Source organism: Citrobacter sp. Colony219 (assembly GCF_019382635.1).
GTDB classification, from domain to species: domain Bacteria; phylum Pseudomonadota; class Gammaproteobacteria; order Enterobacterales; family Enterobacteriaceae; genus Citrobacter; species Citrobacter youngae.
This window is the reverse complement of sequence record NZ_CP080033.1, coordinates 2,828,694-2,886,364: the sequence shown is the minus strand read 5'-3', so window position 1 is coordinate 2,886,364 and position 57,671 is coordinate 2,828,694. Positions and strand designations below refer to the sequence as shown.

The following is a 57,671-nucleotide window of genomic DNA, read 5'->3' as shown; positions in this document are numbered from 1 at the left end:
TTTACATCGTTTTGGGTTTTATTGCGCTCGATTACCGTCGGGCGCGCAGTCAGCAGGCGCGATTAATCGCATTTCCGCTGGCGCTGGTGGTGCTGTACATCATCATTAAACTCGCCACCACAAAAATACCGTTACTGGGGTAAGTCATGAGGTCGTTAGCTGATTTCGAATTTAATAAAGCGCCGTTGTGTGATGGGATGATCCTGGCGTCGGAGTCTATCCGTCTGGATTTTCCAACACAAACTGTCTATGACGAACTGGAACGTCTGGTTGGTCTGGCGCAAGAAGAAATTAGCCAGCTCCTGTCTCAGGATGAGCAACTGGATAAACTGCTGGCACTTTTTTACGGCGAATGGGGTTTTACGGACACCCACGGCGTCTATCGTCTTTCTGATGCACTATGGCTCGACCAGGTTCTGAAAAATCGTCAGGGCAGTGCGGTTTCACTCGGTGCCATCTTATTGTGGATTGCTAACCGACTGGATCTGCCGTTGGTACCGGTGATTTTCCCGACACAACTCATCCTGCGTATTGAATCGCTCGATGGTGAAATGTGGCTAATCAATCCGTTCAATGGCGAAACGTTAAATGAACACACGTTGGAAGTGTGGCTGAAGGGTAACATTAGCCCGGTTGCCGAACTGTTCAACGAGGATCTTGACGAAGCGGATAACGCGGAAGTGATCCGCAAACTGCTCGACACGCTGAAATCATCGCTAATGGAAGAGCGACAAATGGAACTGGCGCTGCGAGCCAGCGAAGCATTACTGCAGTTTAATCCTGAGGATCCGTATGAAATACGCGATCGCGGATTAATCTACGCGCAGCTGGAATGTGAACATGTTGCGCTGACTGATTTAAGTTATTTCGTTGAGCAGTGTCCGGAAGACCCGATCAGCGAAATGATCCGTGCGCAGATTAATACTATTTCGCACAAGCAAATTGTATTGCATTGATTAATAACACTTTACCTACCGTTTAAGGCGATCCTATGAAACAAAAAGTGGTTAGCATTGGCGACATCAACGTGGCAAATGACCTGCCGTTCGTGCTGTTTGGCGGAATGAACGTGCTGGAATCCCGCGATCTGGCGATGCGCATTTGTGAGCACTACGTAACCGTTACTCAAAAGCTGGGTATCCCTTACGTGTTCAAAGCCTCCTTTGATAAAGCCAACCGTTCTTCCATCCACTCTTACCGTGGGCCAGGTCTTGAAGAAGGGATGAAAATCTTCCAGGAACTGAAGCAGACGTTTGGCGTAAAAGTGATCACCGACGTTCATGAAGCCAGCCAGGCACAGCCTGTTGCCGATGTGGTGGATGTGATTCAGCTGCCGGCATTCCTTGCTCGTCAGACCGACCTGGTAGAAGCGATGGCGAAAACGGGCGCTGTTATTAACGTGAAAAAACCGCAATTCGTAAGCCCGGGTCAGATGGGCAACATCGTGGATAAATTCCATGAAGGCGGTAACGACAAGGTTATCCTGTGCGACCGTGGTGCGAACTTTGGTTATGACAACCTGGTTGTCGATATGCTGGGCTTTAGCGTGATGAAGAAAGTTTCCGGTAACTCTCCGGTGATTTTTGACGTCACCCACGCGCTGCAGTGCCGCGACCCGTTTGGCGCAGCAAGCGGCGGTCGCCGTGCACAGGTCACCGAACTGGCTCGCGCCGGTATGGCGGTAGGCCTGGCGGGTCTGTTCATTGAAGCGCACCCGGATCCAGCCCATGCTAAATGCGACGGTCCATCCGCGCTGCCGCTGGCGAAACTGGAACAGTTCCTGACGCAGATTAAAGCCATTGATGACCTGGTGAAAAGCTTCGACGAGCTGGATACTGAAAACTAAGAGCGTTCAACAGGCCAGGGGATATTCCTCCGGCCTGATATTTCCGTCAGGCGCCAAACGCGCCGTCAATAGTATGCATTGCGCCTGTCACAAACCCTGCTTCAGGTCCAGCAAGCCAGGCAACCATTCCGGCAACTTCTTCCGGTCGCCCATGTCGTTTTAGTGCCATAAAGCTGTGCATCAGCTCTTTCAACGGGCCTTCTGCCGGATTGGCATCGGTATCAATCGGGCCAGGTTGCACAACGTTCACCGTAATACCACGCGGACCAAAATCACGAGCCAACCCTCTTGCCATCCCTTGTAGTGCCGACTTGCTCAACGCATAAGAGGCCATACCGGCGATGGGCATACGGTCACCATTTACTGAACCGATAATAATGATTCGTCCTCCATCAGGCATCTGGCGTGCAGCCTCCACCGCGGCGTAGTAGGGGGCGTGAATATTAATGCGGAAAAGACGTTCAACTTCATCAGGATCCTGCTCCAACGCGTCGCCGAACAGGATAATCCCAGCGTTAACGACCAGCACATCTAACGGGCCACTTTCCCGCACCCGTGCGATAACGTCCTCGCGTCTGGCGCTGTCGGTTTGCGCCGTATGGGTGCCAGTCTCATCGGCCAGCGCTTTGGCGGCGTCAGGAGAGCCGGAATACGTGAAGGTGACGGATGCGCCCTCCGCGGCAAAGCGGCGTACAATTGCCGCACCGATCCCACGACTACCACCAAGAACCAGCACCGATTTACCCTTGAATGAAGACATCAGATACTCCTTGAATAATTATGTAGTGATCGATATATAATGGGCGCATGGTTTTCTGTCAATGGATTTATAATGGTCACTACAAAATACTCACGCGCGCCGGGTCGACCACGTAATTTTGACCCAGAGCAGGCGGTTGCGACGGTACAACGTTTATTTCACGCTCACGGCTACGATACCGTTAGCGTGGCGGATGTCACTCAGGTACTGGGTATCAAACCCCCCAGTTTCTACGCTGCTTTTGGGAATAAGCTCGGCCTTTATCAACGAGTATTGAGCCGTTACGTACAAACCGATGCGATCCCTTTTGACGATATTTTATGTGCCGACAGACCCGTTGCTGACTGTCTGGCAACGCTGCTTGAGAAGGCGGCACGTCATTACGCAGCCGATCCCGATGCGGCAGGATGTTTAGTGCTGGAAGGAACACATTGCAATGACCCTGAGGCACGCAATGCCGCCCGTGCGTTCTACTCGGTAGCTGAAAATAAGATCCATAACTTTATTGCCCAGCGTTACCCCGAAGAGGCGAAAAGTATGACCGATTACGTCTGTACCACGATGTTGGGTTTGTCGGGAAAAGCGCGTTGCGGGCACTCGCTTGAACAACTGGTATCCAGCGCGCAACTTGCCAGCCTTGCGTTTCGGCACAGGTTTCCTGATTAGCTTTGCACAAGAAAGGAAGATAAACATGATGAGTAAAATGGGCCTTTGCTTCAAAACACCTCCTCCTGCGATGCGTAATATGGCGTTGGCTGTAATGCTGATGGGGACATCCTTTTTGGCTTCTGCACAGTATAAAGCTGATGTTGTTTTGTATAACGGCCAGCTTATTACCATGGACGAACAACAGCCAAACGCGCAGGCTCTGGCGGTAAAAGGGCAACACATTATTGCTGTCGGAAATAATGAAGAGATTAAAAAATGGTCAGGGCAGAATACGCGAGAAATTAATCTTGCGGGTAAAACGGTGATCCCCGGATTAATTGATACGCATCTGCATGGTATTCGCGGAGGAAGGACGTTCTTATTCGAAACCTACTGGTTTGATGCCAAAACTATACCTGATGCTCTGCGCAAACTGTCGCAATCGGCAGAAGAGAAAAACGCAGCGCAGTGGGTGGCCGTAGTGGGATCATGGATACCTGAACAATTTGCTGAAAAGCGAGATCCCACCCTACAGGAACTGAATCAGGCGCTGCCTGCAAACCCTGCAAACGCATGATATTACCCAGCTTCGCTGGTCAATAGCCCATTTAAATACCGGTACGGCAGAGACGATAGCCCGGATGAAGCAATTAGGTTTAGCCTATTCCGTGCAGATGGGGCCGTATTTTGAATCTCCCGCTATTGAACGCGCTAATGGTAAAACCGTTGCAGCACAGTCATCCCCCATTCAACCCGCACTAGAGCAAGGCGTGATCGTTGCAGGGGGAACGGATGCGACAAGAATTGGCGTTGCGGGTGTGTGGCATGCCATTGAATACCATGTGACGGGGAAAGCGCTCGACGGCTCTGTACGTGATGAGGAACGTCGGATCAGCCGGGAAGATGCGTTAAAAATGTATACGCTAAATGCCGCCTGGCTGGCATTTGCCGAACAGCAGAGAGGGAGTTTGCGCGCTGGCAAGCTCGCTGATTTTGCCGTTCTGGATCAGGATGTTCTGGCAGTTACTGCAGATAAACTGCACCAGACACAAGCGCTATTAACGTTTGTGGATGGCCAACAGGTCTACCCGGAGAATAAACCAGGATAAAAAACGGCCCTGCAAAGGGCCGTGGGTTGCACCTGAGTTGATTATCAGGCGAATATCGTCATCAGGTAGGCGATAAACAGTGCCAGATGCGCTGCACCGTTGAGCACATTGGTGCGTCCGGTGGAGAAGGAGATATGGCACAGCACCAGCGAAGAAACCATGACAATCATCTCTGGTGCGCCCAGCGCGAACACCAGGTCATTCCCTGTTGCCCAGGCAATCAGTGTGACGACGGGTACGGTCAGTGAGATGGTGGCAAGTACTGAGCCGAAGAATAAATTCATCGCTCGCTGCACCTGATTGTTCAGTACTGCTTTCAACGCACCTAAACCCTCAGGGGAGAGAATAAGCAACGCCACCAGGAAACCGGTAAATGCCACTGGTGCATTCAGCTCAGTGAGTAATGTTTCCAGCGGATTGGCATTCATTTTGGTGACGGCAATAACGGCAATCAAATGGATGACAAGCCAGGCTGCGTGCCACAGATTGCTGTGCGCTGAAGGTTTACCGTGATGTGGGTCATCGCCGTCCCCCTCATCTTCATGTTCGTAAATGAACAGGCTCTGGTGTGTTTTAGTCTGGATCAGCAAAAATACGCCGTACATTGCTGCTGAAATTAAGGCTACCAGCAGTGCCTGTGCGGTGGTGAAATTCGCTCCCGGTAATGCCATCGGGAATACCAGCACGATAATGGCCAGCGGAAATAGAGCAATTAAATACTGCTTAATACCGAACAGGTTCATATACTGGGTGGCAAATTTGCGGCCACCCAACAGTAATGAAAACCCGACCAGCCCACCGGTTACGATCATAATGATTGAATAGAGCGTATCGCGCATTAGCGTGGGTGCGGCGTCACCAGTTGCCATTAATGCGGAAATTAAACTGACTTCGAGAATAACCACCGAAAGGCTGAGAATCAGCGAGCCATAGGGTTCACCAAGTCGGTGAGCTAATACGTCTGCATGACGGACAACGCTGAATGCGCTACTTAATATACCAATAAGGGCTAGTGCGTTAATGCCGATGACCACTGGTAGTGACTGACTGCTCCCCCAAAAGAACAGTACTACCAGCGCCAAAATCGGAAAGGCGAGTGAGGTCTCCTTGTGGCGGGTTTTTACCGCCTCATGTGCATGTGTCATGTAATTAATTCTCCATCTCTGCAGGTGCTTATAATTATAAATGTATTAAAGAATGTAAAAAATAACAGATCTTTCGGTATTTCCGATCTGATTTTACGTAATTTTACGGCATGGACCATTTTTTGCATCAAAGTGAGCAAAATGGTGTGTCTTGTTTAGAGAGCATTTAAATAACAAGATGTTAGATTTCTAAATCAATCAAAATATCACACGATGAGATGCTGACGGTCGCGCCAGACCGGGACATAAAAAGAGGATATAAAGTGCCGTTGAGCCTTTGTTGCCTTGCATGCAGTCGATGAATTGCCTATTGTCCTGGTATTGGTTTCAAAATGAGCAGTAAAAAAGCCTGGAAGGCGTCAAAAAAGTTGTCGCAGGGAAGTCGCAGTGGCGGAGGTGTAAGGTGTTAACGCGTGATTTTTTATTGAATGCTGACTGTAAGACGGCATTTGGTGATATTGAAGAATCACTACTCTGGTCGGCGGAACAACGGGCAGCCTCACTGGCCGCCACGCTTGCCTGCCGTCCAGATGATGGACCGGTGTGGATCTTTGGTTATGGATCGTTGATGTGGAACCCGGCGTTAGAGTTTGAAGAGTCCTGTTCCGGGACGTTAGTCGGATGGCATCGCGCATTTTGTTTGCGCCTGACGGCAGGGCGAGGAACGGCGTGTCAGCCGGGACGGATGTTGGCCCTGAAAGAGGGGGGGCGCACTACGGGTGTGGCATACCGTTTACCGGATGCATCGCTGGAGCAAGAGCTGTCCCTGCTGTGGAAGCGTGAAATGATCACGGGTTGCTACCTGCCAACGTGGTGTCAGCTCACGCTGGATGATGGCCGAACGGTGAGTGCGCTGGTCTTTATTATGGATCCGCGGCATCCATTGTTTGAGTCCGATACCCGTGCTCAGGTTATCGCGCCGCTTATTGCTTCTGCCAGTGGGCCATTGGGAACTAACGCGCAATATCTGTTCTCGCTGGAACAGGAATTGGTGAAGTTGGGGATGCAGGATGACTGTCTTAACGATCTGGTGATTACGGTCAAAAGATTGTTGGGAGAGAACCTGCCGGAAGGCGTCATGCGACCCGGATTTGCCTAGGCGTTGCCAGGTTATCTGTTGTGTGCCCGATAAGCGTAGATGCTTTCGGGCAGTACATCATCAGGCTGCAATATAACTGATTGAATGCTCCAGAGACTGGCTGTGGCTGTCGATCAGCACGTTCCAGACGCCGGTATACGGTACAGTCAGCCATGCGTTATCACGATTCTGCACGCTTAAAATGTCGGTCTGCGTGTCTTTGACGTGATTTTTCTCGCTCATCAGATGGATGTGACAACGCTCCGAACAGCGTACCACCACCGTATCTCCACCAAATAATTTCAAACTTGCCTTCACTAATGCCATTTTTCACCCCGTTCTTGAAAACAACGTACTTTCTGTCGAAAGTGCTGCGTGATGTTGTTCACATTTCACTCATTGCATAACACCAAAGGGGAGGGGGCAGGATGCTGATTTTGATCAAAAAATGGCATAACGATTAAACAAAAATGACAAAATCCCTTAAAAGGGTTGAAAGGGCGAGCTTACGTTTAACGAAACCGCGCCCATCTGAGATTAAATCGGGAAATTACCGGCACTTTCAGTACGCTTGCCTGAAAGTGTTGGCATCAGAAGGTCAAAACCTTATCTGCTGCCAGCGTCCACTGAGCCAGTTCCACCAGCGTACCGACTTCAACGCCATCAATTAACGGCAGAGCGGTGATCCCGCGGCCATCGGTACAGGTTTTGCAGAGTTTTACCGGAACGTTTTGTGCTGTCAGGATTTCCAGCATTTGCTGAATATTATAACCCTCCCCCGGTTTCTGCCCGCGCAGCCCTGCAGTGACGGCATCCGACATTAAAAACAGACGCAGGTCGAGGCTGCCCTCCTGCTCGCGCAGAGCGATGGCCAGACGCAGACTGTTGAATAACGACTCGCTTCCATAGGCTGCACCGTTCGCGATGATCACTATCTTTTGCATTTTTACTCCTGTTGCTGCATGTGAACGTTAATAACTGACACGTATGTTACACCTATTTCCCGATGCCAGGATAATGCCGAAAAAGGAAGGAAGGGCTGAAAATCAATGCTGAAGACGTTATGGTTTAAGATAAGTATGCCGCTGTGGCTAATTGATGTAAGAAACCACTAACGATTTGAGCCGTAATATTTATTTATCTCTCGCAGTATTCTCACTCTTGCCGTTTGCAGGCGGTACTGCCAGCGCGCAATCGTCTTTTATTCACCAGGCGGAAAACCCTTTCGATAACAATAGTGATGGCTTGCCCGATCTCGGTATGGCGCCGGAGTCGCGGGCAGGCGAAAAGCACTTTGCCGAAATGGTTAAAGCGTTTGGGGAAGCCAGCATGACCGATAACGGCCTTGATACTGGCGAGCAAGCGAAGCAGTTCGCGTTTGGCCAGGTGCGTGACACAGTCAGTGAGCAGGTGAATCAACAGCTTGAATCCTGGCTTTCTCCGTGGGGGAATGCCAGCGTTGGGCTGCAGGTGGATAATGAAGGTAGCTTTGCCGGCAGTCGAGGAAGCTGGTTTATCCCGTGGCAGGACAATCAACGCTATCTCACCTGGAGCCAGCTGGGACTGACGCAGCAGGACGAAGGCCTGGTCAGTAATGCGGGGATTGGGCAGCGCTGGGTACGTGACGGTTGGTTAGTGGGTTACAACACCTTTTATGACAACCTGCTGGATGATAATCTGCCGCGTGGCGGGTTCGGCGCCGAGGCGTGGGGAGAGTATCTGCGGCTATCCGCCAACTACTACCAGCCGTTTTCCTCGTGGCAGAATCGTTCTTCGACACAGGAGCAAAGGATGGCGCGGGGCTACGACCTTACTGCGTTGATGCGGTTACCCTTTTATGAGCATCTCAATACCAGCGTCAGCGTCGAGCAATATTTTGGCGATCGGGTAGACCTTTTCCATTCGGGAACGGGCTACCGCAATCCGGTGGCGGTAAACCTGGGACTGAGCTATACGCCAGTGCCGCTGATTACGGTGACCGCGCAGCATAAACAGGGCGAAAGCGGGGTAAGCCAAAATAATCTGGGATTGACCCTCAATTATCGTTTTGGCGTTCCGTTAAAAAAACAGTTAATGGTGAGTGAAGTCGCAAACAGCCGATCGCTGCGCGGGAGTCGTTATGACGATCCTCAGCGTAACAGCGTGCCAACGCTGGAGTATCGCCAGCGTAAAACCTTATCTGTATTTCTGACAACACCGCCGTGGGATCTGAAACCCGGCGAGACGGTAGCGTTGAAATTACAGGTGCGTAGTCAGTATGGCATCCGTCATCTGACATGGCAGGGAGACACGAAAGCATTGAGTTTAACGGCCGGAAGCCATCCTCGTAGTGCGCAAGGCTGGACGGTTATTATGCCGAAGTGGGATAGCAGTGAAGGAGCAACCAACCGTTGGCGGCTGTCGGTCGTCGTGGAAGACGAGCAGGGCCAGCGTGTCTCTTCCAATGAGATCACGCTATCACTGCCCGAACCGTTTAATGCCGTTTCGGGAAATGATCCTCGTTAATACTCGCGTTATCAGAAGATGCGTTCCTGGTGCACCCATACCGCGGCTTCAACGCGTGATTTAAGCTTCATTTTCTTCAGCATATGCTTTACATGCACTTTTACCGTGCTTTCGGTGATATCGAGGCGGCGAGCAATCATCTTGTTAGGCAGACCCTGGGCGATGAGCTTAAGAATATCGCGTTCACGTGGCGTCAACTGAGTTACATCACGATCGGAGGTCGCACGGTTAGCGCGCAGGCTGGCGGCCAGAACCGGGGTTAAGGCTTCGCTCAGTACCATTTCACCGGCGGCAGCCTGTTGCAACGCCTTCAGTAGATCTTCTGGCTCCATGTCTTTCAACAGATAGCCGTCAGCACCGCGTTTCAGGGCAGTCACGACGTCTTCTTCATGGTTGGAAACACTGAAAACGACGATGCGTCCGGACAGAGATTTCTCTCGTAGCTTATCAAGCGTTTCCAGACCGTTCATTCCCGGCATGTTGAGATCAAGAAGGATCAGATCGGGATCAAGTGATTCAGCCAGCTCGATACCCTGCTCGCCATTACTGGCTTCGCCGACCACGGTGATATCGGACGCCATGCTGACAAGCTGTTTTACACCGGTGCGCAGCATCGGATGATCGTCGATCAACAGGATGGTTGCCGGTTCCAGATTACTCATGGGTATCTCCTTGGACTTCTGTGAAGTTTGTTTCGGGAATAAAAGTGACAGCAACTTCAGTACCGCCCGTCTCGCGACGGCGTACACGGCAATCGCCGCGCAAGCTCTGCGCACGGTCGCGCATTATAATCATGCCGTAGTGGTTACTGCGTTCGGCGTTTTCTGGTACGCCGCAGCCGTTATCTTGAACTGTCAGTTTGACCTGTTTGCCATTTTGCACCACCGTCACGATGACTTCATTGGCCTGAGAGTGTTTAAGCGCATTACTCAGGGCCTCACGGGCAATCTGCAGCAGGTGGATTGCCTGATGTGAAGGGACCAGGCGCGGCGGCAACTGATAATCCAGCTTCACCGTAAAACCAAAGCGAGCGCTGTATTCCTGGCAGCTGGCTTCCAGCGCGGGCCGCAACCCAGGCTCAGTCAACTGCAAACGGAAGGTCGTCAACAATTCACGTAGCTGTGCCCAGGAGGCGTTCAGCTCGTTACGAATCTGACTTAGCAACTCACGACTGTTTTCCGGGAGCGCGTCGCCCTGCATCTGCAAACAACTGACCTGCATCTTCATACAGGAGAGCGATTGTGCAATAGAATCATGGAGTTCGCGAGCAATGGTGGCACGCTCTTCCATCACGATCAACTGCTGCTGACGTTCCTGGTGTCTGTCCAGCGCCAGTGTTGCGGTGAGTTGTTCAACCAGAGTATCGACCAGTTGCTGCTGATCGTGACTGAGATGACGCCCGTACGGCAAGGTGGCGAGCAGAATACCGTACTGGGTATGCGCATCGGTCAGCCGCCATTTCAGCGTAGTACCACCATCAATGGCGGGCAGTGTGCCTCGTGGACACAGATGACAACCTTTTTCATCGCAACTGGCACTCGACTGGCAGGTAAATTCCTGATGATTATCTTCATCTTCCAGGTCATAAACCCGCAACTCAATATCGTGCAGCAGCGTTAAATTTTGCAACCCGTTGAGTACCGGTGAAAGCCGCTCACACAACGGTATCTGTGAGTGCAGACGGCGGTTGGCTTGCCACAGGAAAGAGAGGATCTGGTTTTTATGTTCCAGACCCGCGGTTTTTTCCTGCACCCGCTGTTCCAGTACGGCATAACTTTCGGCCAGTTCTTCGGACATATTGTTCAGCGCCGAACCCAGTGCCGCCATCTCATTACGTCCGCTGATATGCGCACGTTGCGTAAAATCACGCTGGCTGACGGCGCGGGCCATCGCCAGCAGTTGTTTCCACGGCTGCAGCAGACGTACGCGCAGCCAGATAATCGTAAAGACCAGCAGCAGAGCCATAAATACTGCCATCAGGCGATGCAGCATAACAACGCGTTCAATACGCAACTCCGTGGTATGGTCAAAGGCGGTAACCAACTTATCCAGTCCGGTCACAAAGCGTGAAACGTCGTCGGCGACCGCATCCCCCGTTTGTGCATGTTTAAGCCCAGGTGCCAGTTCGGTGTGCCAGTAATCCTGCAATGCCTTTAACTGGGTCTGCTGGCCGTCGCGCTGCGCGGCACGAGTCAGTTCAGGGCTAAACGCCGTTTGTTCCATTTCATCCAGCAGCGGTTGATCGCTGGCGTCCAGCGGTACGGCAGCCAGCAAACGGTAGCTCTGCATACGTAGCGAGCCGGCTTTATTGATCGCGTGAGCGCTACCCTGAATGCCTTGAACCAGCCAGCCGGAGACAGCCATACCCGCCACGCCAAGCGCGGTAGACAGCAAAACAATCAGCGCCACCTGGTTAACCAGCGTAAGCGGGGAAAGACAACGTTTAAACATGTGACTTCTTCCTTCGGGTTCTCAGTGAGCAGAAAACCTTATTGAATGACGATTCTGCTGCAGGCAGTGCCGCTATTCTCAGCGATACACTGGAGTATACCCATACCTCAAACGGGCTACCCCTTAATTGCCGGCAGGGGGAGAGATCCCGGACGTCGGGGAGTAGGGTGCGACAGAAGCGTGAAAAACCACATCTTTTTTACCGAAGTTATGTACTCATTTAGGGTAATGATAAATTTTAGGCGTTAATAATGACACCTTTTCCTTTGATTTATATCAACTTACCCCCGGCTGTAAACCCTAATGTTGCAGGCATCGAAACAAGTATCAGAGGTGTCTATGAGTCACTCATCTGCCCCGGAAAGGGCATCTGGAGCTGTAATCACGGAATGGCGGCCGGAAGATCCCGCCTTCTGGGAACAGCGTGGTCAACGAGTTGCCAGCCGTAACCTGTGGATTTCAGTCCCTTGTCTGCTGCTGGCGTTTTGCGTATGGATGTTATTTAGCGCAGTGGCGGTGAACTTACCGAAAGTGGGATTCAATTTCACCACTGAGCAGCTGTTTATGCTGACGGCATTGCCTTCAGTTTCCGGCGCGCTGCTGCGCGTACCGTACTCCTTTATGGTTCCCCTGTTTGGTGGACGACGCTGGACAGCGTTCAGCACAGGTATCCTGATAATCCCCTGCGTGTGGTTAGGCTTTGCTGTGCAGGATACCACCACGCCGTTCAGTACCTTTATTATTATCTCCCTGCTGTGCGGTTTTGCCGGTGCGAACTTTGCTTCCAGCATGGCAAATATCAGCTTCTTCTTTCCAAAACAGAAACAGGGCGGCGCGCTGGGGTTGAACGGCGGCCTGGGCAACATGGGCGTCAGCGTGATGCAGTTGGTTGCGCCGCTGGTGGTCTCACTGTCCATCTTCGCCGCTTTTGGCAGCCATGGTGTTGAACAACCGGATGGCACGCAGTTGTATCTGGCAAACGCCGCATGGATTTGGGTGCCGTTCCTCGCTATTTTCACGCTGGCCGCATGGTTCGGTATGAACGAACTGGCAACGTCGAAAGCGTCGTTAAAAGAGCAATTGCCGGTGCTGAAACGCGGGCATTTGTGGATTATGAGCCTGCTGTATCTGGCGACTTTCGGTTCCTTTATCGGTTTCTCAGCGGGGTTTGCGATGCTGTCAAAAACGCAGTTCCCTGAGGTGCAGATCCTGCATTACGCCTTCTTTGGTCCGTTCATTGGCGCTTTGGCGCGTTCTGCGGGCGGCGCAATCTCTGACCGTCTGGGCGGGACCCGCGTCACGCTGGTGAACTTCGTGCTGATGGCTATTTTCAGTGCCTTATTGTTCCTGACGCTGCCATCAAACGGTGTCGGCGGCAACTTCATTGCCTTCTTCGCCGTGTTCCTGGCGCTGTTCCTGACGGCCGGGCTGGGGAGTGGTTCAACCTTCCAGATGATCTCTGTCATCTTCCGTAAGCTGACGATGGACAGAGTGAAAGCTGAAGGCGGTTCAGAAGAGAAAGCGATGCGCGAGGCGGCAACCGACACTGCGGCAGCGTTGGGCTTTATCTCTGCTATTGGTGCGATCGGCGGCTTCTTTATCCCGAAAGCATTTGGTACGTCCCTGGCATTAACCGGTTCTCCGGTCGGTGCGATGAAAGTATTTCTGATCTTCTATGTCGCCTGCGTGGTCATCACCTGGGTGGTATACGGACGTCATTCTAAAAAGTAAAAAAGAGGTATACACAAAATCATTCTAACTGCATCAAGGCGGCAAGTGAGAAATCCCCAGGAGCTTACTGAAGTAAGCTCCTGGGGAGAACGAGCGCAGCCAACGCAGAAGCAGTTTGAAGGATGAAGTGTAGGTTGATTATCCATTGCGCGGTGTTAGACCGCGCTTTTTTTTGCCTGTAATTAGTTACAACATACTTTTGTATTGTGGCATGACAACAGCCTGTGAGAACGGCGTACTCAATATGCTAAGCAGGGGGGATACCCCTTAATACCCACTTATAAAGAATTTAACATTTGCATGATAAGTGAATTATTTAAAATCCTTTAAATTCAATTCATTACGTTAAATATCAATATCCCACTTTGGGGGTATGTAAAAACCAACCCTCATTTTTCATCCCTGTCTGCCTTGATCGTTATCAATTATCACGCCCTTTCAGAGCGTTACCTTCACTCCCAATCAAGCAATGTCGATTTATCAGAGAGCCGTCAGGCTCCTACAGGAGAAAACCGATGAGTAAATTCCTGGACCGGTTTCGCTACTTCAAACAGAAGGGCGAAACCTTTGCCGATGGGCACGGCCAGCTTCTCAACACCAACAGGGACTGGGAGGATGGATACCGCCAGCGTTGGCAGCATGACAAAGTCGTGCGTTCAACCCACGGCGTAAACTGTACCGGCTCATGCAGCTGGAAAATCTACGTGAAAAATGGTCTGGTAACCTGGGAAACCCAGCAAACTGACTACCCGCGTACTCGTCCTGATCTGCCAAACCACGAACCTCGCGGCTGCCCGCGTGGCGCGAGCTATTCCTGGTATCTCTACAGCGCAAATCGCCTCAAATATCCGCTGATGCGCAAACGTCTGATGAAGATGTGGCGTGAAGCGAAAAGACTGCACAGCGATCCCGTTGACGCCTGGGCCTCCATCATCGAAGACGCCGATAAAGCAAAAAGCTTCAAACAAGCGCGTGGCCGTGGCGGGTTTGTCCGTTCTTCCTGGCAGGAAGTAAACGAACTGATTGCGGCATCTAACGTCTATACCGTGAAAACCTATGGTCCTGACCGCGTTGCTGGTTTCTCACCGATCCCGGCAATGTCGATGGTTTCTTATGCTTCTGGCGCGCGCTACCTGTCGCTGATCGGCGGTACTTGCCTGAGCTTCTACGACTGGTATTGCGACTTACCGCCTGCGTCTCCGCAGACCTGGGGTGAGCAGACAGACGTACCTGAATCTGCTGACTGGTACAACTCCAGTTACATCATCGCCTGGGGTTCTAACGTACCGCAGACCCGTACCCCGGATGCGCACTTCTTCACAGAAGTTCGCTACAAAGGTACCAAAACTGTTGCGATTACGCCGGACTACGCAGAAATCGCCAAGCTTTGCGACCTGTGGCTGGCACCGAAGCAGGGGACCGATGCGGCGATGGCGCTGGCGATGGGCCACGTTATGCTGCGTGAGTTCCATCTCGACAACCCAAGCCAGTACTTTACCGATTACGTGCGCCGTTACACCGACATGCCAATGTTGGTCATGCTTGAAGAGCGTGACGGTTACTATGCCGCTGGGCGTATGCTGCGTGCGGCAGATTTGGTCGATTCTCTGGGCCAGGAAAACAACCCGGAATGGAAAACTGTCGCGATTAACAGCAACGGCGAAATGGTTGCGCCAAACGGTTCAATTGGTTTCCGCTGGGGTGAAAAAGGTAAATGGAACCTTGAGCAGCGTGACGGTACGTCTGGTGCCGAAACCGAACTGCAACTGAGCCTGCTGGGTAGTCAGGATGACATCGCTGAAGTCGGTTTCCCGTACTTCGGTGGCGAAGGAACTGAACACTTCAATAAAGTCGAACTGGAAAACGTTCTGCTGCATAAACTGCCGGTGAAACGACTGCAACTGGCCGATGGCTCTACGGCTCTGGTGACCACCGTTTACGATCTGACCATGGCTAACTACGGCCTTGAGCGTGGTCTGAATGATGAAAACTGCGCGACCAGCTACGATGACGTAAAAGCGTATACCCCGGCGTGGGCAGAAAAAATCACCGGTGTTTCACGTTCTCAAATCGTGCGCATCGCCCGTGAATTTGCAGATAATGCCGATAAGACGCACGGTCGTTCGATGATTATCGTCGGTGCGGGTCTGAACCACTGGTACCACCTCGATATGAACTATCGTGGCCTTATCAACATGCTGATTTTCTGCGGCTGCGTTGGTCAGAGCGGTGGCGGCTGGGCCCACTATGTGGGCCAGGAAAAACTGCGTCCGCAGACAGGCTGGCAGCCGCTAGCGTTTGCCCTTGACTGGCAGCGTCCGGCGCGTCACATGAACAGTACGTCCTATTTCTATAACCACTCCAGCCAGTGGCGCTATGAGACGGTCACCGCGCAGGAACTGCTGTCTCCGCTGGCGGATAAATCCCGCTACAGCGGTCATTTGATTGACTTTAACGTACGCGCCGAGCGTATGGGCTGGTTGCCGTCCGCACCGCAGTTGGGTACTAACCCGCTGTACATTGCGCGTGAGGCGGAAAAAGCTGGGATGACACCCGTCGATTACACCGTTAAATCTCTGAAAGAAGGTTCTATTCGCTTTGCGGCAGAACAACCAGAAAACGGTAAAAACCATCCGCGTAACCTGTTTATTTGGCGTTCTAACCTGCTCGGTTCTTCCGGTAAAGGTCATGAATACATGCTGAAGTACCTGCTGGGTACCGAGCACGGTATTCAGGGGCTGGATTTGGGTAAACAGGGCGGCGTGAAGCCAGAAGAAGTGGAATGGCAGGACAACGGGCTGGACGGCAAACTGGATCTGGTGGTGACGCTGGACTTCCGTCTGTCGAGCACCTGTCTGTACTCCGACATCGTGCTGCCTACCGCAACCTGGTACGAGAAAGACGATATGAATACTTCGGATATGCATCCGTTTATTCATCCGCTGTCTGCCGCTGTTGATCCAGCCTGGGAGTCGAAAAGCGACTGGGAAATCTACAAAGGCATCGCGAAGAAATTCTCTGAAGTCTGCGTAGGCCACCTCGGGAAAGAAACCGACGTGGTGACGCTGCCAATCCAGCACGACTCTGCCGCCGAACTGGCGCAGCCGTTAGACGTGAAGGACTGGAAAAAAGGCGAATGCGACCTGATTCCGGGTGTTACCGCGCCGCACATCATGACCGTTGAGCGTGATTACCCGGCAACTTACGAGCGCTTCACCTCTATCGGTCCGTTGATGGAAAAAATCGGTAACGGTGGTAAAGGGATTGCCTGGAACACCCAGAGTGAAATGGACTTGCTGCGTAAGCTCAATTACACCAAGGCGGAAGGCCCGGCGAAAGGACAGCCTTGTCTAAACACGGCTATTGATGCCGCTGAGATGATCCTCACCCTGGCACCGGAAACAAATGGTCAGGTTGCCGTGAAAGCCTGGGAAGCGCTGAGTGAATTTACCGGACGTGACCATACGCATCTGGCGCTGAACAAAGAAGATGAGAAGATTCGCTTCCGTGATATTCAGGCGCAGCCGCGCAAAATTATCTCCAGCCCGACCTGGTCAGGTCTGGAAGATGAACATGTGTCTTATAACGCCGGTTATACCAACGTTCACGAGCTGATCCCTTGGCGCACGCTTTCTGGTCGCCAGCAGTTGTATCAGGATCATCAGTGGATGCGCGACTTCGGTGAAAGCCTGCTGGTTTATCGTCCGCCAATCGACACCCGTTCGGTGAAAGAGGTGATGGGCGAGAAGTCTAACGGTAATCCGGAAAAAGCACTTAACTTCCTGACGCCGCACCAGAAATGGGGTATCCACTCCACCTACAGCGACAACTTGCTGATGCTGACGCTGGGACGCGGTGGTCCGATCGTGTGGATGAGTGAAGTTGATGCGAAAGAACTGGGTATCGAAGATAACGACTGGATCGAAGTTTTCAACAGCAACGGTGCCTTAACCGCCCGTGCCGTTGTCAGCCAGCGTGTGCCGGCCGGGATGACCATGATGTACCACGCGCAGGAACGTATTGTGAACCTGCCAGGTTCAGAAATTACCCAGCAGCGTGGCGGGATCCATAACTCGGTAACGCGTATTACGCCGAAACCGACCCACATGATCGGCGGCTATGCACATCTGGCCTACGGCTTTAACTACTACGGCACCGTAGGGTCGAACCGTGATGAGTTCGTTGTGGTACGTAAGATGAAGAACATTGACTGGTTGGATGGTGAAGGCAATGACCAGGTACAGGAGAGCGTAAAATGAAAATTCGTTCACAAGTCGGCATGGTGCTGAATCTTGATAAGTGCATCGGTTGCCACACCTGTTCAGTAACCTGCAAAAACGTCTGGACCAGCCGTGAAGGTGCCGAATATGCCTGGTTCAATAACGTTGAAACGAAGCCCGGTACGGGGTTCCCGACTGACTGGGAAAACCAGGAAAAATGGAAGGGCGGTTGGATCCGTAAAATCAACGGCAAGCTGGTGCCGCGCATGGGTAACAAAGCGCTGCTGCTGGGTAAAATCTTTGCTAACCCGCATCTGCCGGGCATTGATGATTACTACGAGCCGTTTGATTTCGACTACCAGACGCTGCACAACGCACCTGCTGATAGCAAGGCGCAGCCGATCGCCCGTCCGCGCTCGCTGATTACCGGTAAGCGTATGGACAAAATCACCAAAGGTCCGAACTGGGAAGATGACCTGGGCGGCGAGTTCGAGAAACTGGCGAAAGACCAGAACTTCGAAAATATACAGAAGGCGATGTACGGCCAGTTCGAAAACACCTTCATGATGTATCTGCCCCGTCTGTGCGAGCACTGCCTGAACCCGGCGTGCGTGGCGACCTGCCCAAGTGGCGCCATCTACAAACGTGAAGAAGATGGCATCGTGCTGATTGACCAGGACAAGTGCCGTGGCTGGCGTATGTGTATCACCGGTTGCCCGTATAAGAAGATCTACTTCAACTGGAAGAGCGGGAAATCTGAGAAGTGCATTTTCTGCTATCCGCGTATCGAAGCCGGTCAGCCGACCGTTTGCTCTGAAACCTGCGTAGGTCGTATTCGTTATCTCGGCGTGCTGCTGTATGACGCAGATGCGATTGAAAGCGCGGCAAGCACCGAGAACGAGAAAGATCTGTATCAGAGTCAGTTGGACGTATTCCTCGATCCAAACGATCCAGCGGTGATTGAACAGGCACTGAAAGATGGCATTCCGCTGAGTGTAATCGACGCGGCCCAGCAGTCTCCGGTATACAAAATGGCGATGGACTGGAAGCTTGCGCTGCCGCTGCATCCGGAATACCGCACGTTGCCGATGGTCTGGTATGTGCCACCTTTATCTCCGATTCAGTCCGCTGCTGACGCGGGTGAACTGGGTAGCAACGGTATTCTGCCAGACGTGGACAGCCTGCGTATCCCGGTTCAGTACCTGGCGAACCTGCTGACTGCGGGTGATACCCAGCCAGTACTGCGGGCATTGAAACGTATGCTGGCGATGCGTCACTACAAACGCGCAGAAACCGTAGACGGTAAAGTTGATACCCGCGCGCTGGAAGAAGTCGGGCTGACCGAAGCTCAGGCACAAGAGATGTATCGTTACCTGGCGATTGCTAACTATGAAGATCGTTTTGTGATCCCGAGCAGCCATCGCGAACTGGCGCGTGAAGCATTCCCGGAGAAGAGCGGTTGTGGTTTCACCTTTGGTGATGGTTGCCACGGTTCTGATACTAAATTCAATCTGTTCAACAGTCGCCGCATCGATGCTGTCGATGTGACCAGCAAAACGGAGCCGCACCAATGATTGAACTCGTCATTGTTTCGCGTCTGCTCGAGTACCCGGATGCTGCCTTGTGGCAGCATCAGCAGGAACTTTTCGATGCACTCGCGTCATCTGAAAACCTGGACAAAGAGGATGCCCAGACTCTGGGCGTTTTCCTGCGCGATTTAACTGCGCAGGACATGCTGGATGCACAGGCAAGCTATAGCGAACTGTTCGACCGTGGTCGTGCGACTTCGCTACTGCTGTTTGAACATGTTCACGGTGAATCCCGCGATCGTGGACAGGCGATGGTTGACCTGATGGCGCAGTATGAGCAGCACGGGCTACAACTCGATAGCCGCGAATTGCCAGATCACTTGCCGCTGTATCTGGAGTACCTCGCACAGTTGCCAAAAAGCGAAGCGTTAGGTGGCTTGCAGGATATCGCCCCGATTCTGGCGCTGCTCAGTGCGCGTCTGCAACAGCGCGAAAGCCGTTACGCGGTGCTGTTCGATCTGCTGTTAAAACTGGCGAATACCGCTATCGACGGTGACAAAGTGGCCGAAAAAATTGCGGATGAAGTTCGTGACGACACGCCGCAGGCACTGGATGCTGTTTGGGAAGAAGAGCAGGTGAAATTCTTTGCCGACCAGGGATGTGGTGAGTCTGAAATTTCTGCTCACCAGCGTCGTTTTGCAGGGGCCGTTGCGCCGCAGTACCTGAACATCACCACCGGAGGACAGAACTAATGCACTTCCTGAATACGTTCTTCTTTGACATCTATCCGTATATTGCGGGTTCTGTCTTTCTGATTGGCAGCTGGTTACGTTACGACTACGGTCAGTATACCTGGCGTGCGGCTTCCAGCCAGATGCTGGATCGCAAAGGGATGAACCTTGCGTCAAACCTGTTTCACATTGGGATCCTTGGCATCTTCGCGGGCCATTTCCTGGGGATGCTGACGCCACACTGGATGTACGAAGCGTGGTTACCGCTTGAAGTGAAGCAAAAGATGGCAATGTTTGCCGGTGGTGCCAGTGGTGTGATGTGCCTGGTGGGGGGCGTGCTGCTGCTGAAACGTCGTCTGTTTAGTCCACGCGTGCGTGCAACGACCACGGGAGCCGACATTCTGGTGTTGTCTGTTCTGGTTATCCAGTGTGCACTGGGCCTGCTGACCATTCCGTTCTCGGCTCAGCATATGGACGGTAGCGAAATGATGAAGCTGGTGAACTGGGCACAATCAGTGGTGACCTTCCACGGCGGGGCGTCTCAGTATCTGGATGGCGTGGCATTTATTTTCCGTGTGCACCTTGTGCTGGGTATGACGCTGTTCCTGTTGTTCCCATTCTCGCGTCTGGTACATATCTGGAGCGTGCCAGTCGAGTATCTGACACGTAAATATCAGATTGTGCGCGCCCGTCATTAATTTCGCGTTGTAACGCACCAAACCCCGCTACGGCGGGGTTTTTTGTATTCTGCACGCCGGATGGCGGCGTAACCGCCTTATCCAGCCTACGCAGACGTCAGTTCTCTGTAGGCCTGATAAGCGTAGCGCCTCAGGCAAATTGCTGGCACGTATTGAGGGCAGAATATGGGGGATTGCAGATGGACTTGGTGTTGGTGCTATATAAGGTGATGGTGGTGTGGGAAGGATGACTCAGCGCCGCGCGTTTCGCCCTTCGGGTCGTTGCCTGCGACAACGCTTTCTCGCTACGCTCGAATCGAACCTTAGTCGAAGCTTCTCATCCTTCCCGACTGGGTAGAATATAAGGCATTGAGATATGATTTAGTAAAGTCTTACAAGAGAAGATGGTGGTGGGGGAAGGATGACTCAGCGCTGTGCGCTTCGCCCTTCGGGTCGTTGCCTGCGGCAACGCTTTCTCGCTACGCTCGAATCGAACCTTAGTCGAAGCTTCTCATCCTTCCCGACTGGGTAGAATATAAGGCATTGAGATATGATTTAGTAAAGTCTTACAAGAGAAGATGGTGGTGGGGGAAGGATTCGAACCTTCGAAGTCGATGACGGCAGATTTACAGTCTGCTCCCTTTGGCCGCTCGGGAACCCCACCAAGGGTAATTCAAATTGTAGGTAAAGCTTGAGGATGGTGGTGGGGGAAGGATTATTCGTCGCTTCGCTCCTCACCCTTCGGGCCGTTGCCGCTGGCAACGTTCTCTCGCTTTCGCTCGAGTCGAACCTTAATCGAAGATTCTCACCCTTCCCAGTAAGTGCAAACTTCAGCATAGCTTATTGGGGTTACTACATCACTGTAGTGAATAATGGTGGTGGGGGAAGGATTCGAACCTTCGAAGTCGATGACGGCAGATTTACAGTCTGCTCCCTTTGGCCGCTCGGGAACCCCACCACGGGGTAATGCTATGTTACTGGCCTGCTTCCTTTGTAAGCGGGGCGCATCATATCAAATGATGCGCCCCTGTAAAGTATTCCGTTGATAAAAAAGAACTGGTTGCCTGATTTTTACGCGTAAAGATGTAAAGGTAACCAATTAAATTATCAATCGATTACAGAATAATCGTTCGGTTACCGTAAACAAAGACGCGTTGAGCCAGAACCTGATACAGCGCGCGGCTTAATACGTTTTTTTCAACGTCACGACCGGCACGCATCATATCCTCTGCGGTATAGGTATGATCTACATGAATCACGTCCTGCATGATGATCGGACCTTCATCGAGGTTATCATTCACATAATGCGCCGTCGCACCGATGATCTTCACACCGCGGTCATAGGCCTGATGGTACGGGCGAGCACCAATAAACGCTGGCAGGAATGAGTGGTGGATATTGATAATCTTATTCGGGAAACGAGAAACAAATGTCGGCGTCAGGACACGCATATATTTTGCCAGCACGACATAGTCTGGCTGATGTGCGTCGATAGCATCGGCCATTTTCTGGTCATGTTCGTCACGCGTTAATCCTTCGTGGCTGACCAGCTCAAAAGGAATATCAAAACGCTCAACCAGGGAACGTAGCGTGTCGTGGTTGCCGATAACCGCGGCAATTTCAACATCCAGTCCGCCGTAATTGGCCTTCATTAACAGATCGCCCAAACAGTGGGCTTCTTTGGTGACTAAAATAACGATGCGGCGCCGTCCAGCAGGCGTAAGCTCGCGAATGGAACCTTCTGGTAGCGCGCTGTCCAGATCGGTCAGCAGTGTGACATCGTTAAAAATGCCTTCCAGCTCGGTGCGCATGAAAAAACGCCCGGTACGGTGGTCCACGAACTCATTGTTTTGCACGATGTTCAGTTCGTGCTTGTAACAGATGTTAGTAATGCGCGCGATCAGACCTTTTTGGTCCGGGCAAATTGTACGCAGCACTTTTCGTTGTAATGAATGCATTTGCAGCGGAGATCCTGTTGAGAATGTTTGCATAATTGATACTGTCGGGCGTTGATTAGCCGCAGCACTTTTTAAATTTTTTACCGGAGCCACAAGGGCAGGTATCGTTTCGTCCAATTTGCGGGCGTGTACCATCGATATAGTACCACTGACCGTTTTCTTTTAAAAAACGAGAGCGTTCAATAATTGCGCCTGTTTTTCCCTGTTCAGAAAACCGTGCGACAAAACTGACATAGCCGATATTGTCGGTTTCTGCCGTCTGCTGTTCAAAAACGGTCAGTCCCAGCCATTCGGTATGGGTAAATCCTGCAATAATGTCATCCCGGAAATCGGCGGCATGGCAATCTGGATGCCAGGTTTTGATGAGGTAATCTGCGTCTTTCATCACAAAAGCACAGTAACGAGAACGCATGAGATGTGACGGCGTAGGTGCTACTTGTGCACCGGACACATAACGGTAGCAACATAGGCTATACTCGACAGCGCTACCACAGGGACAAAGCTGAGACACAAAGTACTCCCTGGAATAAAAAAACGGCGTAAAAACGCCAGGGTGGCACTATGTTAACTGAGCCGTGGCGATGTTGCTACGTCTGCAAGCCAGGGGAAGTCTGTAGGTATAATGAGAAAAATAAAAATTGGGCTGGCGCTAGGTTCCGGCGCAGCACGCGGCTGGTCGCATATTGGTGTGATCAAAGCCCTGAAACACATGGGCATTGATATTGATATTGTGGCAGGGTGTTCCATTGGCTCACTGGTCGGAGCCGCCTACGCATGTAACAAACTCCCCGCGCTTGAACAGTGGGTTTGCTCCTTCAGTTACTGGGATGTTTTACGCCTGATGGATCTCTCGTGGCGCAGGGGCGGATTATTGCGCGGCGAACGGGTATTCAATCAGTATCGGAATGTCATGCCGGTAGAATCTATCGAACAATGCTCACGTCGTTTTGCTACTGTCGCAACCAATCTAAGTACGGGCCGTGAACTCTGGTTTACCGAAGGTGATTTGCATCTTGCCGTCCGTGCCTCCTGCAGTATTCCTGGCCTGATGTCACCTGTGGCGCATAATGGTTATTGGCTGGTTGATGGCGCGGTGGTGAACCCTGTACCCGTCTCCCTGACGCGTGCGTTGGGGGCCGATATCGTTATTGCAGTCGACCTGCAACATGATGCGCACCTGATGCAACAGGATCTGCTCTCCTTCAACGTCAATAGTGAAATCGAATCGAACGATGATGATGAGCTGTCATGGCATGCCCGCCTGAAAGAACGTTTGAGCAACATTACGGCCCGGCGTGCAGTCACGGCACCTACGGCGATGGAGATCATGACGACCTCGATTCAGGTTCTGGAAAACCGTCTCAAGCGCAACCGTATGGCTGGAGATCCACCTGATATTCTGATTCAGCCGTTTTGTCCGCAAATATCTACGCTGGATTTCCATCGCGCCAGTGCTGCTATTGCTGCCGGGCAGTTAGCGGTCGAGAAGAAAATGGATGAGCTTCTGCCCCTGGTAAAAACCAACGTTTAACGCATTTTTCATCAACACTTAAGCAAATTCTGACAGGCGTGAGTTGCAATAGCATGCCACTATTTACTAAAGCCAGTCAGGGGGGAGAATATGACGCAGCCATTGGTCGGAAAACAGATTCTTATCGTTGAAGATGAGCCGGTATTTCGCTCGCTTCTGGATTCATGGTTTTCCTCTTTGGGAGCGACAACAGCAGTAGCGGGAGACGGGCTTGATGCGCTGGAGTTACTGGGGCGCTTCACCCCCGACCTGATGATTTGCGATCTCGCTATGCCGAGAATGAACGGCCTTAAACTGGTTGAGTATCTGCGTAATCGTGGCGATCAGACGCCGATTCTGGTGATCTCCGCAACGGAAAATATGGCCGATATTGCCAAAGCATTACGACTCGGTGTGGATGATGTTCTTTTAAAGCCCGTGAAGGACCTTAACCGCCTGCGAGAAACCGTTTTTGCGTGTCTTTATCCCAATATGTTTAATTCTCGTGTGGAAGAAGAAGAGCGGCTGTTTCGCGACTGGGATGCGATGGTGGGCGATCCTGCAGCTGCTGCAAAACTGTTGCAAGAATTGCAGCCCCCAGTGTCGCAGGTCATCTCGCATTGTCGGGTTAACTACCGCCAGTTGGTTGCCGCCGATCAGCCAGGGCTGGTACTGGATATTGCGCCGCTCTCAGACCATGATCTCGCGTTTTATTGTCTGGATGTGACAAGGGCCGGGGATAATGGCGTCCTGGCGGCATTACTACTGCGTGCGCTATTTAACGGTTTGCTACAGGAACAGTTGGCACATCAAAATCAACGATTGCCGGAGTTGGGTGCGTTATTGAAGCAGGTGAATTATTTACTGCGTCAGGCTAATTTACCAGGACAGTTTCCTTTGCTGGTGGGCTATTATCACAGCGGATTAAAAAACCTGATTTTGGTATCAGCAGGGCTGAATGCGACATTAAATACAGGTTCACATAATGTACAAATCAGTAATGGTGTTCCGCTGGGCACCTTAGGTAATGCGTATCTTAATCAACTGAGCCAGCGTAGTGAGTCCTGGCAATGCCAAATCTGGGGGGCAGGCGGTCGTTTGCGCCTGATGTTGTCTGCGGAATGAACAATTGACAGGTAGGGGAATCAAATTGGCTCACCTACTCACGCGGCGAGTGCTACTATCAGCGCCAGATTTATACGTATTTATCTTAATTATACCGACGCGCGTCCTTTTCAGACCTGAAGCTTACTGCGGTACTGATATACTCGGATGCGAAACAGATTGATGAACATGTTCAATACATGAACAGTCCAGGAGAGTTTTAAATGGCTGCCCTTAATTCAAAAGTCAAAAAGGCCGTTATCCCGGTTGCGGGATTAGGAACCAGGATGTTACCGGCTACGAAGGCAATCCCGAAAGAGATGCTACCGTTGGTTGATAAGCCATTAATTCAGTACGTCGTGAACGAATGTATTGCTGCGGGCATCACTGAAATTGTACTCGTGACTCACTCGTCTAAAAATTCAATTGAAAACCACTTTGATACCAGCTTTGAACTTGAAGCGATGCTTGAAAAGCGCGTAAAACGTCAGCTTCTGGAAGAAGTGCAATCTATTTGCCCTCCGCATGTCACTATTATGCAGGTGCGTCAGGGGTTGGCAAAAGGTCTGGGGCACGCGGTATTGTGTGCCCATCCGGTTGTTGGCGATGAACCCGTTGCGGTCATCCTGCCGGACGTTATTCTTGACGAATACGAATCTGATTTATCCCGTGACAACCTTGCTGAAATGATCCACCGTTTTGATGAAACAGGCAGCAGTCAGATTATGGTGGAGCCTGTAGCAGACGTAACGGCTTATGGCGTTGTTGATTGCAAGGGCGTTGAATTAACGCCTGGTGAAAGCGTACCGATGGTTGGCGTGGTAGAAAAACCGAAAGCAGACGTTGCGCCATCTAATCTGGCCGTTGTGGGGCGTTATGTTCTCAGTGCGGATATCTGGCCTCTGCTGGCAAAAACACCTCCGGGAGCAGGTGATGAAATTCAGCTGACTGACGCTATCGATATGCTGATCGAAAAAGAAACGGTAGAAGCCTATCACATGAAGGGTAAAAGCCATGACTGTGGTAATAAGCTGGGCTATATGCAGGCGTTTGTTGAATATGGTATTCGCCATAATACGCTTGGCACTGAATTTAAAGCGTGGCTTGAAGATGAGATGGGTATTAAGAAGTAACCTCGCGGTATTATAAGGACAGAACGGCGCTGCTAATCCAGCGCCGTTTTTTTATACCTAATTTGGGTAGGGCGATGTGCGAAGTACGGGTAAAAAAATCCCGCCAGTGGCGGGATTTTAAGCAAACTATTTCTGAATTATTCCTTGATCAGGAAATCGTCCAGTTGTTTACCTTGTTCTTCCATTGCTTTTTTGATCACGGCCGGTGTACGACCCTGGCCAGTCCAGGTTTTAGTTTCACCGTTTTCGTCAACGTAGCTATATTTAGCCGGACGCGCTGCGCGTTTAGCTTTGGTACCGGACTTAACCGCTGCCATGCTATTCAGCAGTTCGTTCGGATCGATACCATCAGCAATCAGCATTTCACGATATTGTTGCAGTTTACGAGTACGCTCTTCAACTTCAGCAGCCGCAGCGCTTTCTTCTTCGCGACGCTCGCTAACTACAACTTCTAATTTTTCCAGCATTTCTTCAAGCGTTTCCAGAGTACATTCTCTCGCCTGCGCACGAAGAGTACGGATGTTGTTCAGAATTTTAAGTGCTTCGCTCATTGTAGTAATCTCAAACTTATATTGGGGGTGGTTTGTTGAGCTAATAATAGAGCGATAAATTCAGTTGTGCAATAGCCAGGAATGTAAGGAATTCAAAATTGCTCTTTATTTAGTGTCTGTATTAATTGTTCTGTCTTAATTTTACGACGATGTCGGGCATAAAAAAGGCTTATTGGTATGCGGGCTTCATGGCAGCAGAGAGTAAAAATTCAAGATTCAGGTCACATTTCATGGTGTACAAATAGTATCTCTTTGCAGTGATTTCAACCTTTTGTATTAGTTTTGCTTACGGGAATCCCCTATTACAAGGTGGCTATCGTTAGATGCAATAACAATAAGGGCAGGGTTTCTTTATTGCGCGGTGATGATAAGTGACGTTGATGAATTTCAGGAGCACTATTTGTGAAAGAGTGTGTATATACTCATCATACTTCAGGTTGTTTGTGCTTTGGCAGCGGACTTTCACTCTATCGTACACTTGAGAAAGTACTCAAGGACACTTCCGCGCAGCGGGGTATTTAGACGAAACAGGGCGATGTTCGCACGTTCTTTTATACATCCCGGATGTCACGCTGCACCGACATGTTTGTGAAATATGATACAATCCTGCCCATATTTATTTTCCCCGGTGAGGGCCGATACACAATGGCACAGCTTTATTTTTACTATTCTGCAATGAATGCAGGCAAGTCGACGGCATTGCTGCAATCTTCATACAATTATCAGGAACGTGGGATGCGTGCCGTTGTATATACAGCGGAAATTGATGACCGTTTTGGCGCGGGAAAAGTAAGTTCACGTATAGGCCTGTCGTCACCTGCAAAATTGTTTAACCAAAATTCATCATTGTTCGAGGAGATTCGTGCGGAGAATGCGCAGCAACGAATTCACTGCGTGCTGGTTGATGAGTCTCAGTTTCTGACGCGACAGCAGGTTTATGAATTATCAGAGGTTGTTGATCAACTGGATATTCCCGTGTTGTGTTATGGCTTACGCACTGATTTTCGTGGTGAACTCTTCGGTGGTAGCGAATACCTGCTTGCATGGTCAGATAAGCTGGTTGAATTAAAAACTATTTGTTTCTGTGGCCGTAAGGCCAGCATGGTATTACGCCTTGATCAGGCCGGAAGGCCTTATAACGAAGGAGAGCAGGTCGTTATAGGCGGAAATGAACGCTATGTATCGGTGTGCCGCAAGCATTATAAGGAAGCACAGTCTGAAGGCTCTCTGACGGCCATTCAGGAACGTCACAGCCACGATTAACCCTCCTCTGTTCTCCTGCTGAGTTAAAATCGCAGGGTAGGCCTCTGTTTTAGCCAGAAGCGATACCCTGCGTATTGCCTTCTGGTGCCACTTTCACACCTATTTCCCTTACGCCTTTTCACCTCGGTGGCTGGCGTCTGCATAGTCTGATTTTCGCTGAGTATGGCAAAAAAAAACGGCCCCAAAGGGCCGTTTATGAAGATACTAAAACTTATGTGAGTGCATTAAGCGGATTTTTTCGCTTTTTTCTCAGCTTTAGGCGCTGCTGCTGGCTCAGTTTTAGCAGCAGGTTCACCTTCACTATACTCACGACCGTAGTACGTATCCAGCAGGATCTGTTTGAGTTCAGAAATCAGCGGGTAACGCGGGTTAGCACCGGTGCACTGGTCGTCAAACGCATCCTCAGACAGTTTGTCGACGTGTGCCAGGAAGTCAGCTTCCTGAACGCCAGCTTCACGGATAGATTTAGGAATACCCAGTTCAGCTTTGATTTCTTCCAGCCATGCCAGCAGTTTCTGGATTTTAGCCGCAGTACGGTCGCCCGGTGCGCTTAAACCCAGATGGTCTGCGATTTCGGCGTAGCGACGACGAGCTTGCGGACGATCATACTGGCTGAAAGCAGTCTGTTTAGTCGGGTTGTCGTTCGCGTTATAACGAATGACGTTGCTGATCAGCAGGGCGTTCGCCAGACCGTGAGGAATGTGGAACTGAGAACCCAGCTTGTGCGCCATTGAGTGACATACACCCAGGAAGGCGTTAGCAAACGCAATACCGGCGATGGTCGCTGCACTGTGAACACGCTCACGCGCTACCGGGTTCTTAGAACCTTCATGGTAGGACGCAGGCAGGTTTTCTTTCAGCAGTTTCAGCGCTTGCAGAGCCTGACCGTCAGAGAATTCAGATGCCAGTACGGAAACGTAAGCTTCCAGAGCGTGAGTCACCGCATCCAGACCACCGAATGCACACAGTGATTTCGGCATATCCATAACCAGGTTGGCATCGACAATTGCCATGTCTGGGGTCAATGCGTAGTCAGCCAGCGGGTATTTCTGACCCGTTGCATCGTCGGTAACAACCGCAAACGGAGTCACTTCAGAACCAGTACCGGAAGTGGTGGTGACGGCGATCATTTTCGCTTTCACGCCCATTTTCGGGAACTTATAGATACGTTTACGGATGTCCATAAAGCGCAGCGCCAGCTCTTCGAAATGGGTTTCCGGATGTTCGTACATCACCCACATGATTTTCGCGGCGTCCATCGGGGAACCACCGCCCAGTGCGATGATAACGTCAGGCTTGAAGGAGTTAGCCAGCTCAGCACCTTTACGAACAACGGTCAGAGTCGGGTCAGCTTCAACTTCAAAGAACACTTCGGTTTCAACGCCGGCTGCTTTCAGAACGGAGGTGATCTGGTCTGCATAACCGTTGTTAAACAGGAAGCGGTCGGTAACGATCAGCGCACGTTTGTGACCATCGGTAATCACTTCATCCAGTGCGATTGGCAGTGAGCCACGACGGAAGTAGATAGATTTCGGAAGTTTGTGCCACAACATGTTTTCAGCTCGCTTAGCAACGGTTTTCTTGTTGATCAGGTGCTTAGGACCAACGTTTTCAGAGATGGAGTTACCACCCCAGGAACCACAACCCAGAGTCAGGGAAGGTGCGAGCTTAAAGTTGTACAGGTCGCCGATACCACCCTGTGAAGCCGGGGTGTTAATCAGGATACGCGCAGTTTTCATCATCTGACCGAAGTAAGCAACGCGTTCTGGTTGGTTGTCCTGGTCAGTGTACAGGCAAGAAGTGTGGCCGATACCACCCATCGCAACCAGTTTCTCTGCTTTGTCTACCGCATCTTCGAAATCTTTCGCACGGTACATCGCCAGCGTCGGGGACAGTTTTTCGTGAGCAAACGGCTCGCTTTCATCAACAACTTTCACTTCACCGATCAGGATCTTAGTTGTTTCCGGAACCGAGAAGCCTGCCAGTTCAGCAATTTTATATGCCGGCTGACCAACGATAGCGGCGTTCAGTGCGCCATTTTTCAGGATAACGTCCTGAACAGCTTTCAGCTCTTTACCCTGCAGCATGTAGCCGCCGTGGCTAGCGAAACGTTCACGAACTGCATCGTATACAGAGTCAACAACAACAACGGACTGTTCAGAAGCACAGATTACGCCGTTATCGAAGGTTTTAGACATCAGAACAGAAGCAACTGCGCGCTTAATATCCGCAGTTTCGTCAATAACAACCGGGGTGTTACCTGCACCTACACCGATTGCTGGTTTACCGGAGCTGTATGCTGCTTTAACCATGCCTGGACCGCCGGTCGCAAGGATTAGGTTGATGTCCGGGTGATGCATCAGAGCATTAGACAGTTCAACGGAAGGTTGATCGATCCAGCCGATCAGATCTTTCGGTGCGCCAGCAGCGATAGCAGCCTGCAGAACGATGTCAGCCGCTTTGTTAGTGGCATCTTTAGCACGCGGATGTGGAGAGAAGATGATGGCGTTACGCGTCTTCAGGCTGATCAGCGATTTGAAGATAGCAGTAGATGTCGGGTTAGTGGTCGGAACGATACCGCAGATTATACCAATCGGTTCAGCGATGGTGATAGTACCGAAAGTGTCGTCTTCAGACAGAACACCACAGGTCTTTTCATCTTTATAAGCGTTGTAAATGTATTCGGAAGCAAAGTGGTTTTTGATCACTTTGTCTTCGACGATGCCCATGCCGGATTCGGCAACGGCCATTTTCGCGAGAGGGATTCGAGCGTCTGCGGCTGCCAGAGCGGCGGCGCGGAAGATTTTGTCAACCTGTTCTTGAGTGAAACTGGCATATTCACGCTGGGCTTTTTTTACGCGCTCTACAAGTGCGTTAAGTTCAGCGACATTAGTAACAGCCATAATGCTCTCCTGATAATGTTAAACTTTTTTAGTAAATCATCTGCTCGATACGAGAGTATAGACAGACCGACGAAAAATTGTATAACGTTTTGAAAATCAAACGGTTAATTAACGTCCACTTTACTTTGATTTACTAAAAGAGCTTATGCGTTAGCGTCATTTAACTCTAACGCGTTACCTCCAGGTGGCGTAAGCAAGATTACTCACTTCTGAGTAGTAATTGCGTGATCTGGATCAAATTTCCGCAAAGCTGACACCTTTCAGCAGGCCCTTTTAGCGTTTCTTGGTAAGTGTTAAAAAATTGATGTAATGAATGAGGTTAACATTAGCATATTTAATACATATTAATAACACTGAGTAATGGTAGCGTATTTACGTAGATATACGCAGATAGCAGGTGAAGTATGCTGACAAAAGGCGTATCTTCAGCGCGGATTTCATCAATTTTATGACTCATTTTATCCGGCTAACGCTTCGGAGCTAACCGTGATCCATACGCTATTCGATTTTCCTGTTTATTTTAAATTTTTCATTGGGTTATTTGCATTGGTCAACCCGGTAGGGATCATCCCTGTCTTTATCAGCATGACCAGCTACCAGACCGCTGCCGCACGCAATAAAACCAACCTTACGGCAAACCTGTCGGTTGCTATCATTCTGTGGATCTCTCTGTTTCTGGGGGATGGAATTCTGCAATTGTTTGGTATCTCAATTGATTCGTTCAGGATTGCCGGTGGTATCCTGGTCGTGACTATCGCGATGTCGATGATCAGCGGAAAACTTGGGGAAGATAAGCAAAACAAGCAGGAAAAGTCGGAGACGGCGATACGCGAGAGCATTGGCGTTGTCCCGTTAGCGCTGCCGTTAATGGCGGGACCGGGGGCAATAAGCTCAACGATCGTCTGGGGCACGCGTTACCATAGTGCTATTAATCTGTTCGGCTTTTTCGTGGCGATTGCGCTGTTTGCGCTGTGCTGTTGGGGATTGTTTCGTATGGCGCCGTGGTTAGTTCGCCTGCTGGGCCAAACGGGCATCAACGTCATTACGCGTATTATGGGGTTGTTACTCATGGCGTTGGGCATTGAGTTCATTGTGACCGGGATCAAATCCATTTTCCCGGGTTTACTTGCCTGAATCCACCGAATCAATATAAACGGAGCTGCTCCCGGGCTCCGTTTCCCGCCATTATCAGTAATACTTCTCACTAAAGTTGAAACGCGCCATAGCAGTAATAAAAGATGCTGATAGCCACTGCATTTTTATGTATTGATTTTCAACACAATTATCTTTTCAGCAGAACAGATGAACCAGGGCCGCATTGTTATTTTATTAACATCATACTCTTGGGCTTGCTGAAGGATTATCGAAATGTTATTAGTTATTTCAGCACCTAATTTAGATGAATGTGCTAATTAATAACCAATTGTTAAATTTATGTGCATTTTGACGTCTCTTCGATGCCGGACAGGGCGATGAGTCGGGTGACTCACGTAATGCATTGAATAAATTGATTTTATTGTTAAAAAATCGCTGTATTAATGCTTTTGTTGTGCGTTTTTTTTTCGATAAAAGAGAATTGGTTAACAAATCTGTAAAATGTATTGGCGGTGAAGAAACGCATTTGATACTTTCCGGCCAGGTATTTAGCAGAAGATTTCACGTTGATGAGAATAATTTTCATTTAATCTCTCTCAACAGGGTAATAGCGTGCTTCCGGCAGGGGAGGCACGTAGATAATCGACGCAAGGCGATCAAACGAATCGCCAGAATAAATAAAGTCGGTGATAGCGAGCAGTAAACAAAAAAACACCTGACGGCAGAAAATCTCCGGTGTCGTACAGGGATCCTGACAGGATTAACAGTCTGGTTATAAAACCAGCCATAATAATGAGGGAGTACAAACACAATGACTAACATCACTAAAAAAAGTTTAGTAGCTGCGGGGATCCTAACTGCGCTAATCGCTGGAAATGTTGCTACAGCAGCTGTGGTACCAGCAGGCGTTCAGTTGGCTGAGAAGCAGACTCTGGTGCGTAATAATGGTTCGGAAGTTCAGTCACTCGATCCGCATAAAATCGAAGGTGTACCGGAATCCAACATTAGCCGTGATTTATTTGAAGGTTTATTAATCAGTGACGTTGATGGCAAACCATCGCCGGGTGTGGCTGATAAATGGGAAAATAAAGATTTTAAAGTCTGGACATTCCATCTGCGTAAAGACGCTAAATGGTCTGATGGAACGCCTGTTACCGCACAAGATTTCGTCTATAGCTGGCAACGTCTGGCGAACCCCAATACTGCTTCACCGTACGCCAGCTATTTACAGTACGGACATATTGTCAATATTGATGACATCATCGCTGGTAAGAAGCCAGTTACCGATCTCGGTGTAAAAGCGATTGATGACCATACCTTTGAAGTGACTCTGAGTGAACCTGTTCCTTATTTCTACAAACTCCTTGTGCACTCTTCTCTTTCCCCTGTGCCTAAAGCCGTGGTGGAAAAATTCGGTGAAAAATGGACCCAGCCCGCTAACATCGTTTCTAACGGCTCTTATAAACTGAAAGACTGGGTTGTCAACGAGCGTATTGTACTTGAGCGTAATACTCACTACTGGGACAACGCGAAAACCATTATTAACCAGGTCACATACCTGCCAATTTCTTCTGAAGTGACTGACGTGAACCGCTATCGCAGCGGTGAAATCGACATGACCTATAACAACATGCCGATTGAGTTATTCCAGAAACTGAAAAAAGAGATCCCGAACGAAGTTCACGTTGATCCTTATCTGTGCACCTACTATTACGAAATTAACAACCAAAAAGCACCGTTCAACGATGTTCGTGTACGTACCGCCCTGAAGCTGGCGCTGGATCGTGACATCATCGTCAACAAAGTGAAAAACCAGGGCGATCTGCCCGCCTATAGCTTTACCCCGCCGTATACTGATGGCGCTAAACTGGTTGAGCCAGAGTGGTTCAAGTGGTCACAGGAAAAACGTAACGAAGAGGCGAAAAAACTGCTGGCCGAAGCTGGCTTCACCGCTGAAAAACCGTTGACCTTTGATCTGCTGTATAACACCTCCGATCTGCACAAGAAGCTGGCTATCGCTGCGGCATCCATCTGGAAGAAAAATCTGGGTGCGAATGTGAAGCTGGAAAATCAGGAGTGGAAGACGTTCCTCGATACGCGTCATCAGGGCAACTATGATGTTTCACGCGCAGGCTGGTGTGCGGATTATAACGAACCGACGTCTTTCCTGAATATGGTACTGTCCGATAGCTCCAACAACACCGTCCACTATAAGAGCCCTGCATTTGACAAGTTGATTGCTGATACCCTGAAAGCGACTGATGATGCTCAGCGCAGTGAACTGTATTCGCAAGCAGAACAGCTGCTGGATAAAGACTCTGCAATTGTACCGGTGTTCTACTACGTCAACGCCCGTCTGGTGAAACCTTGGGTAGGCGGATACTCCGGTAAAGACCCGATGGATAATATCCACGTTAAAGACTTGTATATTATCAAGCATTAATGGCAAGACGTGGGGCGATTAAGGTTGCCCCACAGTGTCTTTTTCTTCGAACTATAAATACCTCTTTAGACAAAGAGAGGTATACCCTAAATAATTCACGTTGCAGGAAGGTGGCAACGCAGCGAATCGCCAGGAGCTTACTTAAGTAAGTGACGGGCGTGCGCGAGCAAAGCCAACGCACCTGCAGCTTGAAGTATGACGGGTATAAAGGCACACGCCAGAAGGTACGGGCAATGTTGAAATTTATATTACGCCGCTGTCTGGAAGCGATTCCGACACTATTTATTCTTATTACGATTTCATTCTTTATGATGCGTCTTGCGCCGGGAAGTCCTTTCACCGGAGAGCGCGCCTTACCGCCAGAAGTTCTGGCGAATATTGAAGCGAAATACCATCTTAATGATCCGATCTCAACGCAGTACTTTAGCTATCTGAAACAGCTGGCGCACGGTGATTTTGGACCATCCTTTAAATATAAAGACTACACCGTTAATGACTTGGTCGCGTCAAGCTTTCCGGTTTCCGCGAAGCTGGGGGCTGCGGCCTTTATTCTGGCGGTGGTGATCGGTGTTAGTGCGGGCGTAATCGCCGCGTTGAAGCAAAACACGCGTTGGGATTATACGGTTATGGGGGTGGCGATGACCGGGGTGGTGATCCCCAGTTTTGTCGTTGCCCCCTTATTAGTCATGATATTTGCGATCACACTGAAATGGCTACCCGGTGGCGGTTGGAACGGTGGGGCGCTGAAATTTATGATCCTGCCCATGGTGGCGCTATCCCTGGCCTATATTGCCAGTATTGCGCGTATCACCCGCGGCTCGATGATTGAAGTGCTGCACTCTAACTTTATTCGGACCGCGCGTGCTAAAGGGTTGCCGATGCGACGGATTATTTTCCGCCATGCGTTAAAACCTGCGCTGTTGCCGGTGTTGTCCTATATGGGGCCCGCGTTTGTCGGCATCATTACCGGTTCGATGGTTATTGAAACTATCTATGGTTTACCGGGGATTGGGCAGTTGTTCGTGAATGGCGCATTAAACCGCGATTACTCGCTGGTACTGAGCCTGACCATTCTGGTTGGCGCGCTGACCATCGTGTTTAACGCGATTGTCGATGTGCTGTATGCCGTAATCGACCCGAAAATCCGTTACTGATACTGGAGCTCGCTATGATGTTAAGTAAGAAAAACAGCGAAGCGCTGGAGAATTTCAGTGAGAAGCTGGAGGTCGAAGGCCGCAGCCTGTGGCAGGACGCTCGTCGACGCTTTATGCATAACCGAGCGGCAGTAGCCAGCCTCGTGGTACTGGTGATTATTGCGCTGTTTGTGACGTTGGCACCCATGTTATCGCAGTTTACCTACTTCGATACTGACTGGGGCATGATGTCCAGCGCGCCTGATACGGAGTCTGGGCACTATTTTGGCACTGACTCATCTGGCCGTGATCTGCTGGTGAGGGTGGCTATTGGTGGACGGATCTCGTTGATGGTGGGGATTGCTGCGGCGCTGGTGGCGGTGATTGTGGGCACGCTGTACGGTTCACTGTCGGGTTACCTGGGCGGCAAAATCGACTCTGTGATGATGCGTCTGCTGGAAATCCTTAACTCCTTCCCGTTCATGTTCTTCGTTATTCTGTTGGTTACCTTCTTTGGGCAAAACATCCTGTTAATCTTTGTGGCGATTGGGATGGTGTCCTGGCTTGATATGGCGCGTATCGTTCGTGGCCAGACGCTGAGCCTGAAGCGCAAAGAGTTTATTGAAGCAGCCCAGGTCGGTGGGGTGTCTACCGTGCGTATTGTTGTGCGCCACATTGTGCCAAACGTACTCGGTGTGGTGGTGGTCTACGCCTCATTGCTGGTTCCCAGCATGATCCTGTTTGAATCGTTCCTGAGCTTCCTGGGACTTGGCACACAAGAGCCGCTAAGTAGCTGGGGCGCACTGCTCAGCGATGGTGCCAACTCGATGGAAGTATCACCATGGTTACTGCTGTTTCCGGCAGGGTTCCTGGTGGTGACGCTATTTTGTTTTAACTTTATTGGCGATGGCCTGCGTGATGCCCTCGACCCGAAAGACCGTTAAGGAGTGCCGCCATGAGCGTAATTGAGACCTCAACCGCGCCGCTCGCGCAACAACAGGCTAACGCACTGCTAAACGTTACCGATCTGCGTGTGACGTTTGCCACCCCAGATGGTGATGTTACTGCAGTAAACGATTTAAACTTTTCACTACGCGCCGGGGAAACGCTGGGTATTGTTGGTGAGTCTGGTTCAGGTAAGTCGCAGACTGCATTTGCCTTGATGGGCCTGCTGGCCGCAAATGGCCGGATTGGCGGCTCCGCTACATTCAACGGTCGTGAGATCCTGAACTTACCGGAGCGTGAGCTGAACAAGCTACGCGCCGAGCAAATCTCGATGATCTTCCAGGATCCCATGACGTCTCTCAATCCGTATATGCGGGTCGGCGAACAGTTAATGGAAGTTCTGATGCTACATAAAGGTATGAGCAAAGCGGAAGCCTTTGAAGAGTCGGTCAGAATGCTGGATGCGGTGAAAATGCCGGAAGCGCGTAAGCGTATGAAAATGTATCCGCATGAATTCTCCGGCGGTATGCGTCAGCGCGTCATGATCGCCATGGCGCTGCTGTGCAGGCCAAAGTTACTGATTGCCGATGAACCCACTACTGCGCTGGATGTCACGGTTCAGGCGCAAATCATGACGCTGCTGAATGAACTGAAAAGTGAATTCAATACCGCAATTATTATGATTACTCACGACCTCGGTGTTGTTGCTGGTATTTGCGACAAGGTGTTAGTGATGTATGCCGGACGCACGATGGAGTATGGCAGTGCGCGCGATGTCTTTTATAAGCCGGTTCATCCGTATTCGATTGGCCTGCTTAATGCCGTCCCGCGTCTGGATGCCGAAGGGGAAGAAATGCTGACTATCCCGGGTAATCCGCCGAATCTGTTGCGTTTACCGAAAGGCTGCCCGTTCCAGCCCCGTTGCCCGCATGCCATGGAAATCTGTAACAGTGCTCCGCCACTGGAAGAGTTTAGTCCGGGCCGTCTGCGCGCCTGCTTTAAACCGGTGGAGGAACTGGTATGAATGCGGTAACCGAACAACGAAAAGTACTCCTCGAAATTGCCGATCTGAAAGTCCATTTCGACATCAAAGATGGTAAACAGTGGTTCTGGCAACCGTCGAAAACGCTGAAAGCCGTTGATGGCGTGACCCTACGTCTGTATGAGGGAGAAACATTAGGCGTAGTGGGGGAATCGGGGTGCGGGAAATCGACGTTTGCGCGTGCGATTATCGGTCTGGTAAAAGCGACTGATGGTAAAGTCGCCTGGCTCGGCAAAGATTTGCTTGGCATGAAACCCGATGAGTGGCGGGCAGTGCGCAGTGATATCCAGATGATTTTCCAGGATCCGCTGGCATCGTTAAACCCGCGTATGACCATCGGTGAAATTATCGCCGAACCGCTGCGGACTTATCACCCGAATCTGCCTGGGCAGGAAGTCCGTGACCGCGTAAAGGCGATGATGATGAAAGTGGGGTTACTGCCTAACCTGATTAACCGCTACCCGCACGAGTTTTCCGGTGGGCAGTGCCAGCGTATTGGTATTGCTCGCGCGTTGATCCTTGAGCCGAAGCTGATAATTTGTGATGAGCCTGTATCCGCGCTGGATGTGTCGATTCAGGCGCAGGTTGTTAACCTGTTGCAGCAATTACAGCGTGAAATGGGCTTATCATTAATCTTCATTGCCCATGACCTGGCAGTGGTTAAGCATATTTCCGATCGTGTGCTGGTGATGTATCTCGGACATGCGGTGGAGTTGGGGACCTATGACGAGGTGTACCATAATCCGCTGCATCCCTATACCAAAGCACTAATGTCAGCGGTGCCAATTCCCGATCCTGATATGGAGAGGAACAAGGTTATCCAACTGCTGGAAGGTGAGTTACCCTCCCCGATTAATCCGCCTTCGGGGTGTGTGTTCCGCACACGTTGTCCGATCGCCGGCCCAGAATGCGCGAAAACGCGTCCTGTACTTGAAGGGAGTTTCCGACACGCGGTTTCCTGCTTAAAAGTAGACCCGCTATAATCGAGAAGGCTGACACACTGTCAGCCCTTCTTTTTGGTGAGGTAAATGTGTCAGGCTTAGTCTCTTCTGTTCGCCGTACTCTCTATTGTACATTATTTGATTTAGACACGCGCTCGGGGCGCCGTTTTGAAGGCATGTGCGCACTGTTCGCATTGCTGAGCGTGATTGTTATCTTCATTGAGTCTGGGGTCGGGACGCAATACCATTTAACCTATGATGAATGGCATATTTTTGTCTGGCTGGAAGTCTTTATTACGCTGGTCTTTACCATCGAATATCTGCTCAGATTGTGCTGCTGGGCCAATCCTGCAAAATATGTGTTTAGCTTCTGGGGAATTATCGATCTCGCGACAATTCTGCCACTGTATGTGATGTGGCTATGGCCGGAAATTAGTCTGAGTTATGTTTTCGCCTGGCGAGCGATGCGTGTGCTGCGTGTACTGCGAATACTCAAACTGCTGCGATTTATGCCGTCGCTGCGTGTGTTCTGGAGCGCAATTAAAAGTGCCCGTCATCAGTTGATGCTGTTTTATTCGTTTATTGCCATTCTGATGATTGTCTTTGGCGCCCTGATGTACCTGATTGAAGGCCCGAAATATGGTTTTACTACGCTGAATGCGTCGGTATATTGGGCAATCGTTACGGTTACAACTGTTGGCTATGGTGATATTACCCCGCATACACCGCTTGGCCGCATGGTTGCGTCAGTGCTGATCCTGATTGGTTATTCGGTTATCGCAATCCCGACAGGATTGATAACAACACATATGAGTAGTGCGTTTCAGCACCGGCAAAATCAGCGCAAATGTCCACAGTGCCAACAAAGTCAGCATGAGCACAGCGCGCAATTTTGTAATCGTTGCGGAAGCAAATTGCCTGACTAGAAATAAAAAAAGCTGCGAGAGCAGCTTTTTGTTTTCATTATTCACGCCAGAGGATGTGGCAGAGTTTGTGATCTTTTTCGCGACATAACAGAACACGCGCAAAAATATCGTTAATCTCGCCGTCTTCTGAGTCTGCCAGACCAATCACCACTTCGGCGAAGAAGTCAGGATTCAGGTCAAAATCAACGTGCTCCTGCCAGTCTTGTGCAGGGTCGAATAACTCTGCACCGCCACGCTCTTCAAACTGCAAATTGAACAGAAGGATGTCGGCCGGATCGAGATTGTCCGCCGCCAGTTCGAGAAAAATGTCATAAGCCTGCTCGAGCGTTTCGTCTTCGGTCAGGCGGTTGTTCAAATCCATATCCATAATGACTACCTGTTTACTGTCTGATGGGCACGTTTTACAGCAACGGGCTAAAGAAGTAAAACAGTCGCTCAGCGATACGCTGCCAGAGTGGTCGTTTTACCCACAAACGTGCATCTAGCAGGCGGGAACGCGAAATATAATCATCCTGTACCGCAGCGAGGTCACCGCCGAATCCGGCATCGTCAATTACTAGTGTTATCTCAAAATTCAGCCACAGGCTGCGCATATCCAGGTTAACAGTACCGACCAGACTCAATTCGCCATCGACCAGCACGCTCTTGGTATGTAACAACCCACCTTCGAACTGGTAGATTTTCACGCCTGCCGCCAGCAACTCGGTGAAAAAAGCCCGGCTTGCCCAGCCAACCAGCATCGAGTCATTCTTGCGTGGAAGAATGATGCTGACATCTACACCACGCTGCGCTGCCGTACAGATGGCGTGCAGCAGATCGTCACTGGGGACGAAGTAGGGGGTGGTCATGATTAAATATTCACGAGCAGAATATGCGGCGGTCAATAAGGCCTGATGGATCAAGTCTTCAGGGAAGCCAGGACCGGAGGCAATAGTGTGAATGGTGTGCCCGCTGGCCTGCTCAAACGGCATGATGTTGACATCGGGAGGCGGCGGTAAAATACGTTTACCGGTTTCAATTTCCCAGTCGCATGAGTAGACGATCCCCATGGCAGTGGCCACCGGGCCTTCCATTCTTGCCATTAAATCAACCCATTGTCCGACACCGGCATCCTGTTTAAAGAAACGCGGATCGACCATGTTCATGCTGCCGGTATACGCAATGTAGTTGTCGATCATGATCATTTTGCGGTGCTGACGCAGGTCCATACGGCGTAAAAATACACGCATCAGGTTCACCTTCAGCGCTTCTACAACCTCGATACCTGCGTTACGCATCATCGCCGCCCAAGGGCTGCGGAAGAACGCCACGCTGCCGGCGGAGTCCAGCATCAGGCGACAGTGAATGCCACGCCTCGCGGCAGCCATTAACGACTCGGCTACCTGATCGGCCATACCGCCAGGTTGCCAGATGTAGAACACCATCTCAATGTTGTGACGTGCCAGCTGAATATCACGGATTAACGCCTGCATCACGTCATCAGAACTGGTGAGCAGCTGTAGCTGATTGCCCTTAACGCCGGCAATGCCCTGGCGACGCTCGCATAACTTAAATAATGAGGAGGCAACGCTGCTGTTTTCTTGCGCGAAAATATGTTTGCAGGCTTTGAGATCGTTCAGCCATTTGGCTGTTGATGGCCACATCGCTCTGGCGCGCTCGGCGCGGCGTTTGCCCAGGTGGAGTTCACCAAAGGACAGATAAGCAATGATCCCTACCAATGGCAGTATATAGATGATCAAAAGCCAGGCCATTGCGGAGGGTACTGCGCGTCGCTTCATCAGAATGCGTAACGTTACGCCAGCAATGAGTACCCAGTAACCCAGAATGACCAGCCAACTCACCACGGTGTAGAAGGTTGTCATAAAATTAAAAATCCTTTTGAAAGCGTATTGTTAAGAGTTTACGCATCAGGAGTCATCTGGCAAATAAAAACACGGGAAAACCACTGGTCTGCATGCGGTCTGGGGGTATAATGCCCGCTCTGTGACTGGAAGAGTAGTTAACATGAAGCGTAGTAGAACGGAAGTGGGACGCTGGCGGATGCTGCGTCAGGCTAGCCGCCGTAAAGCACGTTGGCTTGAAGGGCAATCGCGCCGTAACATGCGTATCCACTCCATCAGAAAATGCATTCTCAATCATCAACGAAATTCGTTGCTGTTTGCGATCTACAGCATTTGATCCAAAAAGGGCACCGTTGCGGTGCCCAATGTATTCCTGTCCGTTCTGTTTCTTAAAATACTTTTTTGTACGGTTTGACCGAAACTTGCGCATAAACGCCTGCAGCCACATACGGGTCGGCATCTGCCCACGCCTGCGCTGCCTCTAAAGATTCAAATTCCGCAATCACCGTCGATCCGGTAAATCCCGCCGCACCCGGATCGTTACTGTCGACAGCTGGCATGGGGCCCGCCGTCAGTAGACGACCTTCATCATGGAGGAGTTGCAGACGGGCCAGGTGAGCAGGGCGCACGGAAAGACGTTTCTCGAGAGAATCTGCGATATCTTGAGCATAAATAACATACAGCACGGGTAGAGCTCCTTGATCGGTAAAAGTCGCGTTTACGTTATTGGAAAGCCCTGGTAACTGCAACGTAAAGATAATAGCTTTGTTAAGGCCATATTAAGATAATGGTTTTTTTACATGAAATTGCGTTTTAAATGCGGCTTACTGTCATGGGCTTATTGAATATGATTGCTATTTGCATTTAAAATCGAGACCTGGTTTTATAACTGAAACGATTATGACTGCAATGACCCTTGATTTACCTCGTCGCTTTCCCTGGCCGACGTTACTTTCCGTCGGCATTCACGGCGCTGTAGTGGCGGGTCTGCTGTATACCTCGGTACATCAGGTTATTGAACTGCCTGCACCCGCGCAGCCGATCTCCATCACGATGGTCGCACCTGCCGATCTTGAGCCACCTCAGGCAGTTCAACCACCGCCGCAGCCTGTCGTTGAGCCTGAACCGGAACCTGAACCGATACCGGAACCGCCAAAAGAGGCGCCGGTGGTGATTGAGAAACCGAAACCTAAACCAAAACCGAAGCCAAAACCGGTGAAAAAGGTTGAAGAGCAGCCCAAACGTGACGTGAAACCGGTTGAGTCGCGTCCAGTATCGCCGTTTGAGAACACGGCGCCTGCTCGTTCGACAACGACCAGCACCGCGCCGGCAACCAGTAAACCTGCGGTTAGCGCACCGTCTGGGCCACGCGCCTTAAGTCGTAATCAGCCACAGTATCCGGCGCGCGCGCAGGCTTTGCGCATTGAAGGTCGGGTGAAGGTCAAGTTTGATGTGACATCAGATGGCCGTGTGGAGAATGTTGAAGTGCTTTCTGCACAGCCTGCCAACATGTTTGAGCGTGAAGTGAAAAATGCGATGCGCAGATGGCGTTACGAAGCGGGCAAACCGGGATCTGGCCTGGTGGTGAATATCGTATTCCGTCTGAACGGTACGGCGCAGATTGAGTAACTGGCGTGCCGGAGTCGGCGTCAGGCTTTCTCCGGCAAGCAGGTCTGATAACGGTGTCAACGCGGTTATCAGACCTGTGTTGGTATCGGACGAGGTTTACCGTCTTTATCTACAGCGACGTAGATAAACAGGGCTTCAGTGGCTTTGTAACGCTGGCCAATAGGTTCCGAAGCGACTTTCTTCACCCAGACTTCAATATTAATGCTGATTGACGTCGTCCCGCGTTTTACGCAGCGTGCGTAGCAACAGACCACATCACCCACGGCAACCGGGCGCAAAAAGCTCATTCCTTCCACTCGCACCGTCACCACGCGGCCATGTGCGATCTCTTTGGCCTGAATAGCGCCACCAATATCCATCTGTGACATCAGCCAGCCGCCAAAAATATCACCGTTAGCATTGGTATCGGCAGGCATGGCCAGAGTGCGTAAAACCAGTTCACCCTGGGGGGTGTTATTCGTTGTTGTCATTGTAGAACCGACTGTAGAGAAAGATTACAGGCGGGATGCTACTAGAATTTACGAGCGGAGAACAGAGGGGATGCAGCGCGCGGAGGGGATGTAAGCCAGCTTGTCTGCCACGAAGAGCGTGGGTGGGTAAAAATTCGCCAGATCCGCAGATCTGGCGAACACTTATTACGATTTATCTTCCTGCGGCAGATGGCGGTAGATATAGATTCCGCTCAGCAACGTGAAGAATAAGGTCAGGGCGGTTAATCCGAACACTTTGAAGTTGACCCAAATGTTCTGCGGCAGCCAAAACGCAATGTAGATATTGGCCAGTCCACACAGGATGAAGAAGACGGCCCAGGCCAGATTTAGCTTCGACCATACCGGCTGCGGCAGCGTCAGCTCTTTTCCTAACATGCGCTGAATCAACGGTTTTTTCATCACCCACTGGCTAACCAGCAGTGCACCGGCAAACAGTCCGTAAATCACCGTAACCTTCCACTTAATGAATTCATCGTTGTGGAAGAAAATAGTCAGGCCACCGAAGACAGCAACCAGAACAAAGGTGATTAACGCCATCTTCTCGACTTTGCGATAGCGAACCCAACTGTAAATCAACACCACAGCTGTTGCGACAATAAGCGCCGAGGTTGCCGCGTAGATGTCATAAAGCTTATAAAAAGCAAAAAAGACAACCAGCGGTAAAAAATCAAGAAACTGCTTCATTCTTCGAGTCCGTAATCAAAAAGCATTGGGTAACACACCCGGCATGCGTTCAGGGTTTATTGACGAATCAGCATATACAGGCGGAACAAATAGATCAGCAGCACAGCAGAGATCATATTGCTCAGCGTATTCGCCAATACCGCGCCTACGTTTGGCGTTAGTACTGCAAAACTTGGCGCAAAAAGCAACAGCAGCGTTTTAGCCAGTAACCAACCGATTACTGCCGGCGCTACCAGTCGCATATTAGACCACGCCAGACGCATACTGTTGCGCATAGCGGCAAAGACGCCCATTTTATCCTGCACGACCATCACCGGCGCGAGGGCCAGCAAGATAGCCAGCAGAATACCAGGCACGACAACCAGCATAATACCGACCTGTACCAGCAGGGTAGTCAGAAAAATCAGAATAAACAATTTAGGTAATACCGGCGCGCTGGCGCCAATGGCGCGTAATGCACTAACCCGATGACCCGCCGAAATCAGTTGAATCATCAGGATGATGCCTCCTGCAAGGATTGCATTACCAATCAGCCCTGAAAACGTCGATGCTGCAGAAGCGCGTAGCAAAATTTGCTGCTGCTCCGGCGTCATATTCTGTACCAGATCGAACAGGCCCACACTGCTGGTTAGCTGATCCCCTTCGCTCAGTTGCGCGATTTGCGCGTCGCTGGGAGAAAAGGCATGCCCTAGCACCACTGTGATAAACGCGCACAATAACGATACCAGCAAGATGGTAATGAATTGATTACGGAAAAAGTTTCCCGTGTCACGGTAAACGGATTTCGCCGTGATAGACATGCACTCTCCTTGAGTTTTGCAGGTGTTCATTTGCGCGCAATTGTACCCTGGATAACTCTACAGTGGCAGCATCGTGCGATGTATGGAAAGGCATATCTTTGTAAAGCTCCGGTAATTTTTGGCCAGGACTTCAGCATCTTGCAACATCGTTGTTTGTTCTCTGTGCATCACGTTCAAATAACCAACGCTTTGTGTTGGAGCTAAAGGTACTTGCATAGTGAAAATATATCAAAATTGATCTGTATTAATTTAACCAGGATTTTGAATGCAAGTTCTAACTTAATCTGGATCAATAAATGTTAAATTATCAAACTCAATGTGATCCAGGTTAGATCACTTATTACTCTATTGTGGGTATATTCGTTCCGCTTTTATAACCATAACGATGGAGCGGACATGAAAAAATTAACAGTTGCAGCATTGGCTTTAACAACTCTTCTCTCTGGTAACGCATTTGCGCATGAGGCCGGAGAGTTCTTTATTCGAGCAGGATCGGCTACCGTCAGACCGACGGAAGGCGCGGGTGGTACGCTGGGAAGCCTGGGTGGCTTTGATGTCAGCAACAATACGCAGTTGGGCCTGACATTCACCTATATGGCAACCGACAATATTGGCGTTGAATTACTGGCAGCCACGCCGTTTCGCCATAAGATAGGCACCGGGGCAACCGGTGATATTGCCACCGTTCATCATTTACCGCCGACGTTAATGGCGCAGTGGTACTTTGGCGACTCCAGCAGCAAACTGCGTCCTTACGTTGGCGTGGGTGTGAACTACACGACTTTCTTCGATGAAGGTTTTAACAACAACGGGAAAGAAGCTGGTTTATCCGATCTGAGCCTGAAAGACTCCTGGGGTGCAGCAGGACAGGTCGGTATGGACTATCTGATCAACCGCGACTGGCTGATTAACATGTCAGTCTGGTACATGGATATCGACACCACCGCGAGCTATAAAATGGGTGGCGTCCAGCAGCGTGACAGCGTACGCCTCGATCCGTGGGTGTTTATGTTCTCTGCGGGTTATCGTTTTTAAGTCAATGATTCCAGTCTGATAGGCTGGTCGTTTCGCGGCCAGCTTTTTCTCCTCTCTTTTTCCCTTCCCGACTTTCTCCCCTTCGATGTAATGCTACTCTTTAAGCAAACTGGCTTTGAGGGTATTGACGATGATATTGACCCGTCAGCTGTTACAACAAAAAATTTCCCTTATGGAAGCATCGATAGACGATGATACGACAGAGTTTGCCGTGTATGCTGCGCGCGAATTATTGAATTACATGAGCAGGGTGGAAGCCCTGGAAAAGGTCATCGCCACACAAATCACACTACCTTACTGCAGCGCCAGCCCGGTTTGCGAGATTGAAGCGGGCTATGCCGCAGGCGTGAGCGACTGCCGTGAGGCCATCCGTCGGGCAGGGTATCCGATTGAAGGTGATGATTAGTTTGCATTTGTGTTAACAAAAATGTGCTTTTATTGTATAAGTCTGTAACTTTCGTGCACGAGTGCGCTTCTTATTTCAACTCATTAGTCTCTGGATGGTTAACATCTTTATCCATATACAACGCTGTTATGCAACAACATAAACGGGTAACCGGTTTGGTAATACTGTTAACTATCGGGGTGGACTCGTGAAGATTGTGCAGGATAAGCTCCGAAACAGGCAGGCTCTGCTGGTATCCGGGCTCATTACGTTGGTATTTACCTCGCTGTTTCTGTTTATCATTTATGAACAGCGTATGGCGACCGCCAGTGAAGGCGTGAGCCGCCTGCAAGCTCACATGTTGGACATTTTTAACGATAATGAACTAATTGCCGATGCGATTGGCGAGCGTTACTACCACATCAAAACCGGCGAACAGTGTGGTGTTATGGCGCAGTTTGTTCCGCGAAATAAAGATGAATGGGGAATTAACGCCGACCCAAAGCGGGTTCATTCCGCGACAGGGACGATTATTGCTCAGCAACCCAGCCATAATGCGCTGTGTATGTATACTGCGGCGGAGTTCATTCGTGGAATGGTTAATGAGCTAAATCCAGGCAGCTTCGATGCGCATCGTTACATTATCGCCAGCCATTCAGATTATTTTTACTGGTTTATGGCTTCCGACTCGCGCAATTTCAGTTTTTCTGACTCCGAAATGGCGATGGATATTACGCAGTTTTTCTATCCGCCCGTCGATTTCTATACCCGGTTGCTGCAAAAAAATGTCAAAAATAAAGCTCTCAGTTCAACAAACTTCTATACCGATAAAATTACCGGTGAAAAAGCCTACAGCGTGGTGAGCTATATCTACGATCTGTCGGGTAAAGAGATATCAGACCAAATCGTTGCCTATCTGGTCTATGATCATTCGAAACCCGAGCTGCAGGAAGCGTTGGCCGAGGCGTTTGATAATCAAATTCTTCCCGGATTGAACGTGGAGTTAGTGAATTTAACCAACAAAGAGAGCCTTTGTTTATCCGGCAAATGTGCGGGACAATCCAGCTATTTGGTGCGCAATTTCTCAGAAAAATATGCGCTGCACTATTCGCTGTCATTAGGCCGTTTTATGGCGCGCGATACGCAAGCCGGCATTGTTATTCTGCTGGCGCCGTTCTTTTTCATCATGATTACTTTCTCGCTAAAATCATGGCTGAATGAAAGCGACCTGAAAGTTTATATTGATACGCTGACCGGCTGCTTTAATCGCCGAATTCTCGACATCATCAAGCGCAGGGATTTATCACATTGCTCGGTAGTGCTACTGGATTGCAATAAGTTCAAGGCTGTCAATGATACCTGGGGGCATGCTGCTGGGGACCGTGCGCTGCAAATTATCGCCAACAGAATGTTGTCTAACACCCGTACCAGCCACGATCTTGTGATCCGCACTGGCGGAGATGAATTTATGATCCTGCTGTTTCGCTCTCAGGCCAGTGATGCTATCGCGATTGCGCAGCGTATAAGCGGACAGGTGACCAGCCATGTATTTGTGGTGGACGGCAACACTATACCCTTGTCAGTGTCGTGGGGGATTGCAGAGGTGAAGGGGGAGCTGGATGCGGCAATCCAGAATGCGGATACTGCCATGTACAAAATGAAGCAGGCCAGGGAGTAAAACCGCCAGAAGTCACTGGCGGTTTAATTAGCTTACTGTTGGGTGGCGGCTTTCATCGCGCTGACAAACGCTTTCAGCTCAGCCAGCATTTGCTCTGGTGCTGCAACATTTTTCTCAATGATTTTAACAATCGCCGATCCGGAAATAGCCCCCGCAGCACCTGCTTCAATGGCGCCTGTCACCTGTTCCGGTGCAGAGATACCAAAGCCCTGTAAAGAAGGCGGGGCATTGAATTCTTTCAGCTTTTCGACCAGATGATGCAACGGTAACGCCGCACGATTTTCGGCACCCGTAACGCCTGCGCGTGACAATAAATAGGTATAACCGCGGCCATGAGCGGCAATCTGACGCAGCAGTTCTTCGTCAGCGTTAGGCGGGCAAATGAAAATTGGCGCTACATTATGACGTAATGCGGCCGTTCTGAATGGCGCAGACTCTTCAACCGGCACATCGGCGACTAATACCGAATCTACGCCGACCTTCTCACACTGTGCGTAAAATTCGTCAATACCCTTGCTGAACACCAGGTTGGCATACATCAGTAAACCAATTGGAATGGTAGGGTGTTTTTGCCGAATCAACGCCAACATTTCAAAACATTGTGACGGCGTGACGCCTGCCGCGAACGCACGTAATGTTGCTTCCTGAATGGTTGGGCCGTCGGCCAGCGGGTCGGAGAACGGAATACCCAGCTCAAGCGCATCGGCACCCGCTTCGATCAGCGTATCAATGATTTTCAGTGACTGTTCAACAGAGGGATCGCCCAGGGTCACGAAGGGGACAAAAGCACCTTCTTTGCGGTCCTTCAGCTGTGCAAACAGGTTTTCGTAACGTTCCATCAGATTTCCCCTCGCGCTTTCAGAATATCGTGTACGGTGAAAATGTCTTTGTCGCCGCGACCGGAGAGGTTGACCACCAGTAACTGCTCTTTTTCGGGATTTTCACGCATCATTTTCAACGCATGTGCCAGGGCGTGGGAAGACTCCAGCGCCGGGATAATCCCCTCATGCAGACACAGCGTTTTGAAGGCTTCCAGCGCTTCATCATCAGTAATCGATACATAGTCAGCACGTCCGATACTGTTCAGATAAGCGTGCTGTGGCCCGACTGACGGGAAGTCCAGTCCGGCGGAAATAGAGTAAGACTCTTCAATCTGTCCTTCTTCGGTTTGCATCATCGGGGACTTCATGCCGAAGTAAATCCCGACACGACCATGTTTCAACGGCGCGCCGTGTTCTCCAGACTCAATCCCGTGACCGCCTGGCTCTACGCCAATCAGCCCGACGCTGGTTTCATTAATAAAGTCGGCGAACATACCGATGGCGTTAGAACCGCCGCCCACGCAGGCGATCACGGCGTCCGGCAGGCGACCCTCTTTTTCGAGGATCTGCGCTTTGGTTTCTTCACCGATCATGCGCTGGAATTCACGTACAATGGTCGGGAAGGGGTGCGGACCTGCCGCCGTACCGAGCATATAGTGCGCAGTGTCATAGCTGCCAGACCAGTCGCGCAGCGCTTCGTTACAGGCATCTTTCAGCGTTGCGGAACCGCTGTGAACGGGGATAACTTCTGCACCCATCAAACGCATACGGAAAACGTTCGGCGACTGGCGTTCAACGTCTTTCGCACCCATATAAATACGGCACTTTAAACCCAGCAAGGCGCTGGCAAGGGCAGACGCCACACCATGCTGACCCGCGCCGGTTTCGGCGATGATCTCGGTTTTACCCATACGCTTCGCCAGCAACGCCTGGCCCAGCACCTGGTTGGTTTTGTGCGCGCCGCCGTGCAGCAAATCTTCACGTTTAAGATACAACGTGGTGTTGGTGCCTTGAGTAATGTTCTGGCATTTGGTCAGCGCAGTTGGGCGACCAGCATAGTTTTTCAGCAGGTCTGTAAAATGTGCCTGAAACTCAGGGTCTTTTTGTGCACTGACGAACGCTTCTTCCAGTTGACGCAGCGCAGGCATCAGAATCTGTGGCACATACATACCGCCAAATTCACCAAAATACGGATTGAGTAATGTTGTCATGTCCTTTTCCTTAATATGCGCGCAGCGTCTGAAAGACTGAAGCCAGAAGACGCGCATCTTTGATGCCCGGCTGTGACTCTACGCCAGAATTGAAATCGAGCCCGGCACAGCCGGTTTTAGCCGCGTCGACGCAGTTATCTGCACCGAGTCCGCCAGCCAGTAAAACGTTATCCAGCGATTGTCCGCCTAAGAGTGACCAGTCGAAGCGTTGCCCGCTACCGCCCTGAGCGTTGTCGAAAACGTATTTATCGACATGCTGGTAATCACAGGCTGGCAATGTCTCGCTGACGCTTAGCGCCTTCCAGATTTGCACCTGCGCGGGTAGCACATTGCGCAGAGCATCGATATAGGCCTGATCTTCGCTTCCATGTAGTTGTACGGCGGCCAGCGACAGTGTGGTGACTTTTTCGCGGACGTCTGCGATGTCGGTGTTACGGAACACGCCTACATACTGTAGCGGCGCACCCGTCATAACGTCTCGCGCCAGCTCAACGCTGACAGCGCGTGGTGAGGTCGGGACAAAAATTACGCCGCCATAAATGGCCCCAGATTCGTACGCTGCTTTTGCATCCTGTGCACGAGTCAGTCCGCAGACTTTATTTTCGCCAAGCAAAACACGACGTACGGCGGCGTGAAGATCATCATGGGACATCAGCGCAGAACCTATCAGAAATCCGTTGGCGAAATGGCTGAGTTCGCGAACCTGACCATAAGTGTTGATCCCGGATTCGCTGATGACGGTGACGCCATGACCCAAACGTGGTGCAAGCTGGCGAGTACGGTTGAGGTCAATCGACAGGTCACGCAAATCACGGTTGTTAATACCGACGACTTTCGCCCCCAGCGCAATGGCGCGCTCCAGCTCTTCTTCATTGCTAACCTCGGTCAGCACGCCCATTTTCAGGCTGTGGGCGACGGCGGCGAGCTGACGATACTGTTCATCATCTAAAACCGACAACATCAGCAGGCAGGCGTCCGCCTGGTAGAAACGTGCCAGATAAATCTGGTAAGGATCGATAATAAAGTCTTTACACAGGATCGGCTGTGGTGCGATGCGACTGACGATGGGCAGAAAATCAAAGCTACCCTGAAAATATTTCTCGTCCGTTAGCACGGAAATTGCTGACGCATAATGTTTGTATACTCCCGCAATCTGTGCCGGGTCGAAGTCATCACGAATTACGCCTTTTGACGGAGAGGCTTTTTTGCACTCCAGAATAAAAGCGGTACGTGTCCCTTGCAGCGCATCATAGAAATCACGCGTGCTGGGTTGAACATCATTTTGAAAGCTGGTCAGCGGTTGTTGCTGTTTGCGGGCTTCTACCCAAATCGCCTTGTCAGCGACAATTTTCGCTAAAACGGTTTGCATCATTTACCCTCTCGCTGCCAGTGCAGTAACACGGTCGTAAGCCGCACCGCTGCGCAGCACATTAATCACGGTTTGCGCGTTGGCTTTTAAGTCTTCTTCACCGTGCAGGCGCATTAACATGGCGACATTCGCGGCAACAGCAGCCTCATGAGCGGCCTCACCTTTACCTTGTAACAAGCGACTCAGAATGTCACGGTTTTCTTCCGGCGTGCCGCCAGCCAGCTGTTCCTGATGATATGGCGTCAGGCCAAAGTCTTCCGCCGTTAGCTGGTAGCTCTTGATTTCCCCATCGTGCAGCTCAGCCACAATGGTCGGTGCATGCAGCGAAACTTCGTCCATGCCACCACTGTGCACTACGGCTGCTCGCTGATAGCCGAGCACGCGCAGCGTTTCGGCAATCGGCAGCACCAGCTCCGGGCTGTAAACGCCGATCAGCGCCAGCGGCGGATGTGCCGGATTAATCAATGGCCCAAGCACATTAAACAGCGTGCGAGTTTTCAACTGCTGGCGTACCGGCATCGCATGGCGAAAACCGGTGTGGTATTTCGGCGCAAACAGGAAGCACACGCCGAGATCGTCAAGCGCCTGGCGGGATTTATCGGCGTTCATATCCAGATTGATGCCAAATGCCGCTAACAGATCCGAAGACCCCGATTTGCTGGAAACGCTGCGGTTACCGTGTTTGGCAACTTTCAGTCCGCAAGCCGCTGCAACAAAGGCGCTGGCGGTGGAAATATTGATACTGTTGCTGCCATCACCACCGGTACCGACAATATCGGCAAACAGATAATCAGGGCGTGGGAACGGGGCGGCATTTTCCAGCAGCGCGGTTGCCGCACCGGCAATTTCATTCGGATGCTCGCCACGAATTTTCATGCTCACCAGCGCCGCTGCCAGTTGTTCCGGCTTCAGTTCACCGCGGACCACGGCAGAGAACAACTGGTGGCTTTCCTGCTGGGACAGCGTCTGAGCCTGATACAGTTTCTCCAGAATAGGTTGCAGCGTATTGGTCTGTTCAAGCTTCTGTTGCGCCCAGGCCAGCGTTTGCTCCAGCAGACGCGCACCCTGGGTGGTCAGAATGGACTCCGGATGGAACTGGAAGCCGCATACGCGATCGGTATCGTGACGTACCGCCATCACCATGCCGTTAAAATGGGCGTTAATGGTTAATCCTGCCGGAACGTTGCTGCCAACCAACGAATGATAGCGTGCCACCGGCAGCGGATTCGCCAGACCAGCAAACATTGCCTGACCGTCGTGTTCAATGCTGGAGGCTTTGCCGTGCAGGATTTCTCCAGCCTGGCCCACATATCCGCCATAGGCCTCAACAATCGCCTGATGACCCAGACAGATGCCAATGATCGGCAGCTTGCCGCGCAGGCGGGTTAACAGTTCAGGCATGCAACCCGCTTCACTGGGCGCACCAGGACCTGGAGAGAGCATCAGCACCGGATTTTTCATCGTTGCTAAACGGTCAATCAACGTCTGGGCCGGAATATGGTTGCGGTAAATCACCACGTTGTGACCATTAGTACGTAGCTGATCCGCCAGGTTATAGGTAAAAGAGTCAATATTATCGAGCAGCAGAATGTCAGCCATCAGAAAGTCTCCTGTGCGTGGTGTGCGGTGGCGATAGCACGCAGAACCGCACGCGCTTTATTACGGGTTTCATCGGCTTCAGACTGCGGAACAGAATCCAGAACAATCCCGGCACCGGCTTGTACGGTAGCAATACCGTCTTCCACGAGGGCGGAACGAATCACAATACAGGTATCCAGATCGCCATGGGCGGTGAAGTAACCTACGGCACCGCCATAGCTTCCACGGCGTCGACCTTCGGCCTCGGCGATAAGCTGCATAGCGCGAACTTTCGGCGCTCCGCTTAACGTGCCCATATTCATACAGGCGCGGTAAGCATGCAGCACATCCAGATCGCTACGTAATTCGCCGACCACGCGCGAAACCAGGTGCATAACGAAGGAGTAACGATCCACTTTGGTGAGATCCGCAACGTAGCGGCTGCCCGGCGTACAGATGCGTGCGAGATCGTTACGCGCCAGGTCAACCAGCATCAGGTGCTCTGAAAGCTCTTTATGGTCGGTACGCATCTCCAGCTCGATACGGCTGTCAAGGTCGCGGTCAAGCGTTCCGTCTGCACGACGACCGCGTGGGCGGGTCCCGGCAATCGGGTAAATTTCAATCTGGCGGCTGGTGGCATCGTATTTCAACGAGCTTTCTGGCGATGCGCCGAACAGTGTGAACTCGTTGTCCTGCATGAAAAACATGTACGGGCTGGGGTTGCTTTTCTTCAGCACATAGTAGGCTGCCAGCGGTGACGGGCAGGGCAGCGAGAAACGACGAGATGGAACCACCTGGAAAATCTCACCTGCGCGAATCGCTTTTTGCAGGCCGCGCACCACGGCACCGAACTCTTCATCGCTCTGATTGCATTCGCAGCGCATCTGCGGGACTTCAGTGACGGGCAGCGGCGGCGCAGGTTCGGTAAGCTGTTGGCTCAACTGTGCCAGGCGGGCGTTCAGTCGCAGTTTTTCCTCGTCATTTGGCGTAAAGATGCTGGCCTGAATGCGGGTACTTTTTTTCTGGTGGTCGATAACCATCAGCGTTTCTGCCAGATAGAAGCAGTAGTCCGGGCACTGGTTACCCGCCTCAAGCTGGGGTAAATCTTCAAATCCGGCAACCAGGTCATAGGAAAACAGACCGCCGAAGAACATGGCTTCACGTTCCTGCGCCGGAACATTAACCAGTTCCTGCAGTAAACGGAACGCATCAAATACAGAAAGGGAACATAAGCGGGCATCTTCATCCAGCAGCGGGCTTACGCTGGGGAATGTCAACTGACGAGCATTCGGCTGTTTATCGTTGTCAACGCCCGCGGGCAGGGCGGCGTCCAGCAGGGGCAGCAGCGATGCGCCATTCGCCGACAGTGCCTGAATAGTGACAGTGTCACCCAGGGCGGTAATGCGCAATGCGCTGTCGACCAGCAGCAGGCTCTTGAGATCGTCCTTGCTGTCGATATCGGCGGATTCCAGCAGCAGCGTTGCCGGTCGTGCGCCACACACCTGATGAAACAGCGCCGTCGGGTTCTCACGGTAGGCGGCATCGCAGGCGAGCAGTTCAAGTGTTGGTTTTTGTGTTTGCATCGTTATTCTCATTAATTTTGTTCAAAAAAAAACCCGCTTATTTGGCGGGCCGGGTATCTGGTTGCATATTGCAGACGTAAGACACTGCCCGAAATCAGGAAGTGCGCCACCAACCGTGCAGAATAAATGTTGCTTTCATCTCAGATACCTTCTTCATGTGAACTTGCGTACTAGTTAACTAGTTCGATGAGGCAAAGTCAACACCTGATTTCAGTATATTTGTCGAAACCGTTATGATGGGCGTGTTACGACATTTATTGAAACGGGAGCCGCCTTGAGCGACACGAATTACGCAGTGATTTATGACCTGCACAGCCATACTACTGCTTCTGATGGGCGATTAACGCCAGAAGCCTTAGTACACCGTGCGGTAGAGATGCGAGTCGGTACACTGGCGATCACAGATCATGACACCACGGCGGGCATTGCGGCGGCAAGAGAAGAAATTTCACGTTCAGGTTTAGCGTTAAATTTGATCTCTGGCGTTGAGATATCAACGGTCTGGGAAAACCATGAGATCCATATAGTGGGTCTGAACATTGATATCGCGCATCCAGTGATGTGCGACTTTCTGGCGCAACAGACGGAACGTCGCCAGCAGCGCGCGCGCCTGATTGCTGAACGGCTCGACAAAGCGCACATTCCCGGCGCATGGGAAGGGGCTCTACGACTGGCTGATGGCGGGGCGGTTACGCGGGGGCATTTTGCGCGTTTCCTGGTGGAATGTGGCAAAGCCACAACCATGGCGGATGTCTTTAAAAAATATCTTGCTCGTGGGAAAACCGGTTACGTTCCGCCACAGTGGTGTACAATAGAACAAGCTATTGATGTCATTCATCATTCTGGCGGTAAGGCTGTTCTGGCTCATCCTGGGCGGTACGATCTTAGCGCTAAGTGGCTGAAAAGACTGGTTGCGCATTTTGCTGAGCACCGCGGTGACGCGATGGAGGTGGCACAGTGCCAGCAGTCTCCCAATGAACGCACCCATCTGGCGACGCTTGCGCGTCAGCATCAATTGTGGGCATCGCAAGGGTCTGATTTTCATCTACCCTGCCCATGGATTGAACTGGGGCGTAAACTCTGGTTGCCCGCAGGCGTAGAAGGCGTCTGGCAACTTTGGGAGCAGCCCGAGACCACAGAGAGGAAAGTATGAGCCAGTTTTTTTATATTCATCCCGAAAACCCGCAGCAGCGACTGATCAACCAGGCCGTTGATATCGTGCGGAAAGGTGGGGTGATTGTCTATCCAACCGATTCCGGCTATGCGTTGGGGTGTAAAATTGAAGATAAAGGTGCAATGGAGCGCATTTGCCGCATCCGTCACCTGCCGGACGGGCACAACTTTACGCTGATGTGCCGTGACCTGTCCGAATTGTCGACCTATTCGTTTGTCGACAACGTGGCCTTCCGTTTGATCAAAAACAACACGCCGGGCAACTACACCTTCATCCTGAAGGGGACGAAAGAGGTTCCGCGCCGCTTGTTGCAGGAAAAACGTAAGACTATCGGCCTTCGTGTACCCTCGAACCCAATTGCACTGGCGCTGCTTGAAGCGCTGGGCGAGCCGATGCTCTCCACATCACTGATGCTGCCGGGCAGTGATTTTACTGAGTCAGATCCGGAAGAAATTAAAGACCGTCTGGAGAAACAGGTGGATTTGATTATCCATGGTGGATATCTTGGCCAACAGCCGACCACGGTCATCGATTTAACCGACGATTCCCCGGTGGTATTGCGCGAAGGTGTTGGTGACGTTAAACCTTTCTTATAAGGGCGCGAACCGCTATACTACGCGGCCTTAAAATGGCGCTGACTGGCGCCGTTGATTCTCCTGTTCGACGCCTGTGAAGGCGACACCTAAAGGAAGCTCTATGAGCGAAAAGTTACAAAAAGTGCTGGCGCGTGCTGGCCACGGTTCTCGCCGTGAAATTGAATCCATTATTGCCGCGGGTCGCGTGAGCGTTGATGGCAAAATTGCCACGCTCGGCGATCGCGTTGAAGTGACGCCGGGTCTGAAAATCCGTATCGACGGTCATCTGATTTCGGTGAAAGAATCTGCAGAACAAATCTGCCGCGTTCTGGCTTATTACAAGCCGGAAGGTGAACTGTGTACCCGTAACGACCCGGAAGGTCGTCCGACCGTATTTGATCGCCTGCCAAAACTGCGCGACGCGCGCTGGATTGCCGTAGGTCGTCTGGACGTGAACACCTGTGGTCTGCTGCTGTTTACTACTGATGGTGAACTGGCGAACCGTCTGATGCACCCGAGCCGTGAAGTTGAACGCGAGTACGCGGTGCGAGTATTCGGTCAGGTTGACGATGCTAAACTGCGTGATCTGAGCCGTGGCGTACAGTTGGAAGATGGTCCGGCTGCGTTTAAAACGATCAAGTTCAGCGGTGGTGAAGGGATTAACCAGTGGTATAACGTCACGCTGACTGAAGGCCGCAACCGCGAGGTTCGCCGTCTGTGGGAAGCGGTAGGTGTGCAGGTAAGCCGTCTGATCCGTGTACGCTACGGTGATATCCCGCTGCCGAAAGGCCTGCCGCGTGGTGGCTGGACAGAGCTTGATCTTGCTCAGACCAACTATTTGCGTGAACTGGTGGAGCTGAAGCCAGAAACGACCTCTAAAGTGGCCGTCGAGAAAGATCGTCGCCGCATGAAGGCGAATCAGATCCGCCGTGCGGTGAAACGTCACTCTCAGGTCGGCAGCAGTCGTCGCCCGGGCGGACGCAGCAACAACGGTTAATCATGACCAGGCCTGATAAGCAAAGCGCCATCAGGCGTTAGCGTGGAGCCGGATGCGGCGCAAGCGCCTTATCCGGCCTGCTGTTAGTAATCAATCCCCATCTGGGCTTTAATGCCCGCCTCAAAAGCATGCTTGACCGGACGCAACTCGCTGACCGTGTCGGCTAACTCCAGAATATCGCGATGGCATCCTCGACCAGTAATAATGACCGTCTGCTGGGCTGGGCGCGCGTTTAAGGCGTTGATCACCTCTTCAAGCGGTAGGTAGTCGTAGGCCACCATATACGTCAGTTCATCCAGCACAACCATATCCAGCTCAGGATCGGTCAACATTCGCTTGCCGTGTTCCCACACGGCCATACAGGCTGCGGTGTCAGACTCGCGGTTCTGCGTTTCCCAGGTAAATCCTGTCGCCATAACCTGAAACTCTACGCCGTGGGGTTC

The 57,671-nt window shown here is 51.1% G+C and carries 53 protein-coding genes, 2 tRNA genes, 3 other RNA genes, 2 pseudogenes and 1 other annotated feature (1 of these 61 only partly in view); of the genes and pseudogenes, 31 read left to right on the top strand and 29 right to left on the bottom strand.

The features are described 5' to 3' along the window. The 3 genes in view from sirB2 to kdsA are tightly spaced (at most 35 nt apart) and all read left to right on the top strand, a layout consistent with a single transcriptional unit that may run on beyond the window. Positions 1-143, top strand: the 3' end of a protein-coding gene (gene sirB2 / locus JTI85_RS12925) for an invasion regulator SirB2 (RefSeq protein WP_061068025.1). It extends 250 nt beyond the left edge of the window; the window shows 143 of its 393 coding nt (coding positions 251-393); its start codon lies beyond the left edge, outside the window; the stop codon is at positions 141-143. Between the two features lie 3 nt (positions 144-146). Continuing rightward, positions 147-956: an invasion regulator SirB1 gene (sirB1, locus tag JTI85_RS12920; protein ID WP_048211462.1), complete on the top strand. Its 810-nt coding sequence runs from the start codon at positions 147-149 to the stop codon at positions 954-956. 35 nt (positions 957-991) lie between these two features. Continuing rightward, positions 992-1,846 carry a 3-deoxy-8-phosphooctulonate synthase gene (gene kdsA / locus JTI85_RS12915; protein WP_048211463.1) on the top strand — a complete coding sequence of 285 codons (855 nt, stop codon included), beginning with the start codon at positions 992-994 and terminating at the stop codon, positions 1,844-1,846. Between the two features lie 46 nt (positions 1,847-1,892). Here kdsA and bdcA read toward each other — a convergent pair whose 3' ends face one another. Next, a complete protein-coding gene (gene bdcA, locus JTI85_RS12910; RefSeq protein WP_101743261.1) occupies positions 1,893-2,606 on the bottom strand; it encodes an SDR family oxidoreductase in 714 nt (237 codons plus the stop codon). Between the two features lie 72 nt (positions 2,607-2,678). On the opposite strand from bdcA, the gene JTI85_RS12905 reads away from it, so the two are divergent. Both JTI85_RS12905 and JTI85_RS21770 read left to right on the top strand, forming a co-directional pair. After that, positions 2,679-3,272 (top strand): TetR/AcrR family transcriptional regulator, encoded by a 594-nt coding sequence (locus JTI85_RS12905; protein ID WP_200036294.1) that lies wholly within the window; start codon positions 2,679-2,681, stop codon positions 3,270-3,272. A gap of 70 nt (positions 3,273-3,342) precedes the next feature. Next, a pseudogene (locus tag JTI85_RS21770) lies at positions 3,343-4,363 on the top strand (amidohydrolase family protein). A gap of 44 nt (positions 4,364-4,407) precedes the next feature. Here the strand turns inward: JTI85_RS21770 and chaA are convergent. After that, positions 4,408-5,508 carry a sodium-potassium/proton antiporter ChaA gene (gene chaA / locus JTI85_RS12890; protein ID WP_061068020.1) on the bottom strand — a complete coding sequence of 367 codons (1,101 nt, stop codon included), beginning with the start codon at positions 5,506-5,508 and terminating at the stop codon, positions 4,408-4,410. Positions 5,509-5,911: 403 nt separating this feature from the next. Between chaA and JTI85_RS12885 the strand changes: the two genes are divergently transcribed. Beyond that, positions 5,912-6,607 carry a gamma-glutamylcyclotransferase gene (locus JTI85_RS12885; RefSeq protein WP_116359976.1) on the top strand — a complete coding sequence of 232 codons (696 nt, stop codon included), beginning with the start codon at positions 5,912-5,914 and terminating at the stop codon, positions 6,605-6,607. Between the two features lie 60 nt (positions 6,608-6,667). Here JTI85_RS12885 and JTI85_RS12880 read toward each other — a convergent pair whose 3' ends face one another. Both JTI85_RS12880 and JTI85_RS12875 read right to left on the bottom strand, forming a co-directional pair. Beyond that, a complete protein-coding gene (locus tag JTI85_RS12880; RefSeq protein ID WP_042318612.1) occupies positions 6,668-6,913 on the bottom strand; it encodes a DUF1883 domain-containing protein in 246 nt (81 codons plus the stop codon). Between the two features lie 263 nt (positions 6,914-7,176). After that, positions 7,177-7,530: a DsrE/DsrF/TusD sulfur relay family protein gene (locus JTI85_RS12875; RefSeq protein WP_005126372.1), complete on the bottom strand. Its 354-nt coding sequence runs from the start codon at positions 7,528-7,530 to the stop codon at positions 7,177-7,179. A 175-nt stretch (positions 7,531-7,705) separates the two neighbouring features. On the opposite strand from JTI85_RS12875, the gene JTI85_RS12870 reads away from it, so the two are divergent. Then, entirely contained in the window at positions 7,706-9,091 is a 1,386-nt protein-coding gene (locus tag JTI85_RS12870) for a YchO/YchP family invasin (RefSeq protein WP_219351596.1), read from the top strand. Positions 9,092-9,102: 11 nt separating this feature from the next. On the opposite strand, the gene narL is transcribed toward JTI85_RS12870, so the two are convergent. After that, positions 9,103-9,753 (bottom strand): two-component system response regulator NarL, encoded by a 651-nt coding sequence (narL, locus tag JTI85_RS12865; RefSeq protein ID WP_061068018.1) that lies wholly within the window; start codon positions 9,751-9,753, stop codon positions 9,103-9,105. Then, positions 9,746-11,542 (bottom strand): nitrate/nitrite two-component system sensor histidine kinase NarX, encoded by a 1,797-nt coding sequence (gene narX / locus JTI85_RS12860; RefSeq protein WP_061068017.1) that lies wholly within the window; start codon positions 11,540-11,542, stop codon positions 9,746-9,748. Before narX ends, narL begins: the two co-directional genes overlap by 8 nt. A gap of 339 nt (positions 11,543-11,881) precedes the next feature. Here narX and JTI85_RS12855 point away from each other — a divergent pair, with 339 nt between their 5' ends. The 5 genes from JTI85_RS12855 (at position 11,882) to narI (ending at position 20,451) form a co-directional block, all read left to right on the top strand. Beyond that, positions 11,882-13,273, top strand: coding sequence for a NarK family nitrate/nitrite MFS transporter (locus tag JTI85_RS12855; RefSeq protein WP_061068016.1), 1,392 nt, complete (start codon positions 11,882-11,884; stop codon positions 13,271-13,273). Positions 13,274-13,788: 515 nt separating this feature from the next. Then, positions 13,789-17,532: a nitrate reductase subunit alpha gene (locus tag JTI85_RS12850; RefSeq protein ID WP_115601913.1), complete on the top strand. Its 3,744-nt coding sequence runs from the start codon at positions 13,789-13,791 to the stop codon at positions 17,530-17,532. Continuing rightward, a complete protein-coding gene (gene narH / locus JTI85_RS12845) occupies positions 17,529-19,067 on the top strand; it encodes a nitrate reductase subunit beta (protein ID WP_048211470.1) in 1,539 nt (512 codons plus the stop codon). The genes JTI85_RS12850 and narH overlap by 4 nt, the downstream gene beginning before the upstream one ends. Then, complete coding sequence (narJ, locus tag JTI85_RS12840) at positions 19,064-19,774, top strand: nitrate reductase molybdenum cofactor assembly chaperone (RefSeq protein WP_048211471.1); 711 nt, start codon at positions 19,064-19,066, stop codon at positions 19,772-19,774. The genes narH and narJ overlap by 4 nt, the downstream gene beginning before the upstream one ends. Continuing rightward, the gene (gene narI, locus JTI85_RS12835) at positions 19,774-20,451 is read left to right on the top strand and encodes a respiratory nitrate reductase subunit gamma (RefSeq protein ID WP_048211472.1); all 678 of its coding nucleotides are present in this window, start codon (positions 19,774-19,776) and stop codon (positions 20,449-20,451) included. Before narJ ends, narI begins: the two co-directional genes overlap by 1 nt. Positions 20,452-20,661: 210 nt before the next feature. Here the strand turns inward: narI and JTI85_RS12830 are convergent. The 7 genes from JTI85_RS12830 to JTI85_RS12800 all read right to left on the bottom strand — a co-directional run bounded on the left by JTI85_RS12830 (position 20,662) and on the right by JTI85_RS12800 (position 22,899). Continuing rightward, a non-coding RNA gene (locus JTI85_RS12830) (RtT sRNA) lies at positions 20,662-20,792 on the bottom strand. Between the two features lie 43 nt (positions 20,793-20,835). Further along, a non-coding RNA gene (locus JTI85_RS12825) (RtT sRNA) lies at positions 20,836-20,966 on the bottom strand. 43 nt (positions 20,967-21,009) lie between these two features. Beyond that, positions 21,010-21,094: transfer RNA gene (locus tag JTI85_RS12820), tRNA-Tyr, on the bottom strand. A 34-nt stretch (positions 21,095-21,128) separates the two neighbouring features. Then, positions 21,129-21,260, bottom strand: a non-coding RNA gene (locus tag JTI85_RS12815) — RtT sRNA. Positions 21,261-21,303: 43 nt separating this feature from the next. Next, positions 21,304-21,388: transfer RNA gene (locus JTI85_RS12810), tRNA-Tyr, on the bottom strand. Between the two features lie 157 nt (positions 21,389-21,545). After that, the gene (purU, locus tag JTI85_RS12805; protein ID WP_048211473.1) at positions 21,546-22,388 is read right to left on the bottom strand and encodes a formyltetrahydrofolate deformylase; all 843 of its coding nucleotides are present in this window, start codon (positions 22,386-22,388) and stop codon (positions 21,546-21,548) included. 55 nt (positions 22,389-22,443) lie between these two features. Beyond that, positions 22,444-22,899: a YchJ family protein gene (locus tag JTI85_RS12800; protein ID WP_061068013.1), complete on the bottom strand. Its 456-nt coding sequence runs from the start codon at positions 22,897-22,899 to the stop codon at positions 22,444-22,446. Between the two features lie 111 nt (positions 22,900-23,010). On the opposite strand from JTI85_RS12800, the gene rssA reads away from it, so the two are divergent. The 3 genes from rssA to galU all read left to right on the top strand — a co-directional run bounded on the left by rssA (position 23,011) and on the right by galU (position 26,135). After that, a complete protein-coding gene (gene rssA / locus JTI85_RS12795; protein WP_219351595.1) occupies positions 23,011-23,919 on the top strand; it encodes a patatin-like phospholipase RssA in 909 nt (302 codons plus the stop codon). Between the two features lie 90 nt (positions 23,920-24,009). After that, complete coding sequence (gene rssB, locus JTI85_RS12790) at positions 24,010-25,023, top strand: two-component system response regulator RssB (protein ID WP_219351593.1); 1,014 nt, start codon at positions 24,010-24,012, stop codon at positions 25,021-25,023. A gap of 203 nt (positions 25,024-25,226) precedes the next feature. Next, positions 25,227-26,135, top strand: a complete 909-nt coding sequence (gene galU / locus JTI85_RS12785; protein WP_101742305.1) for a UTP--glucose-1-phosphate uridylyltransferase GalU — start codon at positions 25,227-25,229, stop codon at positions 26,133-26,135. A gap of 137 nt (positions 26,136-26,272) precedes the next feature. Here the strand turns inward: galU and hns are convergent, their stop codons facing one another. Further along, a complete protein-coding gene (hns, locus tag JTI85_RS12780; protein WP_003020723.1) occupies positions 26,273-26,686 on the bottom strand; it encodes a histone-like nucleoid-structuring protein H-NS in 414 nt (137 codons plus the stop codon). A 645-nt stretch (positions 26,687-27,331) separates the two neighbouring features. On the opposite strand from hns, the gene tdk reads away from it, so the two are divergent. Beyond that, positions 27,332-27,949, top strand: coding sequence for a thymidine kinase (tdk, locus tag JTI85_RS12775; protein WP_005126397.1), 618 nt, complete (start codon positions 27,332-27,334; stop codon positions 27,947-27,949). Positions 27,950-28,173: 224 nt separating this feature from the next. Here tdk and adhE read toward each other — a convergent pair whose 3' ends face one another. Beyond that, the gene (gene adhE / locus JTI85_RS12770) at positions 28,174-30,852 is read right to left on the bottom strand and encodes a bifunctional acetaldehyde-CoA/alcohol dehydrogenase (RefSeq protein ID WP_137345964.1); all 2,679 of its coding nucleotides are present in this window, start codon (positions 30,850-30,852) and stop codon (positions 28,174-28,176) included. 486 nt (positions 30,853-31,338) lie between these two features. Between adhE and ychE the strand changes: the two genes are divergently transcribed. From ychE to JTI85_RS12735, 7 genes are all read left to right on the top strand, one after another. Beyond that, entirely contained in the window at positions 31,339-31,986 is a 648-nt protein-coding gene (ychE, locus tag JTI85_RS12765) for an NAAT family transporter YchE (RefSeq protein ID WP_048211478.1), read from the top strand. Positions 31,987-32,758: 772 nt separating this feature from the next. Next, entirely contained in the window at positions 32,759-34,390 is a 1,632-nt protein-coding gene (gene oppA, locus JTI85_RS12760; protein ID WP_048211480.1) for an oligopeptide ABC transporter substrate-binding protein OppA, read from the top strand. Positions 34,391-34,623: 233 nt separating this feature from the next. Beyond that, positions 34,624-35,544 carry an oligopeptide ABC transporter permease OppB gene (gene oppB / locus JTI85_RS12755; RefSeq protein ID WP_005126405.1) on the top strand — a complete coding sequence of 307 codons (921 nt, stop codon included), beginning with the start codon at positions 34,624-34,626 and terminating at the stop codon, positions 35,542-35,544. A 14-nt stretch (positions 35,545-35,558) separates the two neighbouring features. Further along, positions 35,559-36,467, top strand: a complete 909-nt coding sequence (oppC, locus tag JTI85_RS12750) for an oligopeptide ABC transporter permease OppC (RefSeq protein ID WP_048211481.1) — start codon at positions 35,559-35,561, stop codon at positions 36,465-36,467. An 11-nt stretch (positions 36,468-36,478) separates the two neighbouring features. Further along, a complete protein-coding gene (gene oppD, locus JTI85_RS12745) occupies positions 36,479-37,492 on the top strand; it encodes a murein tripeptide/oligopeptide ABC transporter ATP-binding protein OppD (RefSeq protein WP_005126407.1) in 1,014 nt (337 codons plus the stop codon). After that, entirely contained in the window at positions 37,489-38,493 is a 1,005-nt protein-coding gene (oppF, locus tag JTI85_RS12740) for a murein tripeptide/oligopeptide ABC transporter ATP-binding protein OppF (RefSeq protein ID WP_048211482.1), read from the top strand. Before oppD ends, oppF begins: the two co-directional genes overlap by 4 nt. A 47-nt stretch (positions 38,494-38,540) precedes the next feature. Then, entirely contained in the window at positions 38,541-39,377 is an 837-nt protein-coding gene (locus tag JTI85_RS12735; protein ID WP_219351591.1) for an ion transporter, read from the top strand. Positions 39,378-39,414: 37 nt separating this feature from the next. Here JTI85_RS12735 and JTI85_RS12730 read toward each other — a convergent pair whose 3' ends face one another. After that, positions 39,415-39,744: an HI1450 family dsDNA-mimic protein gene (locus JTI85_RS12730; protein ID WP_040233211.1), complete on the bottom strand. Its 330-nt coding sequence runs from the start codon at positions 39,742-39,744 to the stop codon at positions 39,415-39,417. Between the two features lie 34 nt (positions 39,745-39,778). Then, the gene (gene cls / locus JTI85_RS12725) at positions 39,779-41,239 is read right to left on the bottom strand and encodes a cardiolipin synthase (RefSeq protein ID WP_048211484.1); all 1,461 of its coding nucleotides are present in this window, start codon (positions 41,237-41,239) and stop codon (positions 39,779-39,781) included. A 142-nt stretch (positions 41,240-41,381) separates the two neighbouring features. Here cls and JTI85_RS12720 point away from each other — a divergent pair, with 142 nt between their 5' ends. Next, complete coding sequence (locus JTI85_RS12720) at positions 41,382-41,555, top strand: YciY family protein (protein ID WP_005126414.1); 174 nt, start codon at positions 41,382-41,384, stop codon at positions 41,553-41,555. A gap of 52 nt (positions 41,556-41,607) precedes the next feature. Here JTI85_RS12720 and JTI85_RS12715 read toward each other — a convergent pair whose 3' ends face one another. Continuing rightward, the gene (locus JTI85_RS12715) at positions 41,608-41,904 is read right to left on the bottom strand and encodes a YciI family protein (protein ID WP_048211485.1); all 297 of its coding nucleotides are present in this window, start codon (positions 41,902-41,904) and stop codon (positions 41,608-41,610) included. Positions 41,905-42,118: 214 nt separating this feature from the next. Here JTI85_RS12715 and tonB point away from each other — a divergent pair, with 214 nt between their 5' ends. Beyond that, positions 42,119-42,847: a TonB system transport protein TonB gene (tonB, locus tag JTI85_RS12710; protein WP_197724098.1), complete on the top strand. Its 729-nt coding sequence runs from the start codon at positions 42,119-42,121 to the stop codon at positions 42,845-42,847. A 68-nt stretch (positions 42,848-42,915) separates the two neighbouring features. Here tonB and yciA read toward each other — a convergent pair whose 3' ends face one another. The 4 genes and pseudogenes from yciA to JTI85_RS21465 form a co-directional block, all read right to left on the bottom strand. After that, entirely contained in the window at positions 42,916-43,317 is a 402-nt protein-coding gene (gene yciA, locus JTI85_RS12705; RefSeq protein WP_048211486.1) for an acyl-CoA thioester hydrolase YciA, read from the bottom strand. A gap of 165 nt (positions 43,318-43,482) precedes the next feature. Next, positions 43,483-44,022, bottom strand: coding sequence for a septation protein A (locus JTI85_RS12700; protein WP_005126421.1), 540 nt, complete (start codon positions 44,020-44,022; stop codon positions 43,483-43,485). 56 nt (positions 44,023-44,078) lie between these two features. Next, complete coding sequence (locus tag JTI85_RS12695) at positions 44,079-44,822, bottom strand: YciC family protein (RefSeq protein WP_040233207.1); 744 nt, start codon at positions 44,820-44,822, stop codon at positions 44,079-44,081. A 28-nt stretch (positions 44,823-44,850) separates the two neighbouring features. Continuing rightward, a pseudogene (locus JTI85_RS21465) lies at positions 44,851-44,937 on the bottom strand (YkgJ family cysteine cluster protein); the annotation flags it as partial. Between the two features lie 281 nt (positions 44,938-45,218). On the opposite strand from JTI85_RS21465, the gene ompW reads away from it, so the two are divergent. From ompW to JTI85_RS12680, 3 genes are all read left to right on the top strand, one after another. Continuing rightward, positions 45,219-45,857, top strand: coding sequence for an outer membrane protein OmpW (gene ompW, locus JTI85_RS12690; protein WP_040233206.1), 639 nt, complete (start codon positions 45,219-45,221; stop codon positions 45,855-45,857). Positions 45,858-45,987: 130 nt separating this feature from the next. Next, complete coding sequence (locus JTI85_RS12685) at positions 45,988-46,263, top strand: hypothetical protein (RefSeq protein WP_048211488.1); 276 nt, start codon at positions 45,988-45,990, stop codon at positions 46,261-46,263. A 187-nt stretch (positions 46,264-46,450) separates the two neighbouring features. Then, positions 46,451-47,920, top strand: a complete 1,470-nt coding sequence (locus JTI85_RS12680; protein WP_061068011.1) for a GGDEF domain-containing protein — start codon at positions 46,451-46,453, stop codon at positions 47,918-47,920. 32 nt (positions 47,921-47,952) lie between these two features. Here the strand turns inward: JTI85_RS12680 and trpA are convergent, their stop codons facing one another. The 6 genes from trpA to trpL all read right to left on the bottom strand — a co-directional run bounded on the left by trpA (position 47,953) and on the right by trpL (position 54,621). Then, positions 47,953-48,759: a tryptophan synthase subunit alpha gene (gene trpA / locus JTI85_RS12675; protein WP_048211489.1), complete on the bottom strand. Its 807-nt coding sequence runs from the start codon at positions 48,757-48,759 to the stop codon at positions 47,953-47,955. After that, positions 48,759-49,952 carry a tryptophan synthase subunit beta gene (gene trpB / locus JTI85_RS12670; protein ID WP_219351589.1) on the bottom strand — a complete coding sequence of 398 codons (1,194 nt, stop codon included), beginning with the start codon at positions 49,950-49,952 and terminating at the stop codon, positions 48,759-48,761. The genes trpA and trpB overlap by 1 nt, the downstream gene beginning before the upstream one ends. A gap of 10 nt (positions 49,953-49,962) precedes the next feature. Then, positions 49,963-51,321, bottom strand: a complete 1,359-nt coding sequence (trpCF, locus tag JTI85_RS12665; protein ID WP_219352581.1) for a bifunctional indole-3-glycerol-phosphate synthase TrpC/phosphoribosylanthranilate isomerase TrpF — start codon at positions 51,319-51,321, stop codon at positions 49,963-49,965. Positions 51,322-51,324: 3 nt separating this feature from the next. Further along, complete coding sequence (gene trpD / locus JTI85_RS12660) at positions 51,325-52,920, bottom strand: bifunctional anthranilate synthase glutamate amidotransferase component TrpG/anthranilate phosphoribosyltransferase TrpD (RefSeq protein ID WP_003020639.1); 1,596 nt, start codon at positions 52,918-52,920, stop codon at positions 51,325-51,327. Next, complete coding sequence (locus tag JTI85_RS12655) at positions 52,920-54,482, bottom strand: anthranilate synthase component 1 (protein ID WP_116359987.1); 1,563 nt, start codon at positions 54,480-54,482, stop codon at positions 52,920-52,922. Before JTI85_RS12655 ends, trpD begins: the two co-directional genes overlap by 1 nt. Positions 54,483-54,505: 23 nt before the next feature. Continuing rightward, positions 54,506-54,600, bottom strand: a sequence feature (Trp leader region). After that, the gene (gene trpL, locus JTI85_RS12650) at positions 54,577-54,621 is read right to left on the bottom strand and encodes a trp operon leader peptide (protein ID WP_133087228.1); all 45 of its coding nucleotides are present in this window, start codon (positions 54,619-54,621) and stop codon (positions 54,577-54,579) included. It overlaps the preceding feature by 24 nt. Before the next feature lie 135 nt (positions 54,622-54,756). Between trpL and rnm the strand changes: the two genes are divergently transcribed. From rnm to rluB, 3 genes are all read left to right on the top strand, one after another. Beyond that, complete coding sequence (rnm, locus tag JTI85_RS12645) at positions 54,757-55,635, top strand: RNase AM (RefSeq protein WP_048211492.1); 879 nt, start codon at positions 54,757-54,759, stop codon at positions 55,633-55,635. Then, positions 55,632-56,252 carry an L-threonylcarbamoyladenylate synthase gene (locus JTI85_RS12640; RefSeq protein WP_061068009.1) on the top strand — a complete coding sequence of 207 codons (621 nt, stop codon included), beginning with the start codon at positions 55,632-55,634 and terminating at the stop codon, positions 56,250-56,252. The genes rnm and JTI85_RS12640 overlap by 4 nt, the downstream gene beginning before the upstream one ends. 100 nt (positions 56,253-56,352) lie before the next feature. Beyond that, positions 56,353-57,228: a 23S rRNA pseudouridine(2605) synthase RluB gene (gene rluB, locus JTI85_RS12635; protein WP_003020625.1), complete on the top strand. Its 876-nt coding sequence runs from the start codon at positions 56,353-56,355 to the stop codon at positions 57,226-57,228. An 83-nt stretch (positions 57,229-57,311) separates the two neighbouring features. Here rluB and cobO read toward each other — a convergent pair. Next, positions 57,312-57,671, bottom strand: a 360-nt coding sequence (gene cobO / locus JTI85_RS21460) for a cob(I)yrinic acid a,c-diamide adenosyltransferase (RefSeq protein ID WP_255574756.1), incomplete at its 5' end; no start/stop codon positions are given.

What these genes read in the sequence shown, in the direction of transcription:
- sirB1 (WP_048211462.1), top strand. Translation starts at nt 147, where the DNA reads ATGAGGTCGTTAGCTGATTTCGAATTTAATAAAGCGCCGTTGTGTGAT.
- kdsA (WP_048211463.1), top strand. Translation starts at nt 992, where the DNA reads ATGAAACAAAAAGTGGTTAGCATTGGCGACATCAACGTGGCAAATGAC.
- bdcA (WP_101743261.1), bottom strand. Translation starts at nt 2,606, where the DNA reads ATGTCTTCATTCAAGGGTAAATCGGTGCTGGTTCTTGGTGGTAGTCGT.
- JTI85_RS12905 (WP_200036294.1), top strand. Translation starts at nt 2,679, where the DNA reads ATGGTCACTACAAAATACTCACGCGCGCCGGGTCGACCACGTAATTTT.
- chaA (WP_061068020.1), bottom strand. Translation starts at nt 5,508, where the DNA reads ATGACACATGCACATGAGGCGGTAAAAACCCGCCACAAGGAGACCTCA.
- JTI85_RS12880 (WP_042318612.1), bottom strand. Translation starts at nt 6,913, where the DNA reads ATGGCATTAGTGAAGGCAAGTTTGAAATTATTTGGTGGAGATACGGTG.
- JTI85_RS12875 (WP_005126372.1), bottom strand. Translation starts at nt 7,530, where the DNA reads ATGCAAAAGATAGTGATCATCGCGAACGGTGCAGCCTATGGAAGCGAG.
- narL (WP_061068018.1), bottom strand. Translation starts at nt 9,753, where the DNA reads ATGAGTAATCTGGAACCGGCAACCATCCTGTTGATCGACGATCATCCG.
- narX (WP_061068017.1), bottom strand. Translation starts at nt 11,542, where the DNA reads ATGTTTAAACGTTGTCTTTCCCCGCTTACGCTGGTTAACCAGGTGGCG.
- JTI85_RS12855 (WP_061068016.1), top strand. Translation starts at nt 11,882, where the DNA reads ATGAGTCACTCATCTGCCCCGGAAAGGGCATCTGGAGCTGTAATCACG.
- JTI85_RS12850 (WP_115601913.1), top strand. Translation starts at nt 13,789, where the DNA reads ATGAGTAAATTCCTGGACCGGTTTCGCTACTTCAAACAGAAGGGCGAA.
- narH (WP_048211470.1), top strand. Translation starts at nt 17,529, where the DNA reads ATGAAAATTCGTTCACAAGTCGGCATGGTGCTGAATCTTGATAAGTGC.
- narJ (WP_048211471.1), top strand. Translation starts at nt 19,064, where the DNA reads ATGATTGAACTCGTCATTGTTTCGCGTCTGCTCGAGTACCCGGATGCT.
- narI (WP_048211472.1), top strand. Translation starts at nt 19,774, where the DNA reads ATGCACTTCCTGAATACGTTCTTCTTTGACATCTATCCGTATATTGCG.
- purU (WP_048211473.1), bottom strand. Translation starts at nt 22,388, where the DNA reads ATGCATTCATTACAACGAAAAGTGCTGCGTACAATTTGCCCGGACCAA.
- rssA (WP_219351595.1), top strand. Translation starts at nt 23,011, where the DNA reads ATGAGAAAAATAAAAATTGGGCTGGCGCTAGGTTCCGGCGCAGCACGC.
- rssB (WP_219351593.1), top strand. Translation starts at nt 24,010, where the DNA reads ATGACGCAGCCATTGGTCGGAAAACAGATTCTTATCGTTGAAGATGAG.
- galU (WP_101742305.1), top strand. Translation starts at nt 25,227, where the DNA reads ATGGCTGCCCTTAATTCAAAAGTCAAAAAGGCCGTTATCCCGGTTGCG.
- hns (WP_003020723.1), bottom strand. Translation starts at nt 26,686, where the DNA reads ATGAGCGAAGCACTTAAAATTCTGAACAACATCCGTACTCTTCGTGCG.
- tdk (WP_005126397.1), top strand. Translation starts at nt 27,332, where the DNA reads ATGGCACAGCTTTATTTTTACTATTCTGCAATGAATGCAGGCAAGTCG.
- adhE (WP_137345964.1), bottom strand. Translation starts at nt 30,852, where the DNA reads ATGGCTGTTACTAATGTCGCTGAACTTAACGCACTTGTAGAGCGCGTA.
- oppA (WP_048211480.1), top strand. Translation starts at nt 32,759, where the DNA reads ATGACTAACATCACTAAAAAAAGTTTAGTAGCTGCGGGGATCCTAACT.
- oppB (WP_005126405.1), top strand. Translation starts at nt 34,624, where the DNA reads ATGTTGAAATTTATATTACGCCGCTGTCTGGAAGCGATTCCGACACTA.
- oppC (WP_048211481.1), top strand. Translation starts at nt 35,559, where the DNA reads ATGATGTTAAGTAAGAAAAACAGCGAAGCGCTGGAGAATTTCAGTGAG.
- oppD (WP_005126407.1), top strand. Translation starts at nt 36,479, where the DNA reads ATGAGCGTAATTGAGACCTCAACCGCGCCGCTCGCGCAACAACAGGCT.
- oppF (WP_048211482.1), top strand. Translation starts at nt 37,489, where the DNA reads ATGAATGCGGTAACCGAACAACGAAAAGTACTCCTCGAAATTGCCGAT.
- JTI85_RS12730 (WP_040233211.1), bottom strand. Translation starts at nt 39,744, where the DNA reads ATGGATATGGATTTGAACAACCGCCTGACCGAAGACGAAACGCTCGAG.
- cls (WP_048211484.1), bottom strand. Translation starts at nt 41,239, where the DNA reads ATGACAACCTTCTACACCGTGGTGAGTTGGCTGGTCATTCTGGGTTAC.
- JTI85_RS12720 (WP_005126414.1), top strand. Translation starts at nt 41,382, where the DNA reads ATGAAGCGTAGTAGAACGGAAGTGGGACGCTGGCGGATGCTGCGTCAG.
- tonB (WP_197724098.1), top strand. Translation starts at nt 42,119, where the DNA reads ATGACTGCAATGACCCTTGATTTACCTCGTCGCTTTCCCTGGCCGACG.
- yciA (WP_048211486.1), bottom strand. Translation starts at nt 43,317, where the DNA reads ATGACAACAACGAATAACACCCCCCAGGGTGAACTGGTTTTACGCACT.
- JTI85_RS12700 (WP_005126421.1), bottom strand. Translation starts at nt 44,022, where the DNA reads ATGAAGCAGTTTCTTGATTTTTTACCGCTGGTTGTCTTTTTTGCTTTT.
- JTI85_RS12695 (WP_040233207.1), bottom strand. Translation starts at nt 44,822, where the DNA reads ATGTCTATCACGGCGAAATCCGTTTACCGTGACACGGGAAACTTTTTC.
- ompW (WP_040233206.1), top strand. Translation starts at nt 45,219, where the DNA reads ATGAAAAAATTAACAGTTGCAGCATTGGCTTTAACAACTCTTCTCTCT.
- JTI85_RS12685 (WP_048211488.1), top strand. Translation starts at nt 45,988, where the DNA reads ATGATATTGACCCGTCAGCTGTTACAACAAAAAATTTCCCTTATGGAA.
- trpA (WP_048211489.1), bottom strand. Translation starts at nt 48,759, where the DNA reads ATGGAACGTTACGAAAACCTGTTTGCACAGCTGAAGGACCGCAAAGAA.
- trpB (WP_219351589.1), bottom strand. Translation starts at nt 49,952, where the DNA reads ATGACAACATTACTCAATCCGTATTTTGGTGAATTTGGCGGTATGTAT.
- trpCF (WP_219352581.1), bottom strand. Translation starts at nt 51,321, where the DNA reads ATGCAAACCGTTTTAGCGAAAATTGTCGCTGACAAGGCGATTTGGGTA.
- trpD (WP_003020639.1), bottom strand. Translation starts at nt 52,920, where the DNA reads ATGGCTGACATTCTGCTGCTCGATAATATTGACTCTTTTACCTATAAC.
- JTI85_RS12655 (WP_116359987.1), bottom strand. Translation starts at nt 54,482, where the DNA reads ATGCAAACACAAAAACCAACACTTGAACTGCTCGCCTGCGATGCCGCC.
- JTI85_RS12640 (WP_061068009.1), top strand. Translation starts at nt 55,632, where the DNA reads ATGAGCCAGTTTTTTTATATTCATCCCGAAAACCCGCAGCAGCGACTG.
- rluB (WP_003020625.1), top strand. Translation starts at nt 56,353, where the DNA reads ATGAGCGAAAAGTTACAAAAAGTGCTGGCGCGTGCTGGCCACGGTTCT.